This is a genomic window from Enterococcus sp. DIV0802b, from assembly GCF_050543535.1.
Lineage (GTDB): Bacteria > Bacillota > Bacilli > Lactobacillales > Enterococcaceae > Enterococcus_D > Enterococcus_D entomosocium.
In genome coordinates this window covers 1755344-1813014 of the sequence record NZ_CP172941.1, presented here as the reverse complement: position 1 = coordinate 1813014, position 57671 = coordinate 1755344, and the positions used below count along the sequence as shown (strand labels likewise).

Here is a 57671-nt window from a genome sequence, read left to right as displayed (position 1 = left end):
CACACTGTATACGAAGAATTTTTGCCTTTTCTATCAGAAAAAGAAAAAAACCTCTGTTAACGAGGTTTATGATCTTTTGCCAGTAGATCTGTTGCCAAGCGCTGTGCCAAATACTCCCAAAGAATGCCGCCAAAAAAAGCGCCTATCATATAAAGAATGACTGCTTGCAGCTCCAATGGATTATTTGCTAGCCAGAAAGAAAATAGCGAGCCGATGATGAATAGGTAGCTGCCAAAAAGCACTTGCCGCCACGAGCGTTTTTTAACAAACTTGCTAATGAGAACGGTTGAAAGGATCATCAAGAGAATTTGGATGAATGCCAGCGAAGGCAAAAGTGCAAAGTCAGAAACAACCATTTCCCAAAATTGTTGAATCAAGAAAAAGAAAGCAAAGAGAATGAGCCCGCGTGAGAATATACTAAGCCGCAAGGAAGATATTTTTTTTCGCATTGGTTTACTCCTTGAAAGGTTTTCTTTATTATAGCAAATTTTTAGTTAAACAATGTAAAAAGATGAACGAGAAGGTCTGCAAAAAACTTCTCCTAAGTATGCGCTCTTTTAGTATACTTGAAAGAAACGAGTGGATGGACTCGATACATGAGGAGGATTGCATGCCAATGATTCTTTTTGCACCTGCGGTATTCAACTTGGCTGAAACGACACGGATGATCGAAGTCGCTAAACAAATGCAAGGAAATCACCACTGTGAGTTCTTTGGTTTTTCAAAGACCTTTGCTTCACTTATCATTGAAAGTGGTTTTACGTACCATTTATTGACGCCGACTCTTACAGAAAAACAAGAGGAACAGATCATAAAATTAGATCAACTGCGCTCATTCAAAAATCCCTTCACCAAAGAGATGGTTGCTGCGCGTATTCTGAGCGAAAAAAAACTGGTCGACAAGCTTGCTCCTCAGGTGATTGTAACTGGATCGAATGTCACGATCTTTCTATCTGCTCGCAGCAAACAGATTCCCTTAGTCTACGTAAAACCCTATGCGATGAGTGATCCCTTTTTTCGATCAGATAGCGCGTTTATCCCTTCTAGTTTGCGTTTCTTCGGACCGTTAAGGAAACCACTTTGGTATTGGACAAGAAAACAATTGGTAAAATCCCGCTGGATGCCCCGAGCATTCAAACACGCTGCCCAAACAGAAAAACTTTCTATGCCTGAAACGAGCTTACGAATGATGGACGCTGATTTAAATCTCATCACCACTCCTGAACGCTTTATAACAAAAGAGCTGCTGCCAGATAATTATCGAATCGTGGGGCCGATTTTTGCCAAGATGGGGGCGTCCTTGCCAGAAGAAGTGTTGACTTTTATTGAACAAAAGCGGCGGGAAAGAAAACGAATCGTTTATTTTGCAATGGGCAGTTCGGGTAATCCGCGCATGGTGCGAAAAATCTTAGCTTTCTTACAAAACCGTCCGGAACTAGCGATCATTGCTCCGGTTACGCATCTACTCAAGGGGAAACACAACGTCTCAGAGAATTTGTTCCTGACCGAATATCTGCCAAGTCATCTATTGCATGAGCATATCGATTTTTCTTTTATCCATGGTGGGGAAGGGACTGTTCAAACAGCTTGTGCCTCTGGGAAGCCGTTTATCGGAATCGGGATGCACTATGAGCAAAGCTGCAATATTCAGTACTGCGTGGCGTATGGCAATGCAATTGCACTAACAAAACCAGTAACTGTGAAAAAGCTAGAAGTTGCCCTGACTGAGGTTTGTTTACCGAAAATCCGACAACAAGCCTGCCAGCTAAAGAAGCATTTCCCGACAAATGGTCCTCAGAAAGCGATGCAGGAGATTGAACACTTTTTAGAAATAAACAATAGTGATTATCATTGAGATAATCACTATTGTTTAATAGAGATCTAATAGCATCAGCAAACCTGGGACCCACGTAGTGAAGACACCGCAAGCGATCGCAAAATAATGAATTTTACGACCGAAGTTTACCTTCACGATCGTATCCAAAAAGCCGCAAAACCATAACGCTCCCCATGTTAACCAAATCAGTGCAAAAAGGGGATCTTGCTCCCATCGCCAAGAAACCCAGGCAAAAGGCAAGGTATTGATGGCTACGAATAGCGCAAAAACCCCATAAATACGTAGATCTAAATCAAAAAGGTAAATGATCCCTACCAATAAATACGTAAAGCAAAGAGAAAGCCAGTGCCTGCTTCATAATAAGCGCCTTGAAGCATATAGATTAGATTGATAATGAAAGATAACGAACCTGTAAAAAGATTAATTAAAGCAAGTGAACGATAGTCAATGTGAAGTAAACTTCCCCAGCCGTTGATTATCAAAGTAATTCCTACAAAAAATAAGCCGATCCCTAACATAAAATCCTCCTTTACTTAAATTTAGAATAACAAATTCCAAGAAAAAATAATACCTTTATTTATTTTTACGTCAATAAAAAGGAAAATAATTTTCAAATTTACTATTTTTTGCTGTTAAATTTGATAAAATCAATAACAAAGAGCGCTGCTTGCCGATGTTTTTCTCGTTAAGGGGAAAATTCCAGCGTTTAAAAGGAACTTTAACTCGTTGGAAGAATGGGAAAAGAGGGAGAAACAATAGATTTTCAGTGTATTAATTGGACAAAAAGCTGACGAGGCAGTAGCTTATCGGTTTTTACGAATTTGCAGCAGTGAAGACTGTTTTGCGGAAAGGAGGAATTATGCCGAGAAAAGATCGAATCTTACTTTTTATTGACGAATATATGCAAGCTCAAGGTTGCTCACCTACCATACGAGAAATCTGTGCCAATGAAGAGATAAAAACAACTTCTTTGGTTTATCGTCATTTATTGCGTCTTGAAAAAAGAGGCCTGATTTACCGAGCTTATCGCTTTAAGTCACGTTCGGTTCGTTTTACAGACGAAGGGAAGGCCTATGTCAAAGTGTTGCGACAAGCATAAGCCAACGAAGAATAAATAAAACCAAAATAAAAAAGCCTAAGGCTTTTTTATTTTGGTGCACGGTAGCCGGCAGCTTCCGCTTCAGCGATGGTTTTGAACCATTCTTTCGGGTTGGTAGTATCCTCGTAGTATTTAGATCCGGGCAAATGATAGATGCCGCTTCTTGATCCTTTGATCAAACCGTTTCCTTGTTGATCGACATATTCTTTCTGTTTTTCCTCTGTTTCACTGCTTTGAGAAGTGGCTGTTGTCGTGTTGTTTTCACTACTTGTAGCATTCTCCGGCTGCGTCATATCTTCGTTGGAAATCTCGCTGCTACCATCCGCATAGTTGATTGTGACACCATCTTGGATGTTGAAGATATAATAGTTGAATTGGATCGTATCCTCGCCAATAGATTGGGCTTGCATCTGTACCCCACGGGCAACCAGCTCGTCATCGCGATAGATCGGGGTGACGGAATATCGGACATAATGATTTTTATCTTGCTTGAGATAATAGTTGATATCCATTTCTAAGCGCAACATCTCGGGATTGTTCAACTGACTTGTCCCTGTGATCAGATTCTTCCAGTTTGCATTTTCGCCAGCTAAAGCAAAGCCAATCAAGTGGGTTCGATTATATAAATATTTCCCATTGGGGAGCTGTTTATTACGCCAACCTGTCGGTTTCACACTGGAAATATCGCCACGCTTTTCCGTGGGCATCAAGGATTGATTCAACATTGCTTCAGCAGAGGTCGCACGATTGAGGTGATCGAGGTCGCCGTATGCTTCCCAGGCGCCATTTTCAAGGGAAAGATCATCTTCTGAAAACTCAGGAATGTTCTGATTGACTTCAATCGTTTGGGTGCCTTGGTAAGTTAACTGTGCCAGCTCATCTGCACGAATATCCTTAGCAGAAGTGATTGCCACTTCTGATGATGGTGTTTTGTGATTTGGGAATAGATCATTACTGTGTAGGAGACTAAATCCGACTGCTGCGAGTGCGAGAAGCGCAGTGACCGATCCGATAAATGTTTTTTTCTTTGCCATCTTTTTTTGCCTCTCTTTTCATTGATGTATAGTTAGCATAAACGGGGAGTAAAAAAACTGCAACCCATTCATCATACCATTTGCATGGAGCGTTTTACAGAACTTTCAGGTTTCTTTTGCTTTTTGATCTCAAATGTTCTTAACCCACTTTCTTTACCAAGGGAACATGCCTGAATGTTTTTTTTTATTTGCAAGTCAAATTTTTCATGTTTTAAAAAAACTATGTGATATAATGAATAAAGTTGTTGCTATTTCCCTTTGATGCTTGTTTTAATAACAGGCATCTCCAGCTGCGGAACGAAATTTCAGCTGTATAGCACGCAACCTTCAAACGAAAGAAATCTGGACAATTTTCTGAACGATTTCCTTTCTTTCTTTGAGCAAAATTACAGGAGAAGGAGTGTATCCCATGAACCAGCAAGAAACCATCTTACATTATTTAAATCAGAAAGACTCTGAAAAATTAAAAGAACTCGTATCAGGAATGGAAGAGCTGCCGCTGTTACAATTGTTCAGCAATTTATCCGCGGATGAAAAAGTGATCGTTTTCCGACTATTACCGAAAGATAAAGCACTTATCCTGTTTGAAGATTTGACACCAGCTACACAACAACACTTATTACGCTCTTTCACCGATGAACGGGCAACCGAGTTTGTGAACGAAATGGCACCAGATGTCCGAGTAAGACTCTTGGATGAGTTGCCAGCGACCGTAACACAAAAACTTTTACAATCAATGGCACCGGATGAACGTGCTGCAACAAACCTCTTATTAGGGTATGAGGCTGAGACTGCTGGACGTTTGATGACACCGGAATTCATCACATTGAAAAAAAATATGACGGTCAATCAAGCGTTAGAAAAAGTGCGAATGCAAGCCAAAGAAAAAGAAACGATTTATACGCTTTATGTTACTGATCAAACGAAAACATTAGAAGGTGTTTTGTCGCTGAAAGATCTCTTAATGGCGCAAGGGGATCAACTCATCAGTGAAATCATGTCCCAAAAAGTTATTTATGTTACCACGGACACGGACCAGGAAGAAGCGGCACGTTTGCTAAATGAACTAGATATCATTGCGCTACCAGTCGTAGACAAGGAATCGCGAATCGTTGGGATCATCACTGTCGATGACGCCATCGATGTCATCGAGCAAGAAACGACAGAAGACATGTTTAATGCCGCTGGTTTAGTCGATGTTGCTTCTAATGAAGCAGACCGTAGTAACGTTCTGATCAACGGCACCCTTTGGCAAATTTGGAAAGTCCGATTGCCGTTCCTAGTGATCACTTTGGTTGCCGGTCTTTTAGCTGGGGTAGTCATTGATGAATTTGAACAAACATTGGAATCGGTGGCAGCCGTTGCGATTTTTATCCCTTTGATCATGGATATGGGTGGAAACGTTGGTACACAGTCCTCAACTGTTTTTGTTCGCGGGATGTCATTAGGGCATATTGATCTTTCGACCTTCACTCGCCATTTCTTTAAAGAAGTTTGGATCGGCTTAAGTCTAGGTTTGATCGTAGGGGTCATCTCTGGGGCTGCTGCATCACTTTGGCAAGGAATCCCGATGTTAGGTGTGGCTGTTGGTATTTCGTTAGTTTTTGCCATGACCTTAGCCGCAGCACTTGGCTTCTTAGTCCCGTTTGTACTGATTAAACTAAACATCGACCAAGCAGCCGGTTCGGCACCGATCATCACATCGATCAAAGATATCGCCGGCTTGTTTATCTACTTCGTTTCAGTAAATGTTCTTTTGGGTCATTTGCTTTAGCATACTGTCCGTTCCGGTGGTATAATAAAGCGACATCACATGATGAGCACAACATAGAAAGGGGAAATGTCTTATGACAAATCAAATGAAGCAACATCAACTCGGAGGTTTCTCTTTTTAAGTGCGGCCTCCTAACTAACTGGAGGGAAATCATGGAAAAACAAGGAATTGTGGTCTTTCAGGCCAAAGATATTGCAAAAGTCCGCTTGACCACAGGAGAAGAATGTTTAGCAACGGTTTCAGGAAAATTTCGCCAACAGGCACTAGCGCCAAAGGATTATCCGATTGTTGGTGATTTTGTACAAGGACAGGTGTACGATCAAGATCATTTCTTGATTGATGCTTTGCTGCCACGAAAAAGTTTTTTACAACGAAAAGTAGCTGGAAATCGCACGGACGAGCAAGGCATTGCGGCGAACATCGACACAGTTTTTATTGCAACTAGTGCCAATGAAGAATTCAATTTGGCTCGGTTAGAGCGCTTTGTAACGATCGCTTGGGACAGTGGGGCTAATCCGGTGATTCTCTTGACCAAAGCCGATCAAGTTACTGCTGATAAAAAAGCAGAGCTGCTGCAAGCATTAAACGATGCATTTGGTGTGAAAACATTTGCTACGTCCATTTTTGAACCAAACGAATTGCTGATGGAAACGTATTTTTCTGACGGACAGATCAGCGCATTTATCGGTTCATCTGGGGTCGGAAAGTCCAGCTTATTAAATCAGCTTATGGCGCAAGACGTTCAAAAAACCAATGACATACGAGAGGATAGTCGAGGACGACACACGACGACGAGTCGCCAGTTGTTCACTCTGTCCTCTGGCGCAATGATCATTGATACTCCTGGCATGCGGGAAGTTGGCATCAGTACCGTCCGGTCAGCTTCGATCGACCAATCCTTTGAAGCGATCAGCCAGTATGCTGAAGGTTGTTTTTTCAGAGACTGTCGTCATGAAACAGAACCGAAATGCGCGGTCAAAGCGGCCATTGCTGCCGGTGAACTTTCAGAAGAAGCTTTCGCCCGCTATCGTAAAATGGAAAAAGAACTGGCGTATTTGAAGCGAAAAGAACAGATCAAAGAATTGAAAAAGTAAAAGTTAGCACTCCTTTCTTTAAGAGGAGTGCTTTTTTGTACGTGTTAAGAGAGTCTTGTTGAGTAAAGAAGAGGGACGTAGACAATGTCCTTGTGTTTTCACGAAAAGGCGGCCAATTCCACTGGGCACTACATGCTAAATGGTTGAACTAAGCTAAGAACGCCTGTCTGGTTGAAAGCTACCGTCAAGAAAGTCAGTATAAAAAAACACAGTGGGGTGTTTTCCCACTGTGTTTTGAGCAATGATTTGCCCCTGCCAAGGTATTTCAAGTATAAAGCGTTGATTCTTAAATAGCAACTCGAAAAAAATCGCCTCATTCAGCAGAGCGCAGAATTTTCGTCATGGCTTTTCCTTTCGCCAGTTCATCGATCAGTTTATCTAGATAACGAATTTCTTGGACCATTGGCTCTTCGATCTCTTCTACCCGAATGCCGCAAATGACACCAGTGATCTGCTTTCGTGCGGGATTGAGCTGAGGGGCTTGACTAAAAAAACGTTCAAAAGAAAGCTCTTCATTCATCTGTTGCAGCGTTTCTTGGTCATAACCGGTCAGCCAGGTAATAATCTGATCCACTTCTTCTTTTGTTCGATTTTTCCGCTCTGCTTTGGCAATATATAGGGGATAGACTTTCGCGAAACTCATTTGGGTGATCTTTTGATTTTTCATGATATACTCCTTTAGTCTTTACACAAAGTATACTTTATTTTCTTCGTTTTGCCGAGATTTTCGACACTTGTTGTGTGCCAAAAATAGGCGAGGGGACTAAAGAATGATCTTTTCTTCTTGTTCACGAAACCCTAGAACTTTTTGACGTGACTCGCCATCCCAATAGAGTAAGTCCAAATTCTTATGCAGCATTAGCTGTGTATATAATTCTTTCAGCGTCAGAGCGGGTTTTTTTGGTTCAAAAAATAAAATCAATTGGTTATGGCTATCTTGGGCGATCGTCGTAAAAGGAATCAGGTTTTCTTTGTAAGTTAAATAAATTCCTTGGTAATCTGCTGCACTCGACGACGTTGTCAGTGCTGTCAAGAGGTCTCTTGCTCTCATAATGAACCCGCCTTTACTGTTTTTTGTCGATAGGCATCGATATCCAACATGATTTTCGTTTTGCCGTACACCGTATACTTTTGCACCACGAATTGACGGCGCTTATTCCAATAGCCGCCCACGGTTAGAAACATACCGTCATCAACATCCCCTAAAAAATTCAAACTGTGTTTCGCAATCAAACAGTTGGTGGTACCTAGTGTAAAGCGGACCAAAGGGGAGGGGGCAAAGGAGACGATTCTTATTTTTGAGACAGATCCTTTTTGTGTTTCCATCAGGTATTCCTCCTTTAGTAAGTAGTAAAAAGCGGATCATTCGTTGAGATCAAACCATTTTTTCTCTTCATAAAAAGCAACGTGACGAATCTCATCATAATGGATTTTTTCCGTTGTTTCTCCCGTCAAATAAATACCTAATGGGTCATAACCGCTGATTTTCCCGATAATATCTGGAGGATAGCCGCCTTCTTCATTAACTTCTTCTCGTTGGATCGCCACAGTTAGGTTCTTTTTCATGGCTTCAAATAAACACTGATTGATTTCTTCCGTTGTGAGTGACGGCTTAGGTGGACAATCAAACTTACGTGTCGGTTCCTCTTCAATTTCAGTTGTATGCTCAGATAAAAAGAATCCTTGCCACTTTAGCTTTTTTCGATCTTCATATGGTTGTAGCATACCCATAGCAATCACCTCTTATCTATATAATACAAACATACGTTCTCTTTTGTAAAGCGAACAGATTTTTAAATTTCTGATTCTTCTATGAAACATCTAAAAAGGGCATCAAACAAGGGGCTAGTGGTGGGTATCGTTTTTTTGCACTATATCTGTTATAATTTATCCTGAAGCGACGATGAACGATTTGGAAAATAGCTGGCGAAAAAGGAGAATAGTATGTCTGGATTAATCGTGGTCCTGCTTACGATCTACTTTGCAAGTAGGAAAGATAAAGAACAGTGGCTTTTTGATCGCAAACGATTGACTATTCTGGCGCTTATGTTTGTGATCGTCGGCATAAGTTGGGGCTTAAATGACAAAATAATGAAGGATCCTCTGAACCAAAATATTAGAAGTAATTTACTGTTTAATTATTCGTTTCCCTTATTGATATGTATGCTAGGTTTATTTATCAAAGAAATACCACGTTGGGGACGGATCGTGACTTTGTCATTTGGCTTTATGATTTTCGGGTATTTAGCTTTGCACTATTTGATAGGTTTTCACAACCCGTATTGGGAAAATCTACAGCTAAGTCCATTGTATTGGCTGCCAAGTGACTAGCCATACGAAAGTATCGCCAATGGAAACGCAAAAAAAGCACTCAATAAAGGGAGTGCTTTTTTTCGGCTAAATAACTGCAGCAAGGTGTTTCTTTTCCCCAAAAAATAGGTTAGACCTAAGTAACGAGGGGATCATATAAGGAGAAGTCATGACTGTTTAAATCAAAACGATTGATTCTTGACTAAACCGTGTCTTTTGATCATTGCCAAAGTAAAATATGCGATGAGCGTTCCTGCAATACCAAAAAGTAAATCGATTCGATCAGGGGTGTTCATAAAGCCGAAGACAGTCTCACTCAATAGATTGGCAATGAGCAAAAGCAGGGTCAATAGCGTGACGGCTTTAAATGGCGCACCTACAAGAAGCCAAAAGTACCCCAGTAAGCCAATAATCAAACTAATCGAAAAATTGGAGATATGAAGATAAAAGTCAGCATACCTCGAAGTAAAGAAAGAAATGTCCAAGTACTTTGATAAATAGAGGAAAAGGGCTGTGAACACAAAAAGCAAGTAGAGGAGTGACGCCCATAGTTTTGGTAAAAAGGCTAGCTTTCATTGCTTATTCGTTTTCATTTTTATTCTCCTTATTAGGAATTGTCAGCCATACTTATGAAATTGCTTTTATCGGGTATTAATTACACAAATGGAAAAACAAGCTGCAGACTAGGCAAATCAGTAGTCTGCCTAAAATGAGTTGAGGTGACAAAATGACAATAATAAACAATGAGCGATTATGGTTAGGCTTAGGGGTAGAAATTATTTTGCTCATATCATTCAGCATGATTATGTATTTCATCCTGACAGTGGCAATTTGAAGCAAAGTCCGTTCACCAGTCAACGAAATGGAAAAATAAGCTTCTGGATAGCTGCTGGTTTGATTTTACTTGCCAACGAAATATCCTAAGTTATCTACCTGATTTTAGGGTTCTTTTTTATAGAATCATGTAACGGGTATTTGTTAGCATTTGCAACATCTAAGCACTAGTGTTAGAACTTTGAAACGGATTGGCTATATATGAATAAAGTTCGAGAAAAAAGCTCAAAGATTTTCAAAATGATTATAGCATACAATCAAACCGATTGGTTCGTAAATCAAGGCTAAGGCTGATAGCTTGAATCTGTATTTGCTGAGATAACGTAGGACGACGAATCCGCAAGTACTTGCTACCAGACAGTTATCAATCTGTTAATCAGCAAATCAAAAAAAGAATCTGAAGAACATGTAAAACAAGAAATTCTTAGTTTTAATTGAATTTTAGGTGCATTAGCGACAATCTACTGATAAAAGTCATTCGGAGGGAGGTAAAATGATACAAAATTGTCTTGAACTATTTAGAATGGCACGAACCCTTTTTTGAATGTAACTTTGTATAATATATATTATGTAAACTAAAATAAAAAATTTTTTAAACACCGTATTTAGCTAGTAATTGTGCGACTCTCCTCTCTCTTATTCATGATTATTTCCTTCAAATTAACCTAAATAGCAGCATAATCCAAAAAAACGGTTATTTAAGCGATAGTTTAAGATTTTTGTTTATTTTACGACTGACAAGAAAATCAATTGACAAATTATATCTGTACCTTTGTCTGTATTTGATCTTGTTGATCCTTTAATCTTTGAATTCAAACATTGCTTGCAACTGCTAGCCAATCTCAATGAATCACTCAGCGCTTAATGAATCGCTGTTCACGATTTTATCAGTAGTGATTCGTACATAACCCAGCCAAATTTGTGCTAACTAAATAGCCTAATGGGAATCTTGATCACAGGCAAACCAGCAACGATAAACAAGAAAAGTTGAGTTGCGTTCAGTTTTCACCTAAACGGATCCAATTCCCATAGCGAGTCCTAATCAAGGGATCACAGTCATCTAAGTACAATTTTCTTTTTGTTGCTGCTAATAAAGCAATGACAGCTACGGAAAGTTTCAAACTATGTAATACAGGATCGCCGAAAAGACAATGATCAAAACGACCAAAACAATGATTAGTTGATTTAAACGTCGAATAAGCAGGTTTTTCTTATTTTTTTCAAATTCTTTTCCTTCATTTCGATAATATTCTCTATCTTTTGTTCCCACGAGCGCCAACTCCTTTTCCCTGATTTTATCACTATCCTGAAAACAATGGGTGCAATCAAGGTGTTTTGTACAATAAATGGCAGTATTTTGTTAGAGCTTACCATCGTATACGTATAGAGACTAAATAAGACGACTGACGAGTTCCAAGTGATTCATAACCGCAGCTTTCCGAATAACGCCCATACCTGGAAACGACCTTTGCTGATAGGCAGCAATTAATAGCTGCAGCCCAGCTGTTTGTGTAGGATACTCTTCTTCATGCTGTAACAAAGCTTCCATGACTTCGAAAAATTTTTCTTTCTGATTTGGTAATTCTTCCTCAGAAAATAAGTGAACGATTCGCAAATCTTGCTCAGTTGTCGGATAGATCCAATGCAAAACCAACCGCTTTGAGGGATAACTGTGCTCATAATAAATTTTGCTATCGACAGAAAAATCACTAAACCCAGCATAACCCAATTTTTGATAAAGATGATGGGTTTTTGAAAACCCTTCGTCCGGACATTCTGTATAAAAACTATTTTTAGGTAAACGTGTAAACGGATCTTCCATCAGTAGTTTCGGGCCGTTGATTTTATTTAACAAACGAAACTCTTTGCCTACCAGCACCGGCAGTGTATTTTCCCGCCAATCACTAGCGAGTGCTGGGTCCGCTTGATGAACGATCCAAAGATCAGGCGTTTCTTCCACTGTTTCAATGGGTCGATCTACGATCATTGCTTTAGGGGCAGCAACATTTTGCAACTCTGCTAACCCCTCTGCAGTCAGAAAAGCCCCAGCCTGTGGATTGCGAACAAGATAAAAAGGATGCTGCTTCCTTTGAAACAGGTCAATGGTCGTCCAAAACGTTTTTGATTGCTTGACCGGTTCAATGATCGGCTGGATCGCTTCTGACAAGCGATCTTGTTCCAACAGTGCTTTCAATGCCAATAAATCAAATTGTTTTCCACGAATATAAGGGAAGTACATCTTCTTCTCTCCTTCTTACTCGCCTGATAAAAAACGTTTTTCCAGCGCTTCATAGGCTGCTCTCGTAGCGGCCAATTCTTCTTTCAAGGCTTCGATCGCTTGCAGCTGAGTATCTTCAATAAATCGATCATAGTAATTGACTCCACCACCGAACAAGTCATACTCAGGCTGACGTTTCTTCAGTTCTTGGTACAAACGTTCTGTTGAAAATACCCGCAATCCTCGAGCAGTCTGTTTTGCTTTGCCGACTTCTCTCGCTTGTGCCGAAATCAACCGAAACAATAAGCCATTTTCTGGAACCTGCAGCTCTTGCCGTTGGGGTTTCTTTTCGACACTGAAATACCCTTTGCTGCCCGTTTCTTTTTCAAGAAATGCATGATAGACCAAAACACCAATTGTAGGTGCAATCTGATCTTTGACTTTTTCATACAATGACTTGGGTAAGACAAAATAATTATAATTCCCAATAAAGGATAGTTTTGCTTTTGAGCGAAAATCTGCCAAACTAACTTTGAGTTCGTAGCAACGCCATTCAAATGTATTTTCAGTCGTCAAGCGACAACTCAAAGTATCCACGATGCCGTGATCATCTGGCATGACTACCTCTTCTACCACAATATCACTGTTTTCACGACAATAATAATAAAGTGCCTCTTCCATTTCTAAAGTTAAGGATGTCTTCACAAATTCACGACCTTTATCTTGTTTCACCTATTATAAAACATATGTTCGCATTTTAAAAGAGGGAAATAAAAGCAACCTATCATCCCCTCACTCATTCGGGCATCCGTTACCGAGAATCTCTTCAACCGTCCTCTTTGTACCGCGGAATCGTAACAAAAAAGCAGCAAGAGCACACCAAGTTGCGTGATTAATAGACCTTTAAAGGGAAATTCAAAAGTAAAGCCTGCGGGAAGATGAAAGAAATGAAAAAAATCCTGCAGTGCTTTTTGACTAAGCCACAAACCGCTGACAAGCCCTATCAAACCAATAACAATGCTTTGAATGCCTACAAAGAAAAGCTCTTCTAAGGTGACCACCAACGGAGACTGTCCTAACAACAACCGAATACTCAGAGATTGCTGCTCCTCCCCCATCAAATGAAAACGATACATGTGATTGCAGTGCCATAAAAAGGCGGCGATCAATCCTATAGCTAGAATGCTAAGTACGAAGCGCAGCAATTGCAAAAAGAAAAGCCAACTGGCATATGTGAGATCCATCTGATTCTCACCACTATTTGTTTCGTAGTGCAGCCATTGACGAAAAAAAAACTAGCCAATTCTTTGCAAAGATGGCAATGATCAGTAGAAGAATCGCCAATACCCCACTCATCAGCAAACTGCGCCTACGAAGTGCTGCGTGCCAGCCGAATTGACAAGGATAGTAGAAGTACCGCCATTTGTTCATGATATCCCTCCTTTTGGCGTCTATTTTACAGAACTTTTCAAATTTAGACAAACATCTTCTTGTTTACATAATATAATTATGATCAAAAAAGAGTGCGGCACGTAGCCCACACTCTTTTCCCTTTAGCTATCGACGTTTACAAATACCTTGTCAGCAGCTGCAACAAGCGCTGCGGAAATTCTGTTAGATTGGAAAGATCAATAAAGCGTTCTTCCCCATAAATCGCTTTGATCACCTCTTTGTCTTGGCCAATGGCAGCTGCCAGAAACAGCACCCCTTGTCGTTCATAGTCAGCGATCACCTGCTGAATATCTTCTTTGGCTTTTACCCCTGTATAATCAGGAAGAGCTTTTGGCTGGCCATCACTGATATTCAAGAGTAATTTAGTGGTTGCCGGCTGATGAGCGAGCTTTTCAGCTAGCACGCGCAAGACAGCCCCATCACGGTTATTTTGCCGAGGCTTCATTGTCATGAGTTTCTCTGGCACAAATTCAAAGCCTTCATTAAATTCTTTGTAAGCAAAAAGCGAGGTTTTTTCACGAGCGGTCACGTCCGCTGTATCGCCATAGATCATCAATGGCAAAGATAAACGTTCGGCAAAAGCATTCACCGCTAAGACCGCCTGTTGCGCATACAATATCCGATCTTCTCGAATCATCGAACCCGATTCATCGATGCGCAAAGCAAGAGCTAAGGAAGGCTGTTCATGAGGTGGATTCTTCTTGTCAAAGGTCCGGAAATCTTGATACGCAACCTTGCTGGCATCAAAGCGTGTGCCGTTGTACTTACCTTTACTGTATGCCGAAGCTTGTTCATTTTCCAATACTTCTTGGGTTTGCTTGATCAATGACTCTACGATCGGCAGCAACGGCTGCAAACGCTGTTGGGCTTCAGTCGCTTTTTCTAAATCGACGGGTGGTCGATGAACGATCAGCCCTTCTTTGGCATGGATTGATTCTTTCAATGCTTGTCGTGCTGCCTTTGATGCCGTAGTTTTCTTTTCTTTCTCCTGGGCTTCATACGCTTCGATCGACAAAGAATGAGCAGCAGGAGCTGCCTCTTGTGCCTCACTCCCAGCTTTTGCTTGGCCATCATGACTATTGCGTTCTAGTTCTTCTGAAAACGTCGCCTCAGTTGCTGCGCTTTTCGCTTCTTGTTTGTCAGAATCACTGGTTTCCATCGTTTCCGCCTCAGTTTCTTGATTGGCGGTCTCAAGGACTTGCTCATTTTTTAGGACGGGCGTGCCTTCTTCCACTACATTGCGCTGGTCCGCCTCTTCGCTGCTGATTCGGCGTCCTTTGATTTGTTCTTTAAAGGCATTTAGCGGTTGTCCAGAAAACAAAAGCCGCAATTGCGCCAATAACCCTGAAGCTTCTAGCGCCTGTTGTAAAAGAGAAAGCTCATTCGGATCGGTGGTGATTTTGTATAGCACTTTGCTATCAATTGCTGTAAAGGGATCTTGTCCTTGCTTGACTGCATTTAGCCAATAAAAATAGGAACGCATGCCCGCCACTCCTTTGATGGCATTGGCTTTGGCGGTCACGTCTAGCAAGCGTATGATCTCAGCCATTTTCTCCGCAGTCGTTTTGTCTGGATAATTGGTTTTGGCAATACCTCGCTGCACCATGACTGCCAGCTCAGGTAAATCCATTTTTTCAGCATGCTGCATCCGGTCTCGCAAGGATTCGTTCAAGGGGCGGTTGCCTTGGTAATTCCGATTCGTTGTGATGATCACCACACAGTCAGGGTGTCGTCGGACGAAGCCAGTCGGGATATTCAGCATTCCATTTTGTTCAAGGGCCGAGTTTAGTGCCACTAGTACCGAAGCATCACGAATGACCGTTGGCTCTTGAATCTCAAGCAAGTAGCCTTTTTCCAGCGCCCGTACGATTTCGGAGGGATAAAATTTGTATTGAATCGTAGGTTGTTGATCACTGGTTTCGATTCGTTCGATCAGTTCTGCAAATTTCGCCCGTGCCCGCTCACGAGTCAGGGAAAAATGCCGCTGGATCAACCCCAAAACATCTTCAAAACAATCACTTTGATAAATCGCATCCAGCAAGTCCTTGTCCTCTTCTTGGTCGGTGTTGATCACTGGTAATAAAGCACCAAACACATCTGACTTATCCATATCCGCAAAGCAGGTGATTTTGGTGTAGGGCAGTTGCAGGTCGGCAGAAAGTGCCTTTGCCAACTGGGTCTTGCCGGAACCAGCATCGCCTTCCAACAACACATTGAAGATCTTCATTTCTGGATCCGTCCAGTTCAACGCGATCTCTGAAGCGATTCGCAGTTCTTCGGCACTGGTCTGATGACTTTGTGGTTTCTTCCAAATCATTGTTTGTTCTAATTTGCTAAAAGCGCGTCCTTTCGTTACGACAAAAGACGGTTGAATTTGTGTCATGGTAATCTGCTCCTTTTATTAATAACCTAGCTCATCCAAAAGCCGTTTTAGGATTTTGAAGCGTTCACCATAAAGTTCGCCATCTTTTTGCAAGGAATCATAAAAAAGTAGAATGTCTTCATCGATCTTAGGATTTTCGGTGTCTACTTCAACGGTCATACGATTTCCTTGTAAGCCAATGATCTCGATCAACGGATTTTCAGGATCGTAAAACTTTTCATGGCGATAAGCCTCTTGAAAATACAAACTGGATTGCGCCACTAAGATTGCTAGATCTAAGATTCTAGTGAGCGGTAGTTCTTCTGACTGACGAGACCATTTTTCACCTGTGTGGCGCCAAACCTTGCCTGAGATATCGACTTTTCCCCGGTCGTTCCATTGTGCCAATCCGAGGGAAAGGCCTTTTGCATCCGTATGTAACGCATTTTTTCCGTCAACAGTATCATAGTCTTCCACTTTAATGACGGGCTTATGTTTCAAGTTTTCTGGTATTTTCATTGTTCTCACTCCTTGTTTAGTAAATTACTAATTTACTAGATAGAGTAAGTATAATGAGGAAGCTAGTTTGGGACAAGCAAAAGGTCTTTTCTAGTAGCTAGGGACAGATGTCTATAGAAAAAGCACTTGATAAGAAGTATCTAAAAACAAACGCTCTTAAAAAGTGCTTTTTTATGACGCATTACTTCACTAGCTCAATTGATTGAAAAAAAGGCGCAATTCTTGCTTTCTCTGACTTGCAAGTTGGGCTTTGGGAATGCCTTGGATCGCCCCTTCAATACCATAGAGCATATGGAGGCAAGCGCCCGCATCACATTGTTGGCGGATCGTCACAAAAATGGCTTCGGCCGTTTTTGTGCGCAATTGTTCAGGGGTACTGATGCCGATACGAACCAGGTGATCCGCTAAAACTTGGCCTACATTTGGTAACTTTTGCAGTTCATTCATAGGTTTCTCCTTTTTTATTGTTGTCATCCTGCCCGTCTTCCTCTTGACGAATCAACGCATAGAGTTTCATATCTAACAGCTGATGGTTTTTCTCCGCATGCTTTCGCAAAACGCCTTCTAATGTAAAACCTGCCTTTTCCAACACACGACAAGAGGAATGATTCTTCGCAAAAGATTCAGCAGAAATACGAACGATAGTTGAAGTAGTAAATATATAGTCACATAGTTGTTGAACGGCTTGTGTCATCAAACCTTTTCCCCAGTACTCTTGTGCAATAGAGTAGCCAATCTCAGCCGTTCTATAATGGATATTTTCTTTGCGAACAGCACGGATACTGCCGACTGCTCGGTCATCCACAGTGATTGCAAAGGCAAATTCTGCTTCTTCCACAGATCGAATATAGGCTTGTGCATCTGCGACCGTATACGGGAATGGCAACCCCTCCCGTAAATAATCGTGGATGGATTGATTATTTAACGCATGGGCTAAATCTTGCGCATCGCTCATTTGCCACCTTCTTAAGGAACACTTCATAGCAATTCCTCCTTTGCCAGTCCTTCATTTTGATCCTATTGTACGAGTTTGTGTGATTTTTTACAAGCGAATCTCAAAAAAGCAGAAAAAAGAACCAGCTAGACGAACGTCTAACTGATTCTTACATACATTGTCTTGAGGAGATAATGGCGTGAATAAACATAGAAAAAATAAAAATTATTGCGCTGAAATAGCGATGCCAATGGCTTTTTCCCCTAAATGCGTGCCGATAACTGGTCCGAAGTGACCAATCTCAATTTCTGCATTTGGGTATTTCGCTTGTAGCTTCGCTTTTTCTTCTTTCGCTACTTCTAAATTATTGGCGTGGATTACATAAAATTTAACAGGCAATGCGATTTCTTGCTCCCGTTGACCAATGATATCTTCCGCGCGATTGAATGCTTTTTTGCTGGAACGAATGCGCTCGTAAAGCACAATTTTTCCTTGATCAAAGGTCAAAATCGGTTTGATTTTTAATAATCCGCCAATCAAGGCTGCTCCATTGGTTAAGCGACCGCCACGAACCAAGTTATTCAAGTCGTCAACGATCAAATAGGCATAGGTATTGTCTCTGATAGTGTCCAGATGGGAAATGATCTCTTCTACGGTTTTGCCTTGACTTGACAGATCAAGAGCGGTTTCTACCATGTGCCCCATCGGCATACTTGTGATTTTCGAATCGTAAGGAATGATTTGAACGCCTTCGATTTCATCGGTAATTCCATAAAGCGTTCCGATAAATCCAGAGATACCGCTTGATAAGTGGATACTAATGATCGTGTCGTAACCGCGATCTTTCAATGACTCATATAAGGCTAACACTTCTCCTAATACCGGTTGAGAAGTGGTTGGGAATTCTTTGCTGTTTTTCAACAAAGCGTAATACTCATCAGCTTCAATGTCGATGCCCTCATTGTAGACTTTTCCATCTAAAATAACAGGGATCGGTATGATAAACAAATCTTCATGGTTTTTGATCCGTTCCGGCAGATAAGCTGTACTGTCAGTAACAACGGCTAATTTCATTCTTTTTCCTCGTTTCAACAAATTTCAAACGTCATTAATAATATAGCATAAATTTACTTACTTTCAAATGGTTTTCAGAACTTTTCATTCTGCTTACTCATTAAGAAAATTCCTGATCGCTTGTTGATTGGTTTCAAGATTGACGACTAACACACTTCCGGCACTCGCACTTGAACCGTATTGCCAAGAGTCAGCGACTGGGACAGTCAAACTGTCGACTCCTCCCGCCCCTCGAGCAATCGAGAAGGTATTTTTTAATAGGAAAGACATTGGCAGGTTGGTGGAAGCATAGCCTAAGACTTTTCCAGCTGCATAAGGCAATTTTAAAATAGCTAAAGGATTTTTCATTTCGCTAAAGATCGCATCCATTACTTGCTGCTGTCGTCTTACACGACCGAAGTCACCTTCTTCGTCCATCCGAAAGCGTGCGTATTGCAACAGCTCAAGCCCATTCATTTGTTGTTGCCCTTGCTTGATGGCAACTTCAAGATTTTTACTCATATCTTTTTCCGCGTTGATAGAAACGCCTGAGGGAAACAATGTGTCGATCACTTTTTCAAAGGAACGAAAGTCAACTTTTGCATAATAGTTGGTTTCTAGCCCGAAGTTCTCCGCTAACGTTTGTCTAACCAAATCAGCACCACCAAAGGCATAAGCCGCATTGATCTTGTTTTCGCCATAACCGGGAATCGTAACTAAAGTATCCCGCATAAAGGAAAGTAGCTTCGGTTGCTTACTGGGACCATCTAATTGCAAAACCATAATAGTGTCTGCTCGTCCAGCTTCTCCTTCACGACTATCACTACCAATGAGCAATATATTCCGAGCACCATTTGCAGCGGCCGTACCATTAAAGGTCTCTTCATCAGTCGTAGCAAAAGCAGCGTCACTTCTTGCGACTTGCTGACCGACAAGAAACGCAATCAATGAATAGGCAAAAAGCACCAATAGTACCCGAACCACAATACGCAGAACTGGGTGCTTCCGCTTTTTCTTTTGTTTGGGTTGCTTGGTCTTCTTAAGCTTTGACGGTTTTTGTTTGCTTTGTTCCTGGCTTTGATGCATCGCAGGCCTCTGAGCAGATAGCGGAGGGATCGCGCTTTTTCGTCCCTCAGATTTTATTGCTCCTACTTGTGACTGTTCTCGAGAACTTTGAGCCGCACGAGAGTCGCTTGCCCTAGGATGCTCGGTGTTTTGATAAGGAATGTCTCCTACTCGCTCATCAGCAGAAGAAGTAGAATCACTCGGTCTGACGCGCTGGTTTCTTCTTTTGGCTTCTCGACGGGCAAAGATACTTTCTTTGGCTGCCTGACTGGATTCCTTTTCTAGCCGTTCATGCAGTTTTTTATTTTTTTCCATCCTGCTCATTGCTTCTGATCCTCCAACTAAAAAATAGCTCTCTGTCTATAAGGATACCCTAGACCTTATAGAAAGAAAGCTATTTTCTGAAATTTTAACCTTTTTCTAGGAAATTTCTTCATATTTTACCTTAGATGCTTTGATGCACCTTGTCGTATGCTCACAAATCCTGCTTGCTCATAAAATGATTTCACTTGGTTTGCCGACCAAAAGTTTAGTGAGAGATCATCGAAGCCTTTTTCCAGCGCAACGTTTTCAGCAAATGCCAACAATTGTTTTCCAATATGCATCCCTTGGTACCAAGGGTCAACAGCGATCGCTGCAATTTCCAGCCACTTTCGTTCATGCATCATCGCATTTTGTGGCAAACAGACCTCTTGAAGATGCACAAAGCCACAAGGCTGGTCCGCCAACCAAGCGATAAAAAAGTGGTGGCTTGGCTCTTGCAGCTGCTGTGTGATTGCTTGTTCAAATCTTGACTGATCAAATGGCTTAAAAATCGTTGGGTACCATTGATGGTGCTGTGTTTGGATCTCTTTATGAAACGTTGCTAAAAGGGTTTCATCTTGGCTAGTTTTTATTTTGACTTGAGTCATTTTTTGTCACGTCCTCAACAACATTTACGGAATACACGCCGAGAAGATGGACTTGACCACCCAACAACTGAATCTCTTCAAAGGCATTTACAATCAGTTGCCACGGTTTGTCCATCACCAGATCGATCACGAAAAAGTATTCCCCTAAGGTGGTTTTTGACGGTCGCGATTCAATTTTGCTTAAATCAATTTCTCGCCAGCCAAAGGTTGCTAAGATTTTGTGCAAGATCCCCGGTCGATTTGCCGGGAGCGTCACAAAAATCGTTGCTTTCTCAGCAGTCTGCTCTGGTAATTGGGTGTTTGCTGCTTTCTTCGTCAAAACCCAAAAACGGGTTTGATTAAAGGCAACATCTTGAATATTGGTTTCTTTGATCGTTAATTGATAGGCCAATGCCGCTTCTTTGGAAGCAATCGCCGCAACTGCTTCTTCTGGATGTTTTGCTACGTAGGCTGCTGCAGTCGTTGTGGAAGCAACCGCCTCAACAGTAGCTCCAGCAAATCGGGCTTCGATGAAGTCGGCACATTGCGCTAAGGCTTGCGGATGAGAAATAATCTTAGTGATGGGACGATTGTCTTTTGATGTTTGCTGAGAAACTAACAATTGATGATTGATCGGTAAAATAATTTCCTGTTCGATGCTCAACTGATTTTGACGAAACAGTGTATCAATAGTGGCATGAACGGACCCTTCTAATGAGTTCTCGTTCGGAACGACCGCGCGATCGATCACGCCGTTAGCTAGCGCTTGAATACAAAGTGGAATCGATCCATAGGGGATACAGGTATTTTCCGGATAAGCTTCTTGCGCAGCTAAATGCGTAAAGGAACTTTTCGGTCCTAAATAACCAATCTTCATTTTATGCACCCGCTTTGATCAAAATTTCCTGTACGATTTCTTCTGGTGCTTTGTTCGTCGTTTCAACGATCAATGAAGCAGTTTCTTCATAAAGAGGGATCCGAGGACGGTAAACAGCCAATATTTCTTCTGGTGATTTTGAGACGACTAAGGGACGAATGCTGCCATTATCCGCCTTTAAGCGATGAATCAGCTCCTCGGGATCTGTTTTTAAATACACGACGAGCGGCATCTCTTTTAAAAGTTGACGATTTTCTTCTTTTAATACGATGCCCCCACCAGTGGAAATAATTTGTTCCTTTGCCAAAGTTTTAGCTAAAATATCCGTTTCGATTTTGCGAAAGGCTTCTTCACCGTGTTGGTCGAAAAATTCTTGAATGGTCATGCCGATCTCAGCAACGATCAAGTCATCAAAATCCACATGAGACTGTTTCGTTTCTTCAGCCAAAAGACGACCAATCGTGGTTTTTCCAGCACCCATAAATCCAATTAATATCACTTTTTTCACTCGCTGTTTCCTCCTTTAGCCAAACGTGCGACATCCTCAAAAAAATCAGGATAAGAAACTGCTACGGCTTCGGCTTTTTCTAATTCTACCTCTTCATCTGTCAATAAGGCGGCAATTTGCAGCATCATGCCGATGCGATGGTCCCCCCGACTTGACACACGTCCACCATGCAAAGGGGTTGGACCGTTGATGATCAACCCGTCCTCGGTGGGAGTGATGTCCGCCCCAAGTTTTGTCAACTCTTCGGCAGTTGCATCAATTCGGTTGGTTTCTTTTACTTTCAGTTCTTCCGCATCTTTGATCACCGTTTTGCCATGAGCCTGCGTGGCTAACAACGCAATGATCGGCAATTCATCGATCAAGCGTGGGATAATATCGCCAGCGATGGTTACTGCCTGCAAGGTAGAACTTCGAACGGTAAGGTCAGCTGATTGATTCTGATCGTCTTGATTGGAACAAGCAATCGAAGCACCCATCTCCTCTAGCACGTCAAGAATTCCTGTACGAGTGGGGTTGATCCCGACATTTTTTAAAACGATCTCACTTTCTGGCATAATCGCGCCGGCTGTTAGGAAAAAAGCAGCGGAGGAAATATCACCAGGAACAATTACTTCTTGTCCTTGGAGTGTTTGAGGTCCCGTCACAGTGATCGTTTTGCCTTGTGTTGTGATGACGCCACCGAATTGACGGATCATTTCTTCAGTATGGTTACGGCTCGCCTCTTTTTCAATAATCGTCGAGGTACCTTGTGCTTGCAATGCCGCAAAAATCAGCGCCGATTTTACTTGGGCACTTGCTACGGACATCTGATAATTGATGGGCTGTAAAGAAGCAGTACCATTAACGGTGATCGGTGGGAACTCCGTCTGCTCATGCCCTCTCACATTGGCACCCATTTCTCTTAATGGCAGCATCACTCGGTTCATCGGACGTTTATTCAAAGAGTTATCGCCGAATAAGGTGGTTGTAAATGGCTGTCCAGCCAAAATCCCCATCATTAAGCGAATCGTTGTACCAGAATTGCCGATATCAATTGGGTCTTGGGCAGGCTTAAGGCCATTAAAGCCCTGTCCTTCAATCGTGATCGTCTGACCGTCATCATGGATTGGAACGCCTAATGATTGAAATGCATGAAGGGTGCTATAGCAGTCTTCTCCACGCAAGAAATTACGGACAATCGTTGTCCCTTCGGCTAACGCCCCGAACATGATACTACGATGCGAGATTGATTTGTCAGCAGGGACTGCTATCGTCCCTTTTAGATGTGTTGCTTTTTTTAGTTTCATAACGGCCTCCTATTTTTTTCGACATGAATAGGTCGTCTTTTTTTGAATCAGCTGCTCTGCTTGCAGCAAATCATTTTGCGTTTTGAATGAAATCTGTAAAACACCAATAATATCTTCTCGAGTTTCAAGAATTTTCAAGTTGATCAAAGAGAGCTGATGTTCGCTCAATAGCCCCGTCACTTCAGCGACAACGCCGGGATGATCCGGTACATCGATGAATAGATCATAGAATGCTGGGATCGCCCCATTTTGATGAACCGGCAATTGATCCCGTGTTTCCTTCGCGGATTCAAAAAACCGAAAGATCGCCCGTTCGTCTTTTTTCTGCAACCAGTGAGCCATGGTCGTCATTTGTTTTTGCCACTCATCGATCAGCTGCAGCAGCTCCTGTCGATTACTCAATAAGATATCGGTCCACATACGAGGATCTGAAGAAGCAATGCGAGTGATATCGCGAAAACCGCCTGCTGCAAGTTGCTGTGCTCTAGGGTGTTCGTGGTTGAAGGCATCTGCCTGATTGACTAATCCCGAAGCAATAATATGAGGCAGATGGCTCAACATCCCTGTGATTTGATCATGCTCTTGGGGAGCAAGTGCCACATATTTGGCTCTAGTGCCGCGAAAAAGCTCTTGTAGTTCTTCCACCCGCTGACTTTTCGTCGGTGTGAAGATATAGTAAGCATTCTCGAAAAGGTTCTCATCGGCTGCTGTGATCCCTGATTTATGAGAGCCAGCCATCGGATGGCCCCCAATAAAATCAAAGGAAAAGGACTCGGCAAATTGCGTGATTTCCGCTTTGGTACTGCCGGTGTCTGTTACTAGCACCGAAGGCTTTAATGAAAGTGCCCCCAGTTCGGCAAGATAGTTTTTGGTGATCTCTACCGGCAATGCCAACAAAATCACGTCGGCACGGACAGCACCTTCAGAAAATGAAGGGGGCACTTCGTCTACTAAATTTGTTGCTAATGCGATCTCATTGGTTTCCTGACAATCCCACCCCATCAAATGCACTTGCGGATGTGCCTTTTTGATACATGTTGCTAAGGAAGCGCCGATCAATCCTAGACCGGCGACGAAGATATTTTGGCTCATGAAAAGAATCCTCATTTCTACTGGAATTTTTTGCTGTTTCTTTAATCAGTAGGTTAACAAGTATTCTCGATACGCCTGAACAGATGCGGTCAATTCTTCGAAAGAATCACTTGGAAACTTTTCTAATAGTTCATTGGCCACCACTGTTGCCACCACACTCTCACAAACAACACTAGCTGCTGGTACAGCGGTGCTATCTGAGCGTTCGACGCTTGCTTTATACGGTTCTTTGCTGTCGATATCAACACTTTGCAACGGCTTGTACAAGGTCGGGATCGGCTTCATAACCCCGCGAACCACAATTGGTTCCCCGTTCGTCATGCCGCCTTCAAAACCACCTAGGTTGTTGCTGCGACGGGTGTAGCCCCGTTGTTCGTCCCATAAAATCTCATCCATGACTTTAGAACCCGGTAAAACACCTGCCTCAAAGCCAACACCGAACTCAGCACCTTTAAAGGCGTTGATACTGACCACGGCTTGGGCAATCTTCGCATCAAGTTTTTTGTCCCATTGCACGTAACTGCCAAGACCAGCAGGAACGCCGCCAACAAGCACTTCCACTACGCCGCCGATCGTATCACCATTTTTCTTCGTTTGATCGATCAACTGTTTAATTTCTTCCTCGACAGATGGATCTAAGACTCTTACTTCCGAGGCTTCAGAGCGTTGTGCGATTTCTTTGACAGTCAAGCCTTCTGGAATTTCTGCTTTGATGCCGCCTAACATCGTTACATGACCTGCCACATCGATGCCAAGCTCCTTCAAAATTTTCTTCGCGATTGCGCCGATGGCTACCCGCATAGTCGTTTCCCGGGCAGATGAACGTTCCAGGACGTTTCGTAGATCTTGATGGTGGTATTTCATGCCGCCGACCAAGTCAGCATGACCAGGTCTTGGTCGTGCCACTCGTCGTAGTTTGCGGTCTTTTTCTGGTACCTCTTCGATTGCCATGACCTTGGTCCAATTTTTCCAATCTTTGTTCTCGACCACTAAAGTCACAGGAGAGCCTAATGTTTTTCCATGACGGATACCGGAAGTGATACGGACTTGGTCTTTTTCAATCAACATCCGTCCCCCACGACCATAGCCGGTTTGTCGTCTCGCTAATTCAAAATTGATGTCTTCTGCTGTTAATGGCAATCCTGCCGGTAACCCTTCGATAATGGCGGTCAACTCTGGTCCATGTGATTCGCCTGCTGTAATATAACGCATGATCCGTTACCTTCCTTTCTTATACTAGGTAGTCTTTGATTTTTTCAGTCGGGATCGTCACGATTTTCGCCTGACCGATCGCTTCTAATAGAATAATCTTCAATTGTTGCCCGCGGGCTTTTTTATCATGAGTGATTGCTTGGTATAATTGCTCTTTATCTATTTCCCTTGGTGTAATCGGCAAGTGAAACTTCTCAACCATTTCTGTAAGTTGCTGGGTCGTACCTTTTGGTGTTAATCCGGTGACTTCTGCATGTCGGGTGATCATAATCATCCCCATCGCAACGCCTTCTCCGTGACTTGTCTCAAAAGCAGCCGTTCTTTCTAAGCCATGACCGATCGTATGACCGAAGTTCAGTGTCAGACGACTACCATGATCAAAGGGGTCTTCTTCCACTACTTTTTGTTTAACCTTTAAAGAAGCTGTGATCACATTTTCAGCGTGGGCCAACAAATCGGCTTCATCTTTCAAACCTGCTAACGTTTGCCAAAGTTCAGGATCTGCAATAGCGGCTGACTTGATGATTTCAGCAATGCCTTCTTGGACGCGTTTAAGCGGCAAACTTTCAAGTAAATCTGGATCGATCATCACACCGGCTGGTTGGGCAAACGTGCCAACGAGATTCTTGGCACTGCCAGTATTTACAGCTGTTTTTCCGCCGATACTTGAATCGACCTGTGCCAATAACGTCGTCGGAATCTGCAAGAAATCAATGCCGCGCATATAAGTAGAAGCAACAAATCCTCCGAGATCACCGATCACACCGCCACCAAGGGCAATGATCCCATCGCTTCTGGTCATTCCGAATTGGGCAAGACCATCATATAAACTAGCTGCTTGCTCTAGTGATTTGCTTTTTTCGCCGGCTGGTACGATTAACAGTGTCGCTTCAAACCCGGCAGCGGTTATGGAATCAACGATTTGTCCGCCATACAGGGGTGCGACATTGCTGTCTGTAATGACGGCAATGCGCTGTTTGTCCCACAACTGTTGTACCCAGGTTCCGACTTTTCGAAACGCCCCTCGTTTAATGAGGATATCATAGGAATGGTCTTCTAAGTGAATGTGTAACATTGATTTTTGCACCTCTTTTATTGGTTGTCTTCACGCTTAGTCTTGCAACGCTTTGATTTCTTTCATCGCTTTTTCCATGATATGGACTTCTTTCATCATGTTCATGTACGTTTTTTCATTAAGTGATTGAGGGCCATCAGACCAAGCATTGGCTGGATCTGGATGGATCTCAACGATCATCCCATCGGCGCCAGCAGCAACACCCGCTCTTGCCATTGGTGGTACAAGATCCCAAATACCTGTTCCATGACTAGGATCAACGATGATTGGGAAGTGGCTCAATTTTTTGATGATTGGTACTGCACTTAGATCAAAGGTATTACGGGTTGCTGTTTCGTAAGTTCGGATCCCACGTTCAATGAAAATCACTTCACTTTTATCTTGAACGGCGATGTATTCCGCAGCATTCAACCATTCGTCGATCGTGCCTGAGATGCCTCGTTTAAGGCCAATTGGTTTCCCGGTTTTTCCAACGGCAGCTAGCAATTTGAAGTTTTGCATGTTCCGAGCACCAATCTGTAAAATATCACTGTATTCCGCCACCATATCGATATGCCCTTCGTCCATGACTTCTGTGATGACTTTCATGCCAGTTTCATCAGCTGCTTGGCGAATGTATTTTAGCCCTTCTTCTTCAAGCCCTTGGAATGCGTAAGGCGACGTGCGGGGTTTGAAGGCACCACCACGTAAGATTTGTGCACCACCAGCTTTGGCGATTCGGGCACATTCACGAATTTGGTCTAATCCTTCAATCGAACATGGACCAGCCATCGTAACAAAGTTGCCGTCACCGATTTTCACACCATCTACATCCACAACCGTATCTTGCGGATGGAACTCACGAGAGGTCAATTTGTAAGTATTTGAGATCCGAATGGCATCTTCGACACCTTCGTAGCTGCGAAAAGCAACATCTTGGATGCGGCGTGTATCCCCTTTTAACCCGATAACGACCTGTTCTTTTCCTTGGTTGACTTGAACATCTAAGCCTTCTTTTTTGATTCTAGTTACAACAACTTCAACTTGTTCTGGCGTAGCGCCTGGTTTCATAATTACGATCATTTTTTCTTCCTACTTTCGTTTTTTCTAATTTTTTTATTTTTTACATGGATTCAATAAGTGCTTTTACTTTTTCAACAGGCATTTCTTGGCCTGTCCAAAGTTTAAATGCAGCTGCACCTTGATACAGCAACATGCTTAAGCCGTTTGCAGTTTTGGCACCGACTTCTTTCGCATCTTTCAAAAGCTGCGTTTCTCTTGGATTATAGATGACATCATAGACAGCTAATGATTCCCGCAAGAGTGTTTTGTCTTTTAGAGGACTTACCGTATCATTCGGCTTCATCCCCACGCCAGTAGCATTAACTAAAAGACTGCTTTGATCGATGGCTGTTTTTAGAGCCGTCTGATCTTCTAAATCCGTTAATGTGATCTCAGAGGCGGTCTTTTCTGCGATCTGTGTCAATTTTTCCTGGATGATTGGATAAAACTCATCCTTGCGGTTAAAGACACGGATCGTTTTGACACCATCTAGTGCAGCTTGACTAATGATTGCTGTCGCTGCTCCACCTGCACCGATCACAGTCATCGTTTTTCCAATGATCGACACTTGAATGTCTTCAAGTGCGCGCATAAAGCCGATACCATCTGTATTGTGACCAATCAATCGCCCCTCTTGATTGACGATTGTATTGATTGCGCCGATCAGCTCGGCTGCTGGTGAGCATTCATCCATCAACGGTACTGCTGCCATTTTATGGGGCATTGATAGATTGACACCTAAGAGATCCAACTGACGGATGCTTTGGATACTAGCGGCTAAATCATCCGGCTCAACATCAAAGGCCAGATACACGGCGTCGATCCCTTGTTCTTCAAAAGAAAGATTGTGCATCGCTGGAGAGATGCTGTGTTTGGCTGGTTTGGCAAATAGCGCCGCCAACCGTGTGTGACCGGTTATCATTTGTTTCATCTGGTTCATTCCTTTCAACAAAAAAAGATGTCCACCGTAAATTTAAGAATCTACAGTGAACACCTTCAAACATTACATATCGGCAAAGCTAGATATGTGAATATAAAAAATAGCCACTATAGATTTTACGATCTACGTGGCTGCGAATTCATTACGAAATGCTCTAGCCATCATAGATACAAACTTAGCGTTTGTACCCATGCCTTCATGAATACAAACCTATCTAAAATAGCTAAAGTAATATTTATTCAGTTGTGTGGGGTTCGTTAGCAATAATTTTTGCATAGTCCTTCGCTCCAAACTGATGTAAGATTGACCTAAGTATAGGTTTAACTTTGAAAGATGTCAATGATTTTTTCTTATTTTTTTCATTTATTTGATTATTTTTTTTGAAAACACTGTTCTATCAAGGGTTTATAAGTCGTCTTCAAAGAACAGTAACAGTTCTGGTAAACTTAAGCAAGCTTTTTCATCTGCTGAAAGATCCTTGACGATTTCCCCTTTTCTGAGCAGGATCAGGCGGTCTCCGTATTTTAATGCATCTTCCATCCGATGGGTGATCATGAGACAAGTTAGGTTTTGTTCTTCCACGCGTTTTGCTGTGATTTGCATCAGCTGTTTGGAGGTCTTTGGGTCTAACGCAGCCGTATGTTCATCTAGCAACAACAGTTTTGGTGTTTGAATCGTTGCCATCAATAAACTTAGTGCCTGTCGTTGACCACCAGATAAACTGCCCGTTGGCGTATCCAAATGATTTTCCAACCCATTGCCGATTTCTTTACAAAGGGCATAGAACGTTTCTCTTTGCCCTTGGAGTTGTCGAAGACCTAGTGACCGTTTTTCCCCTCTTTTTTGTGCTAATAGAAGATTTTCTGCCACTGTCATACGGGGAGCCGTCCCCATTTTCGGGTCTTGGAAGACACGTGCCAAAAAGCGGGCGCGTTTTTCTTCCGAAAGTGCGGTCACGTTTTGATCATCGATCATCACTTGCCCACTCGTCAAGGGCATGGTGCCTGAGATACAGTTGAATAACGTACTTTTGCCGGCGCCATTTCCTCCGACGACCGTGACAAATTCTCCTGGTTTTAAAGAAAGATCGATTTTATTCAAGAGTACTTTTTTCTCATTCGGTCCGTTGCCGACAACTTTAAAGGCTTTTTTTAAGGCTAACATTATTCATCCTCCGTTTCAAAACCAGTGCGTAGATGCAAGGCTTGTTTAAATTGAGGGATCAACAGGCAGATCGTCAAGACGATTGCAGAGAAGATCTTCAAGTAAGTCGTATCAAATCCAGCTTTGATCACAAATAGGATCAATAATTGGTAGATAATGCTGCCGATCACGATAGCGATCAGACGTTCCAGCAAGGTCAATTCACCATATAATACCTCACCAATGATGATTGACGCCAGTCCGATAACGATCACACCGATTCCCTTGCTTATGTCGGCGTAGCCGTCGTTTTGAGCGATCAATGCGCCTGAGAGTGCGATCACGCCATTGGAGACGATCAGTCCAATGATTTTCATTCGATCCGTATTGATCCCCATTGACTTGGCCATGTGTTCATTATCCCCGGTAGCAATATAAGCTTGACCCAAGTTGGTATGGAAAAAGTAAACCAAGACGCCCCCAATCAACAAGACCATGATCAATCCGATAATCACCGTATCATAATAATTCGGTAAATTCATTCTAGTAAAAAAATCTTGAATTTTCGGTTGGTTTAATAAAGAGAGGTTTGGTGAGCGCATCACAAACAGCATGACCGAGTTCAATGAAGACATCACCAAAATACCTGCTAAAATCACGGGAATTTTGCCTTTTGTATAAAGAAGTCCTGTCACACAGCCCGCACACATCCCAGCCAATACTCCTAACAAAGTCGCTAAGACGGGCGACACCCCATGGGTGATCGCTGTCACACAGACAGCACCGCCTAACGGAAAGGACCCTTCCGTCGTCATATCCGGGAAATTCAAAATACGATAGGTCATAAAAATCCCTAATCCCAGGATTCCCCAAAGTAGCCCTTGCCCTATTGCTGAAACAATCATCATTCTTCCTCCATATTCTTACAAGTTTTCTCTTTCAAGACTCTCTCGGTGATCGCAGGTGATTGCTGTTCCTAATTGTTACTCATCACTTGCTTCACTTTCCGGTGTCGTTGTAATCAATTTTGCCTCGTCTTTGAGGTTTTCTGGGATAGTGATTCCCAATAACTGCGCTTGTGTTTCATTAATGATCGTTGCGCCATCGCTGAATGTATAGATCGGAGTTGTCGCAGGTTCGGCCGTCCCGTCAAGAATTGCTGCCACCATCTTCCCAGTTTCGACCCCAATCGTAAATTGATCTTGCCCAACCGTTGCTAAGCCGCCTTGTTCCACCATCGTATCAACAGACGTGATGATGGGCGTTTTTGATTTATTGGCTTCTTGTACTACCGTCTGCATTGCGTTTGCGATCGTGTTATCTAACGGAATATAGATAAAGTCGACTTCTCGTGCCATCACTTGCACCATTTGCGCAATTTCGTTACTTGAAGGAACGGCATACGATTTGCTGGTCAAGCCATTTTCTTCGGCAGCAGCTTCTGCTTCTGCCACTTGGTATTTCGAATTGTCTTCAGTCGAAGAATACAAAATGCCGACTGTTTTTGCCTCCGGCAGCAAATCTTTTGCTAGTTTGATTTGCGCAGCGACGGGTGCTTTATCTGAAACACCAGTGATATTTCCACCGGGTTGATCCATATCTGCCACGAGATTTGCCCCAACTGGATCAGTGACCGCTCCTAAAACGATTGGTACATCCTGAGTGACATTCGCCAACGCTTGTGCTGCGGGTGTTGCTACCCCAACCAAAACGTCGGCATCTTTATTTAGCAGCTGCTGACTCATCGTTGCCAATTTACTTTGATCCGCTTGGCCGTTTTGGAATTCAATCGTCAAGTTGTCCCCTTCGGTATAGCCTGATTCTTTAAGGCCTTCTTTGATCCCCTCGGTGATCGCATCTAACGCTTCATGACTGACAAACTGCAGGATTCCAACTGTTTTTTCAGCTTTTTCTACTGGTTCCGAAGTCTCACTGGCTTGATTGGTCCCACTTCTCATTCCTAACTGATAGACAAAGGTCGCTCCTAAAAATAATAAAATAACGGCAACCGATGCAATTAATCCCTTGTTTTTCATTTTTCATTCTCCTTTTTCTGCTTACGTTTTTCGTGTTTTCGTTTTTACGGTTTTTGAGAACAAAAAAAGCAACTGCCTATGTGACGGCAATTGCAAGTAAGCAAAAGCCGCATAGAAGGTTGTCCTATGCGGCGATAAATTCAACTACCAGCATAGATACAGCACTTTAGAAGGTTCTCTAAAAAGTTGTATCTATGGAATGAGGTCCCATCAATACAACTATCTACGCCAGTTTTGCCATGATTTCACTTGCAATGGAATAAATAGTTTCATGATTGTTCCTCCTTCTCAACTTGTTTTCTTTCTTGATTGAATTCAGTTTAGCCTATTGATAAAAAAACGTCAACAATTTTCTGTCAAATTGTCAGATTTTTTTATCAATCATTGGCAGAAGAACGAATCGTCCACATGGGTAAACGATTCAATTCTGGGATGAATTCCGTCGTTGGCTGCTCAAATGAATCAAAAGTAAAGCGATTTTTCTCGACTCCTTCTTCATAGAAGACAAAGGTCACTTTATCAGGATCAATGTCATATTCATTGGAGAAAAATGCCACGTCATAGACGATCGGATAATAAAAAAATGTTCGATTCATTTCGTCTTCCTGTGCTTGGATCAGATCAAACACTTGATCCAGCTGTGGGCCATTTGGTTTACTGTACATCACAGAAATCGCTCTTGTTTCTCGAATCGTCTTATCAGCTGTCAAATATGGTAATGGCTGTACTTTTTCCGAAGGTAACTTGTCGAAAGCGATTCGATCCACTAAAGAGGCGTTGATGCGATTTTGAGAAAAAACGATCAAGCCTGCAAAAACCAGCGCGAAAAGAATGCCTCCGATCAGCGTGAAAATCGTTTTTTTCTGATCTCGGTATAGATCATCTAACAAAGCCTGCCAGCTTTCCACTGTTTTTTCTTTCGTGTAATGAACAAAGTTCCTAACTTGTTCCATAATTTGCCCACCTTTTTTAAAAATCCTACTATTAATTCATACTATCAATTCCCTTCTAGAACGTCAAGAAACTTCACATTTCTTCGATAATTCGGTAAGATAAAAGAAAACGGTAAAGGAGTCATTATGCATAATCTAGCTAGTTCTTTGATGACTGGAGCCAACCCAATCTTCGATTTCATTGTTGTCTGTTTAAACTTTCTCTCCATTTTCGTCATCGTTTGGGGTGTATTGATCGCAGGCATTGATTTCGTGCGCTACGAATTAACAGAAAAGGACCGTTTGGTGGCAGCCAGAGAGAATAATTTTATCCGCAATTATTTAGGGAGTTATGTCTTATTAGGTCTTGAGATCTTGATTGCAGCAGATATTATTGAGACGATCATCCACCCTACTTTCGAAGACATCGTACGTCTAGCTGCAGTCGTTATTATTCGAACAGTCATCTCTTATTTCTTGAACAAAGAAATTGAGCGTGCACTGCAAACCACCGATCACCAACCTAACAAGAAAAAGGAAAGCTAGCTGCCATGGCTTTTCTTTGGATTCTTCGGTATAATAGATAGGAATATTTGACATTGGAAGGATCAATCCCTCAGTCAAACTATCCTTATAAGAAAAGAGGGAAACAATATGTCTTTTGATGGTGTTTTTACCCATTTAATGGTCAAAGAATTACAAAATCAATTAACCAGTGGACGTGTGAACAAAATTCATCAACCTTATGAAAATGAGGTCGTATTTGTGATCCGTGCCCAAGGGAAAAATCATAAACTTTTGCTATCCGCACATCCCACCTATGCTCGTGTGCAATGCACAACGATCGCCTATAGCAATCCAGAAACCCCACCGAATTTCTTGATGATGCTACGGAAATATTTAGAAGGGGCGATCTTAGAATCAATCGAACAAATCGACAATGACCGTGTGATCCATTTTCATTTTACTCGACGAGATGAATTAGGTGATTTACAATCCCTCGTCTTGATTGTCGAATTGATGGGCCGTCACAGCACGATTCTATTAATGAATAAGACGAGCGGAAAAATTGTCGATACAATCAAACACATTGGTCATTCACAAAATACGTATCGTACTTTATTACCGGGTGCTACTTATATTGCACCACCAAAGCAAACAACACTTAATCCTTTTACAGCCTCTCGCACCAAAATTTTTGAAGAATTATCGACCATCGATCCCTTGACGGCAAAAGAACTTCAACAACGATTCCAAGGCTTAGGCCGCGATACAGCAGAAGAATTAATCGCTCGAATCAATGCCAATCCCAATGAAAAACTGCGTCAGTGGGATGCTTTCTTTACAGAGCTTACCCAGGAGCTAGCACCAAGTTATCTCCAGTCAGAGAAAAAGGAACATTTTACACCAATTCCCTATCCATCATTGATCGATGCGACCACCACTGTCACCTCTTATCAGAGTCTGAGCGAGCTTTTAGATGCGTTTTATCACGACAAGGCGGAAAGAGATCGGGTCAAACAACAAGGTGGCGAATTACTAAAGAAGATTGAGAATGAACTGAAACGCAACCAATTGAAGTTAAAGAAACGCCAACAAACGTTAATCGATTCAGAAAACGCCGAAGAATTCCGTCAAAAAGGTGAGCTTTTGACGACTTTTATGAATCAAGTCCCCCGTGGTGCTGCTTCAGTTGATTTGGAAAATTACTATGATGAGAATCGGCTTTTGACGATCAAATTAGATCCCGCTCTTTCTCCCAATCAAAATGCTCAGAAATATTTTCAACGTTATCAGAAATTAAAAAATGCAGTCAAACTGGTCCATCAGCAGATTGCCGAAACGAAAGAAGAAATCGCGTATCTCGAATCCGTGTTAGCTCAATTAGAAATCGCCTCTCCAATGGATCTGGCGGTTATTCGGGAAGAACTGATTGCACAAGGCTATGTCAAAAATCGGACGAAACAGCGTAAAAAAGCCGCTCCTTCGCAACCAGAACGATTTCTTTCTTCAGACGGAACAGAAATTTTCGTTGGAAAAAACAATTTACAAAATGACCAACTGACTTTAAAAACAGCTCGTAAGAGTGATATCTGGCTGCATACCAAAAATATTCCTGGCTCTCATGTCATCATTCGTTCGGATGATCCTAGTGAGACAACCTTAATGGAAGCTGCAGAGCTTGCCGCATATTTCTCAAAATATCGTCAATCTGCCCAAGTACCGGTGGACTACGTGCAAGTCAAACATATTCGGAAACCGAATGGTGCCAAACCTGGATTCGTCATTTATGAGAATCAAAAAACGCTTTTTGTGACACCTGATGAGGGAATTTTGAGATTAAAACAGTCCTAGCTGCTCCTCAGTCTATTCGGATCAAAAAAACATAGTGTAATCAATAAAAGAACCGACCACAAAAGCACTGCGAAACTACACGCGCTTGTGATCGGTTTTTATGCTTTTTCCTTCTATCTACTGCTCTTCCAGCGACAATTTTGCTTAGCTTGAAACACAAAAGGCAAGCCTTCTCAGAATTTAGCCATCGACGTATCTGCTAGATCCGATAGAATGGCATTCGAAAATCACCGTGAGAAAGTAGCTTCTGCTAGCTAATAAATACCGCCATCCTCCATAGTGACTTTCTTCTCGAAATCAAAATGATACAGCTTTTCCCAATGATTGATATTCAACGTTCCTTTGGTCAAATGGATTGCTAGAAAGCAACAGCCTTTATCATTCTCATTGTTGACTTCGTCGTACCAGACAAAGGCTTTGCGAATTTTGCTTCTTAATTCTGCATTTTTAGGGTCTAGCACCCAACCTAAATTCTCCCCTTGACCGACCGCAGTAAACCATTCACCGCTAACGGCAATGGAAACTGCTGGGTTCTTTTTGATTTGCTTGATTTTATTGGATTGCTCGTGTGTCGACACGTAAAAAACGCCCTCTTCATAAAAAGCATCAACTTCTCGAACGACTGGTTGTATGTGTCCCTCTACAGTTTTGTCACAAGCTGTCGTCGCAAGGGCAATCACATTGTCTTTAAAATGTCCGAATTTTTCTTCAAGCAGCTTTATTCCTTCTTCATACTGGTGAGTCATTATTCTGTTCCTCCTTGCATCTTAATTCTTTTTTTAAAAGGAATCCATAATTCGACATGAACCACATGATTTTCCCCTTTTCGATAAAGCTCAGGAAAAAAATTCTCAGCAATCCAGCCATTTTTCTTGAGCCAAAAACGGGTATAACGCATCGCCTTTCCCATATTGATGATCAGTTGCTCTGAGACCGTATCAAAACTGCAAACAATATACTCACGTTCTGGTAAAGTCCATTCAGTGCAGTTGAGAAATTGCGAACCATCAGATATTTGACCAACAAAATAACTTGAATAGCCTTCAGGCGCATCTCCCGGAAATGAAACACCGATCAGGCAATGATCGGTGAGAGGCTGATTGGCAGTCTTTTGATAAAAATCATGCCAAATATCATCAATCGGATCAATCCCTGTTCGTTGGCCCAGCATTTTTCCATACCTAAATGGATAGTAACCAACAACGCCACAAAAAACCAACGGTTGCTGATTTCGCTTCTTCTGAATCTCCAAAACGACTCCTTCGCTGATCAATGGATTGCCTTCTTCTGTGACAATATACCCTAAAGATAGATCCGGCTTATCAAAATTTTGCAAGCCGATCGGAGCTTTTTGGTAAAGAGAAGGTGAAAGTCCATAAACGGTCTTAAAGGTTCTTGAAAATACTGCATGGCTGCTAAAACCAACCTCAAAAGCGACCTCAATGACTCGACTTTTTCTGTCTTTTAATAAAACAGCGGCTCTGGCCAGACGACGCAGTTTTATATATTCCCTAACAGAAATTTTAACTAAGCGAGTAAATAAGCGTTGATAATAAAATACAGAAAGCGATGCGACTTGTGCTAACGTTTCGATCTCTAGCGACTCAGCAAGATTGTCTTCGATAAAATCGATGGATTTTTGGATTGCTTCCCATGCATGCATATGGATTTCCTTTCTTTCACTATAAAATACTCAGCCAAAAAAGCTTTACCGTGTCTGCTCTTTTTCTAAAAAAAAACTATATTTGTATTTATTTTCACAATGCATTAACTGCCGAGAATCAGCTTATTTAATATTTTAGCATAGACTTCATGGTCCTAGAATATAAAAATAAAAAAAGACGAAGAGTTTTCGTCTTTTTCTAGTCAATGACATTCTAAAAATTCTAACATCATTTTTATAGATTACCCTTACGAAGTGGTTTCTATACTGACCATCAAATGAAGTCAGTGATAAACACTACGTAAAAGGATCTATTTTTATAAATTAATAGAAATAAATAGGCCGATCTTTGCGGTCTTGTAATGGGCGATTATTGTTTTCTAACACTTCTTCCCGGAATTCCAAAATGAAGCGGCGGCTCATCTCCCCGATCCAGTCAAAGACGAACCAATTGATTGGCCCTTTGGTTGGCGGTGTCGTCAACGAACCCACATAATGGAAATGGTGGGTGCGTTCTGGTAAGAACATAGTCGGATCAAACCATTGCGTATGGTTTTCAAAGTCCCAGATGCTGTCGTCTTGCTGATTGCAGATCCAGTTGAGCTTATCCGTCAATTTGAATAAGATGCCCACAACCAAGTTTTCTCCGTCCTCATTCATATGGACGAGATGAAACTCTAATTCTTGCTGTTCATCATCGATAATATGTTCAGACGGCATGTGGAAATGAATATCCGTCAAATAGTAGTTGATCCCTTTAAATGTGACATAACTTTCTTTGTTATATGGAACGAAGTGAATCGTATTTTTGAATTCTTTTTCCGTGAACCGCTCTCGTTTATAGTGAAAAGCCAAGTCCTGATCGATAGGTTCTTCGGTTTCATCGTGAACTAAAGCAATTGGGGATTGGTAAGGAAATTCGGCGCCTTGTGCATACCAATCGCACAAAGTGTGCCAATGTTCAGGTCCATTGTCTCCGGAATAACTCCAGGGAACATCCATATTTCTTTTCAAAAAAACAGCCTCCTAATTCAAGTTGACAGCAAGGAATAGCCCTTCCTATCAAAAAAACTTTCTCCCAATGCTATCAGAAAATAGGTGAAAATAAAACGAATATGCTTGGTCATTCCCTCACATATCCGTTTCTTATTTCAATTCCTTATTCACTCAACCAAGCAGCAGGATCTTTTCGCCACTCTTGTAACAGGGCAACATCAGACTCTTGAATAGCACCCGTTTCTAAAGCCGACTCGATCAACGCTGTATAGTTTGTCAAAGTCACATAGGATAGACCTGCTTGGTCAAAATTCTCTTGGACTTGAGGCAGCTCGTAAGTAAAGATCGCAGCGACGCCTAATACGTCGGCTCCTTCTCTTTTGGCTGCTTCACAAGCTTCTAAGACACTGCCACCTGTTGACAATAAATCTTCAATGACGACCATTTTTTGATTTGGCTGAATACGACCTTCAATTTGATTGCCTTTGCCATGTTCTTTTGCTTTGCTGCGAATATAAACCATTGGCAAATCTAACAATTCAGCGACCCAAGCAGCATGGGGAATCCCGGCTGTTGCGGTCCCTGCAATCACTTCTGCTTCGGGATAAGTCGTTTTGATGACTGCAGCTAAGCCTTTCGCAATGGCGCGACGTACATGAGGATAACTCATAGTGATTCGATTGTCGCAGTAAATAGGGCTTTTGATGCCGCTTGCCCAAGTAAATGGTTCATTCGGTCGTAAAAAAATCGCCTCGATGTCTAAAAGATCTTTGGCAATTTGATTGGATTGTTCTTTCATTGGCTAGCTTCCTTCCATTCTTGTTTTATTTGCAGATAACTTTCATACGGTGTCTTAGACTGGGTGATTGGACGTCCCACAACGATCATGGTAGCCCCCGCATTGCGAGCTTGTGCAGGTGTCATGATCCGTTTTTGATCGCCAACTTCACTGCCAGCTGGTCGGATACCAGGCGTCAAGCGTATGAAGGCATCGGTTGTTCTTTGCTTGATCTGTTTTGCTTCGTGTGCGGAGCAAACAACACCGTCTAATCCAGCTTTTTGGGCACAAGTGGCGTAATGGATAACACTTTCTTGCAGTGACGTCATGATCTGCTGATCATGATGCATTTGTGCCTCACTAGTGGAGGTCAATTGGGTAACTGCAATCAAATCAGGGACTTTGTCTCCAGCGGGGGTTCCTTGTTGCAGACCTTTTTTAGCAGCAGTCATCATTTCAATCCCGCCGGCTGCATGAACATTCGTCAAAGCAACACCTAAAGAAGCTAAGCGCTCCATTGCTCGTCCAACAGTATTAGGGATATCATGTAATTTTAAATCTAAAAAAATGTCATGGCCAAAGGATTTCAACCAAGTGACGATCGCTGGTCCTTCTTGGTAGAAAATCTCCATTCCAACTTTTACAAATAATTTTTCTCCCGCAGGAAATTGCGCTAAAAATGTTTCAATAGCCTGTTTGTTGGGGAAATCTAAGGCAATAATTGGTTGTTCACTCATCACACGTGCTCCTCTCTCACTTCTTTTATCAACTGTTCCAAAGAAGTGATCCCTAATTCTGCCATTCGGATAGGCAATTCTTCAATCAATTTTGGGCAAATGTAAGGATCGGTAAAGTTTGCAGTTCCTACTGCAACTGCACTTGCACCTGCCAGATACATTTCAAGTACATCATCCACTGACATCACGCCCCCCATGCCAATAATTGGTAATTGAGAAACTTGCGCCACTTGTTTGATTAGGCGGATCGCCACTGGTTTGATTGATGGACCAGACAAGCCCCCGGTTTGGTTGGCTAAAATCGGTTTTCGTGTTTTTAAATCGATCCGCATGCCCAAAAGCGTATTGATCATCGTAAACCCGTCGGCGCCGCCTGCTTCGATCGCTTTTGCAATTGGGACAATATCCGTCACATTCGGCGAAAGTTTGACATAGATCGGCACTTGCGAGACTTTTTTGACCGCTTCAGTCAATGCACCAGCAACCGCAGGATCGGTTCCAAAAGTGATACCGCCATGTTTGACGTTAGGGCAAGAGATATTCAGTTCGATCGCTTTGACATTTTCTGCCTGACTGATTTCCTGACACACAAGAACGTAATCTTCGACGGTCGAACCAGCAACGTTTGCAATGATCGGTAACTCTGGATGTTTTTGAGCTAAGTCCGGCAATATTTGATTCATGACCGTTTCTAACCCAGGATTTTGCAACCCGATGGCATTTAACATACCACTAGGCGTTTCCGCTACCCTTGGGGTTGGATTGCCGAAACGTGGTTCAGGTGTGGTCGCTTTGATCATCACCGCACCTAATTGACTGATGTCATAATATTTATCATATTCTGCACCAAACCCAAAACAGCCGCTGGCAGGCATGATCGGATTTTTTAGACTCAATCCGGGTAGCTCGACGTTGATCGACATTAAATGACCACCTTTCTCGCCTGAAATACAGGCCCTTCGTCACAAACTTTGACACTTTTTGTACCTTGTTCGTCATCTTTCGTATGGCAAACACAGGCATAACAGGCACCCATCCCGCAAGCCATTCGCGCTTCCATGGATAATTGAACATCTGAAAGGTCTTCGAAAAGCTGGGCGGTGGTTTTTAAAAGACCGTTATTTCCGCAGGCAAAGACCGCCGCAGGTGTTTGCTCTGCAGCTAACAACAGGTTGCCAACATTTCCTTGTAAACCAGCGCTGCCATCATCGGTAGCAATCCTCGTGTCTCCTAGTGCACGAAATTCCTCTTCATAATACATGACGTCTTTGCTGGCAAAGCCCAAAAAGTGAATGACGTGGACGCCTTGTTGGGTCAGACGTTTCGATAATTCATAGAGCGGCGGTACACCGATACCGCCACCTACGATAAATGCAGTGTCCCCTTGATTTAAATGATGATAGCGAAACCCATTTCCTAACGGCCCCATCACATCGATTGGATCACCAACGGTCATTTCTGAAAAAATTCGTGTGCCATCTCCTTCGACCCGGTAAATGATTCGGCATTCTTTTTTCTCAGCATCGATATGATTGATACTGATCGGTCGGCGAAGAAGAAAGGCATTTTGAGGAACCCGCAGGTGCAGAAACTGCCCTGGGGTCCTCATCTCATTGACTAATTCACCAGTCAATGTCATTTCAAAAATCCGTGGTGCCAGTTGACGCTGTTTGCTGATGGTCATGATTTCTTGCTTCATCAAAAAACTCCTTTATCTGCGTTAAATTGCTTTTGTTGAAAAACTGCGGGATTCCATCACTTTTAGAATTGCATCCGCTGTATCAAGAGAAGTAAAGGTCGGTACACCATGCTCCACTGCTTCTCGGCGAATGATAAATCCGTCTTCCGTTGCATTTTGGCGATCTTTGTCCATGGTATTGACTACTACTTGGGTCGTTCCTTTACGGATCAAATCAACAACCGTTTCTTCTGCTTGTTGATCAGAGATTTTAGCAACTCGTGTCACTTGCAGGCCTTTTTCTTCAAAGTAATCAGCGGTTCCATTGGTAGCCATTAAGGTGAAGCCGACCTCTACGAAACGCGCCGCCAGTGCTGCTGCCTCTTCTTTGCTTTCGTCTGCAACGGTGAAAAGTGCTTTTCCAAATTCAGGAATATGCAGGCCTGATGCCTCAAAAGCTTTATAAAGTGCTTTTGCCAAATCTTTGTCTGATCCCATTACTTCACCCGTTGATTTCATTTCAGGGCCTAAGTAAGTATCGACTTTTAAAAGTTTTGTAAAGGAGAAGACAGGTGCTTTGATGTGTACTTCATTTGGTGTTGGAGCAAGTCCGTCTTGATAACCTAACGCTGTGATCTCTTCCCCGAGAATCGCCTTCGTGGCAATTTGTGCCATTGGGATCTCTGTTACCTTGCTTAAAAATGGCACGGTTCGGCTAGCACGAGGATTTACTTCAATGACATACACTTTGTTCTCATGGATGACAAATTGGATATTCATCATACCGATACAATTTAAACCTAATGCCAAGCGTTTGGTATATTCTTCGATCGTAGCAATTAGTTCATCCGAAAGATTTTGCGGTGGATAGACTGCCATTGAATCTCCTGAATGGACCCCTGCACGCTCGATATGTTCCATGATTCCAGGAATCAAAACAGTTTTGCCGTCACAGATAGCATCGACTTCACATTCTTTACCAACCAAGTAACGATCGACCAAGACAGGATGTTCTGGTGATGCTTTCACTGCATGACGCATATAATCTTCTAAATCGGCTTGGTTTTCCACGATTTCCATCGCACGTCCCCCTAAGACATAACTTGGGCGGACTAAAACAGGATAGCCGATTTTTTGTGCGATGGCGATCGCTTCTTGTTCGTTCGTCGCCGTGTCGCCTGGTGGTTGCGGAATATCTAATGCTTGTAATGCTTGCTCAAAGAGATCGCGGTTTTCGGCACGATCAAGATCTTCAATGCTGGTGCCTAGGATTTTGACTCCGGCTTTCACCAAAGGTTCGGCTAAATTGATCGCCGTTTGCCCGCCAAATTGGACGATGACCCCAATTGGCTGTTCCAAATCGATCACATGCAAGACATCTTCTAAGGTCAACGGTTCAAAATACAGCTTGTCGGAGATAGAAAAATCAGTCGAAACCGTTTCAGGATTACTGTTCATGATGATCGCTTCATAGCCAGCAGCTTGGATCGCTTTCACCGAGTGCACTGTTGCATAGTCGAACTCCACCCCTTGTCCGATTCGGATCGGTCCAGAACCTAGGACAAGAACAGATTCTTTTTCACTGCGCTTGCTTTCATTCTCAAACTCATAGGTGCTGTAGAAATAAGGTGTTGCTGATTCAAATTCTGCGGCACATGTATCCACCATTTTGTAGACTGGCAAAATCTTTTGCTCATGGCGCAGCGTGCGGATCTCAGCTTCCGTGGTTTCCCACAGCTCAGCGATCTTTTTATCCGTAAAGCCGTTTTGCTTAGCTTTTTTCAACATATCAAGGGATTGTGGATCGTTTGCTAATGCTTGTTCGATCTCAAAGATGTGAAGCATTTTATCTAAGAAGAATAAATCGATTTTCGTCATTTCATTCAAATCTTCGATAGTATACCCTCTTCGGATGGCTTCCATAACGTAGAACAGGCGATCATCTTGCGCCTTGATGACCTTCTCCATCAGATCATTGTCAGAAAGAGCTTCTAGTTCTTTCATTTCGATATGATGTGTGCCGATTTCCAATGAACGAACAGCTTTCAGTAATGACTCTTCAATATTACGACCAATGGCCATCACTTCTCCAGTTGCTTTCATTTGTGTTCCTAATCGACGTTCCCCCGTTTCAAACTTGTCAAACGGCCAGCGAGGAATTTTTGCCACAACATAGTCCAGGGCAGGTTCAAATTCTGCATAGGTGGTTTCTGTGACTGGATTTTTCATTTCATCCAATGTTAAACCGACGGCAATTTTCGCTGCCAGTTTGGCAATTGGATAACCTGTTGCTTTACTTGCTAGTGCAGACGAACGAGAAACCCTTGGATTTACTTCAATCACATAGTAATTAAAGCTATGTGGATCAAGTGCCAACTGAACGTTACAACCACCTTCTATTTTTAATGCGCGAATAATTTTTAATGACGCATCTCGCAACATTTGGTATTCATGGTCTGACAGTGTTTGACTAGGGGCAAAGACGATGGAATCGCCGGTGTGGATGCCGACTGGATCGAAGTTTTCCATATTACAAACAACGATCGCGTTGTCTGCAGAATCCCGCATCACTTCATATTCGATCTCTTTAAACCCAGCAATACTACGTTCAATCAAGCATTGGGTCACGGGCGAGAGCTTCAAGCCGTTTTCAGCGATTTGGCGTAATTCTTCTTCATTGTTACACATGCCACCGCCCGTTCCTCCTAGCGTAAATGCTGGACGAACAATGATTGGAAAGCCGATTTTTTTCGCAAATTCAACTGCTGCTTCCACCGTTGATACGATTTCGGATTCTGGGATCGGTTGATCCAATTCTTCCATTAATTGTTTGAATAAATCTCGATCTTCTGCCTGATCGATTGCCGCTAATTTGGTTCCTAGCAACTCAATTCCTAATTCATCCAAAATACCTGAGTTGGCTAATTCCATCGCCATATTCAAGCCCGTTTGCCCGCCTAATGTCGGTAAAATTGCATCAGGCTGTTCTTTACGTAAAATCCGTGAGACAAACTCAAATGTGATTGGTTCAATGTAGACTTTGTCAGCAATTTCTTTGTCCGTCATGATCGTTGCGGGATTCGAATTGACTAACACCACTTCGTAGCCTTCTTCTCGTAAAGCTAAACAAGCTTGTGTACCGGCATAATCAAATTCTGCCGCTTGTCCTATAATAATCGGTCCAGAACCGATTACCATGATTTTCTTGATATCTGTACGTTTTGGCATATTAGTTCTGCTCCTTCCAAGCATCGATCATCTCTAAAAATTCGTCAAATAAGTGTACCGCATCATGCGGGCCCGGTGCCGCATCTGGGTGGTACTGAACACTGAATGCTGGGTAGCGGCGATGACGAACCCCTTCGATCGTGCCATCGTTCACTTCGACGTGTGTCACCATTAGTTTTTCAGGATCGATGGATGCTTCATCCACAGCAAAGCCATGGTTTTGTGAGGTAAAATCGATCCGACCAGTGGCGATCTCTCTTACCGGATGGTTCAATCCGCGGTGACCGAACTTCATTTTATAGGTATCTGCCCCATTCGCTAATGAGAAGAGCTGATGGCCTAAACAAATCCCGAAGATCGGTACCTTGCCTTGAATCCCTTGTATCATTTTAATTGCTTCTGGCAAGCTTTTAGGATCACCCGGTCCATTTGTCAGCATTACACCATCTGGTGCGAGGTCTAAAATTTCTTGCGCTGTCGTATTGTATGGTAAAATCGTTAAATTGCAGTTGCGGCGTGACAATTCCCGTAAAATACTGTGCTTCAAGCCGAAGTCGATGACCACGATATTGCGACCCGTTCCAGGACTTGGATAAGGTTTTGAGGTAGAAACTTGTGCCACTTGATTGGTTGGTAAAACCGCCGCTTTTAATTGATCAAAGGCATGGTCAAAGACATCTCCTGCATCAACGATACTCGCTTTCATGGTCCCATGTTGACGGATCTTTCTTGTCAGCGCGCGTGTATCGATTCCTGCGATCCCTGGAATATTTTTGCGTTTTAAAAATTCATCTAACGTCAGCTGTTTCCGCCAATTGCTCGCTAGACGCGCGTGTTCTTTCACAACGACCCCTTTACAAGTCGGTGAAATTGATTCGTAGTCGTCTCGGTTGACGCCGTAATTTCCAACCATCGGATACGTAAACGTAATGATTTGTCCGTTAAAACTTTGATCCGTAATGGCTTCTTGATAGCCCGTCATGCTGGTGGTAAAAACAATCTCACCAAAAACATTGATACTGGCACCAAAGCCTTCGCCTTCAAAGTATGTTCCATCTTCTAAAATAAGCCAACGTTTCATATTATTGCCCACCTTTTTGCCATACTAATTTTCCATTTACAAATGTATAACTTGTATCCCCATATAACGTCCATCCACCGAAAGGCGTATTGACTCCTTTTGATAGAAATTGCTTAGGATCCACGTTATAAGCTGATTCTAAGTCAAAAATCGCGAGATCGGCTTTGTCTCCGACCATCATCGTTCCGGCGCTTAGACCAAAGATTGATGCTGGTTTCACGGTCATCCAATCCACTAGTTGCTGCAAGGTAAAGCGTCCTGTTTTGACAAAATGAGTGTACAACAATTGGAAGGCATATTCTGATCCGACGATGCCAAATGGTGCTTTTAAAAAGCTTTGCATTTTTTCTTCATAGCCATGTGGGGCATGATCCGTCGCGATACAATCGATCGTGCCATCCAGCAGACCTTCGATCAACGCTTCACGGTCTTCTTGCCCACGTAACGGTGGGTTCATTTTCCAAAAGCCTTCATCGGCAGGAATATCTTCATCGATTAGAAGCAAATGATGAGGAGAAACTTCAGCTGTCACATGGATACCAGCTTTTTTGGCCTCTCGGATCACTCGAACACTTTCTTTGGTCGAGACATGGCAGACATGGTAATGAGCACCCGTTGCTTCCGCCAAAAGTACATCACGAGCGATTTGAGAAGCTTCCGTTACACTCAAGATCCCCGGTAGTCCAAGTTCTTCTGCTTTTTTACCAGCATGCATCACGCCGCCAAAGAGTAAGGAGTCATCTTCTGTATGGGCAACCAAGGCCAAGTCATTTTCGGCTGCTTGCTTCATTGCCAGATACATTGTGCCAGCAGTCTGAACACCCACGCCATCGTTCGTCAAGGCGAAAGCGCCAGCAGCTTTCATTCCAGCTGCATCCGTCAACGTTTCACTGCGTAAGTTTTCTGTGATCGGGGCGTATTGTAAGACATTGATTGACGCATCTGCGTTGATTTTTTCGTAAACAGCTGTTAATTTTTCCGGTGTATCGGGAACTGGGTCAAGGTTTGGCATTGCGCAAACTGTCGTGAACCCACCGCGAGCTGCTGCGATGCTGCCCGTTTCAATTGTTTCTTTGTACTCAAAGCCTGGTTCTCTGAAGTGTACATGAACATCCACTAAACCTGGCGTGATCAATTGCTCTTTGGCATCGATGACTTCGTCAAAATCTGTTTCGGGAAATGCTGTACCGATCCCGCGAATGATTCCTTCTTCGATCCAAATTGCTGCAGGAACACAGTGATTGTCTTTTTTGATGATTTTACCGTTTTTAATGAGTGTTTTCATGTAAACTTCCTCCTCTAATTCTTTCCTTTTTGCCTGTTAGGCCTTACCGTTCAACACCGCTTCAAGAATCGCCATTCGAACAAAGACGCCATTGGACATCTGTGTGATGATTCGTGAGCGTAAGCTTTCAACTAAGGCATCAGCCAATTCCACATCGCGATTGACCGGCGCTGGGTGCATTATGATCGCATGCTCTTTCATTCTTGCGGCGCGTTCGACGGTCAACCCGTGATTTTTTAAGTATTCTTCTTTGGAAAAGCTTTCCGTTCCATCATGGCGCTCGTGCTGGACACGAAGCATCATCATAACATCGACTTCTGCGACCAATTCGTCTAATGGTAGCCAATGACCGTATACTTCAAATTCTTCGTCATACCATTCCTTTGGACCTGAGAAGAAGACTTTCGCTCCGAGACGCTTCAACATTTGCATGTTTGATTTTGCGACCCGTGAGTGGGTGATGTCACCTACGATTGCGACTTTCAAGTCGTCAAAATGCCCAAACTCTTCATAGATCGTCATCAGATCTAGCAAGCATTGCGTTGGGTGTTGGCCGCTGCCGTCCCCGCCATTGATGATACTGCACTGGATCGTTTTGCTTTGGATCAAAGCGTCGTAGTAATTTTCATCGCCGTGGCGAATGACCGCAACGTCTACACCTAAAGCCGACATCGTCAAGACCGTGTCATATAAGGTCTCGCCTTTTTGAACAGAACTGGTGGAGGCTTCAAATTCGATGACTTCGATCCCTAGTTTTTTCTCAGCAACATCGAAGCTTTTGTGGGTTCTGGTACTGTTCTCAAAAAAGAGATTTGTTGCGAAATATTGTTCTTTTTGGGGCATCCATTTCGCCCCTCTTTTGAATTCTTGTCCTCTGCGGATGAGTCCCATCACTTCACGGTCCGTCAATGCTTCTACCGTCAAAAGATGCTTTAAGCTGATTCTTTCGGATTGAATAATCATGAATGAATTCCTCCTTTGATTCTGTTTAAACGATGAGTTGGCACAAGTTATTTTTCTTCGCTGCGAGAGCTGTCAGGTAAAATAAGATTCAAGAAGATCCCTAGGACAGTTGCTAACGCCATTGCGGATAATGTGAAGGTACCGACCGTGAAGACAAGACCGCCGATTCCTACCACAAGGATCACTGACGCAATGATCAAATTCTTCTTACGATCAAAATCGATTTTGTTGTCGATCAAAATTTTCAACCCGCTGGCAGCGATGACGCCAAAGAGCAGGAAGCTGATCCCTGAGATGACTGGACCAGGAATACTTAAGATCAATGCGCTTAGTTTTCCAACGAAGCCTAGTACGATGGCTAGAACTGCTGCACCACCGATGACGAACACACTGTGGACCCGTGTAATTGCTAAAACCCCAATGTTTTCTCCGTAACTTGTCACTGGGGGGCCCCCAACGAGACCGGCTGCAATCTGAGCAAACCCATCTCCCAATAGTGTTCGGTTCAAGCCTGGCTCTTCAAAAAAGTTCCGCTTCGTTAATTTGTTCAAGACCATCAGATGACCGATGTGTTCGGTCATGGTAACAAAAGCGATCGGCGCCATCGTAGTGATTGCATTCAGATACAGTTTTGGTTCATAGTTAATGAAGGGAATCTCGAAGCTTGGCATGCCAAACCAGTTGGCGTCAATGATGGGCTGCACATCGACGATCCCCGCTGCTAAGGCGATCAAGTATCCGCCCACAATCCCCAGAAGGATCGGGATCAATCCTAAAAACCCTCGCAGAAACATATTGAAGAAAATCGTTAATCCTAAGGTAGCCAAAGCTACCAGAATGTACTTGAAATCGTAGACTGAGTCATTGTACATTGCATTCTGGGCGGCGTTAGCGGCTAACCCTAATCCAATCACCATAATCACAGGACCGACAATGATCGGTGGTAAGATCTTATCCAACCAAGCTGCACCGGCACGTTTAATGATCATCGAAACGATCACGTAAACCAACCCAGTCGTGATGGCGCCTTGTGCGATAGCTGGGTAGCCATCAGATTTCATCAGCATCTGCATCGCTGCGATAAACGCAAAGCTGCTGCCTAGATACGCAGGAATCTTCCCTTTCGTTGTGACCAAGTAAACCAATGTTCCAATACCTGAACTAACTAAAGCGATGCTGGGGTTGATCCCAACGAGGATCGGAACTAATACTGTTGCCCCAAACATCGTGAAAAGATGTTGTAAGCTTAGACCTAACCAAGGCAGTGCTTTGGGCCGATCTTTGATGTCTAAAACTGCGTCTGGATTACGAAATTCTTGCTTCTGCATGTTGCTGTCACTCTTCTTCCTAGTCGTTTTCTTTATTGATCATGATCCGGTCAGAACCATCTGATTCTTCCATCTCCACGATAATTTCTTCACTTAAAGCAGTTGGAATATTTTTCCCAACGAAATCTGCCCGAATCGGCAGTTCACGATGACCGCGGTCAACTAGAACGGCGAGTGAGATTCGCTTTGGTCGACCAATATCCATGATGGCATCCAAAGCTGCCCGAATCGTCCGTCCTGTAAACAAGACATCATCGATCAAGATGACTTCTTTGCCATCAATGGCAGTCGGGATGTCTGATGAATGGATCTCTGGATCATCTTCTGCCTTTTTGTCATCTCGGTACAAGGTGATGTCCAATTCACCGACAGGTACTTCTACGCCTTCTAGTTGTTTTAAACGTTCTGCTATTCGTTGAGCGATATAGATGCCTCTTGTCTTGATTCCTACCAGCACCAAGTTATCAATGCCGCGATTTCTTTCAATAATTTCATAGGTGATCCGCGTTAACGCTCGTTTCATTGTTACTGCATCTACTACTTCTTTCGCTGCCATATGTTATTCCCTCCTAATTTTGAACATAAAAAAACTCCTACCTGCTTGAGGTAGGAGTCATGTTTTCCGATCGTTGCCTAAAATCCCATTCTGTGGATTTTGGGTACACGTTATCATCTAGTAAGGGTTCGAATCTCCAACGCGGGAGTCGTCTGCTTACTCATTCCTTCTTAGCCTCACGGGACTACATTTAAAGGAGCTATTTAGTTGTTACAATTACTATACAGTTCTCACACAAAAAAATCAATCATTTTTTCGCAATTTTTTTAACGTGTCCGCGAACAGCTCTGGTAATGGGGCTTCAAAGACCATTGACTCACCCGTAGCGGGATGTGCGAAACCTAAAAGCTTGGCGTGTAAAAACTGGCCGTTGCCTTTTAAGGTACGCTTTGGTCCGTAGATTGGGTCACCGGCTAACGGGAACCCGATATATTGCATATGCACTCTAATTTGGTGGGTTCTTCCAGTTTCCAATTGCAATTCCACCAAGGTAAATTGATCAAAGCGTTCCAACACGGTGAAATGAGTCACTGCGGGTTTGCCATTCTCGATCACGGCTTGCATTTTCCGATTGACTTTCGAGCGGCCGATCGGTGCATTGATCGTGCCTTTTTCGTGGCTGATATTGCCATGGACCAATGCCACATACTTGCGTAACGAGGTTTTGTCTTTCAATTGTTTCGCTAACGACTCATGCGCCTGATCATTTTTGGCAATCATTAACAGACCCGACGTATCTTTGTCGATTCGATGAACGATTCCTGGCCGAACAACATCATTGATCGTGGATAAATCATCCATATGGTACAATAACGCATTGACCAAGGTGCCATTTGGATGCCCAGCGGATGGATGAACCACCATCCCTTGCGGCTTGTTGATGACTGCCACATCAGCATCTTGATAGACGATCGTCAAAGGAATATTTTCTGGCTCTAAATCTACTACTTCCGGCTCTGGCACTTGGATGACCAAGTGATCGCCTGCTTTTACTTTATAATTAGCCCGAACCGTTTCACCTTCTAAAGTAACGGCATCTTCTTTCAGCCATTGTTGAACTTGTGAACGGCTATGGTCAGGCAAGCGTTCAGCCAACACTTTGTCGACCCGCCCTTTTTCTTCTTTAATGATTACTTCAATTTGCTTTTCCATTTGATTCTCCTTGTTTCCCTTTTGCTTCGTCATCTACCAGTGCATAAATAAAAATCAAGATTACCCCAAACACTAATGACATATCAGCGATATTGAAAATTGGGAAATTGATAAAATCAAGCTGGAACATGTCCACCACAAAGCCATGCTGCAAGCGATCGATGAAGTTTCCGATAGCGCCACCTAGAACAAATGCCAATCCAAAGCGAAACCACAAACTGCTTTTTTGGTAACGAAACAATAGGTAAACAACGACGGCAACCGCGATAACGGTGATGATCGCAAAAAAAGTGATTTTTCCTTCTAGAATACTCCAAGCTGCACCGGTATTCTGAAGATAGGTCAGGGACAACACATTGTCGATCAGAGAATGTGTTTCACCTAGTTGATAATTGGCAACGATCCAAATTTTCAGCCATTGATCCAAGCCAATGACAACAGCACTTAACAAAAAAAACAACGCGATCATAAATTTTCCACTCTTTCTTCTTTAAAAATATCTCGTGGACGGATGATGCCCAAGAGATTTCCATTCGGATTTTTATCCTTGGTGATCAAAACCGCCTCAAGCAGGGCATTTTTTTGAAACAATTCTTCCACTTCTACGATGGTCGTTTCTGCCGACACGAAACAATAATTTGATCGTTTCCCATCTCCTGCTAATAATTCATCTGCCGTTCTGCCTGTCAACTTGATTTCACCATGGAGGCTTTCTTTCGCTAACCAGTATCCCAGCATCCGCAAAGTGATCAAGCCCAAAAATCGACCATTATCATAGATCGGAAATTGTGAATAGCGCTTTTGGGCAACGATTTTCAATAACTCTGGTAATGGCAGGTGCTTTTCAAAACCAGTCACTCGTTTCGCAAAACGCGGCATGACTTTTTCAGGTGCCAGTAAAGAGCGTTCAATTTCTTGAATGCGATTGACGACCCATTCATTCGGTTCAGCAATGACAAAGTTTTCTCCGATTTTTTCATGTACGATGGCATTGCGCAGCTGAGCCATTTGTAATAGATCATCTTCTGCTCTTCTGACATTGATATTTTTGCTTTTTGACAAGCGACGAACCATTTCAGAAAAACCCATATTCCGTGGATTATCCAATTCGTCACGAAGCCGCTTTTCGATTCGATTAAAACTACTCAAAAATTGATCTGCACCACTAGCCATGAGGAACCTCCTTGATAAGATACGCTTTTTTCAAATAAATCAAAACAAAGACAAAATATGCCACCAAATACACCCCGACAAAAAGCAACGAGTAAAGGGAGATAGAGAATAAGCCCAATACCCCCATCATGAGAAAAAGGCTTAAATAAAAGCCGATATATAATCTTTTAAGCGTAGGATTCATCACGATCTCCAGCTTGAGCGCTGATTGGCCTTGTGGTAGCTGAAAAGGCTGACTTTCTAAAAAAAACATGCGCACACGAATCGGTGTCTGCTCAGCTAACTCTAAAAAAATCGTTTGCTGATGATTGATGGCAGCGATTCTTTTTTTCCCTTGCATGACCTCTAAGGGACTGCCCATTCCATAAAAACCAGTCCTCCTAGTTAGTTGTAGCTCCATTGACAAAGATCACCTCAATTGGTTAAGTATACTTGATTATCAAAAGAAAGAAAATAGACTTTTGCTTGCTTCCTTGATTATTATAACAAGAATCCCTACTTTTATCTTCCATCACGTCTAATGAACGAGAAAAAGACGAATGCCGCTTGCATCCGTCCTTTCAAATCATCTCTTTCCGTTTTTTCGTTTCAAATGCAGCGAATGTCTTCTTTGCTTGTGATCACTCTTTTAGAAAAGACCGATTGCTTGGCCATCAGAAGTCACGTCCATATTGATAGCCGCAGGTTTCTTCGGTAATCCAGGCATTGTCATCACGGCACCAGTCAAGGCAACGATAAAGCCAGCACCTAATTTTGGCACGAATTCGCGAATCGTTACTGTAAAGTCATCTGGTGCGCCCAATCGCTTTGGATCATCACTGAAGGAATACTGGGTTTTTGCCATACAAATCGGCAGCTGATCCCAGTCTTGCTCTTTGAAGCTTTGTAACTGCGCTTTGGCTTTTGGTGCAAACTCAACCTCAGCTCCTCCATAGATTTCCCGCACGATCAAAGAAGCTTTATCCGCTAAAGGCAAATCGTCGGTATACAAGCGATGATAGTTGGCGGGTTTTTCCTCGATTAGTTGAACCACTGCTTTTGCTAGATCCGTTCCACCGGCGCCACCTTCTGCCCAAACGGCTGTCCGTGCGATGGTGACGTCGATTTGCTGGCACAAGGTTTCGACTAATGTTCGCTCCGCTTCTGTGTCTTGTGAGAACTCATTAAGCGCAACGACAACTGGAATACCATATTTACGCATGTTTTCAACATGACGCTTTAAATTACTGAAGCCTCGCTCTAATGCTTTTAAGTTTTCTGTCCCTAAATCAGCGACAGCGACCCCACCATGCATCTTCAGTGCTCTGATCGTTGCTACCACTACGATCGCATCTGGTGCCTTTGATAAATTCGGTGTTTTGATATCAAGAAATTTCTCTGCGCCTAAGTCAGCACCAAACCCAGCTTCGGTCACCGTGTATTTGCCTAAGTGCAAAGCCGTCTCGGTTGCGATGACACTGTTACACCCATGGGCGATATTCGCAAAAGGTCCGCCATGGATCAGCGCAGGGGTTCCTTCAATCGTTTGAACGAGATTCGGTTTGAGGGCATCTTTTAAAAGTAAGGCTAAAGCACCTTGGACCGCCAAATCTTTTACGTAAATTGGTTGTTTCTCAAAAGAATAACCAATTAAAATCTTTCCTAATCGCTCTTTTAAATTATCAATGCTTGTTGCCAAGCACAAAATCGCCATGATTTCACTAGCAACGGTGATGTCAAAACCGTCTTCTCGGGGAACGCCTTGTAACGGTCCCCCTAGACCGACAATCACTTGTCGTAACGCTCGATCATTCAAATCGACAACGCGTTTCCATGTGACCCGACGTCCGTCGATCCCTAATTCGTTGCCTTGTTGGATATGATTGTCGATCAACGCAGACAAGGCGTTATTGGCAGCCGTGATCGCATGCATATCACCTGTGAAATGTAAGTTGATGTCTTCCATCGGTAGAACTTGTGCTTTGCCGCCGCCGGTGGCGCCGCCTTTGATGCCCATTACTGGGCCCAATGATGGCTCACGTAAGGCGATGACGGTTTGCTTGCCGATTTGATTTAACGCATCTGCAAGTCCAATGGTCACGGTTGATTTACCTTCCCCTGCTGGCGTTGGGCTGATCGCTGTGACTAAAATGAGTTTACCCAGCGGATTGTTTGCTTTTTCGTTGATTGCTGACCATTCGATTTTTGCTTTATATTTGCCATAAAGTTCTAGGTCATCCCCTGTTAAACCAAGTGGTTCAGCAATTTCAATAATCGGTTTAGGCATTGATTCTTGTGCAATTTCGATATCTAATTTCATTTTTACCCTCAATTCACGAACTATTTAGCACTTTAAAATGTATTTTGTTTGCTATGCTCTTATTATACTTGATTTTATTCAGAAAGAAAGAGAGATTTTCCACACTTTTACAAGAAGTTTGCCGAATCCTCTATGTAAACAAAAACAACGTCCTTCCTAAGGCTGTGCCGCCAAAAGGAGTGATCGCTGTTTTCTAGATTTCTATGAATTACTCGTTGGTTTCGACCTGCACCCTTTTTTCAGGGATTTTTTCTTGAAAAAAAGTTTCTAACCATACCACATCTTTTTTACGTAACGTGAAGGTATACGTTTTTTGATGATCGGTAATGCTGATTAAATGGTTTTCAATTTGCCATTTTTCTATCTCAGGTAAAGAAACAAGGCGTTTCTTCCATAAGCGGGCATAGCGAATAAGGAGCAAATCATTTCTGATGAGCATGCTTCGGTGAATACCTAACCATACAAAAAAGAAAAAGACGGCTAAAACGAGGTTGCTTTTCCAATAAGGTCTGGTATTTTCTAACGAAAGAATCAAACTGATAAATAATATCATCATAGTAAACGACCAATAAATGATCGCTGTAGCAGCTTCCGGTTGCCAATACAATTTACGCTTCATAAAAGTTCCTCACAACATAAAATTTCTAGTATACTATCTTTATCATATCAAAAAAGGGTGAGACAATGTTAAAAGTTTATCTTGATGCTTCCACGAAAGGCAACCCCGGCCCTAGTGGCGGTGGAATCGTCATTGTCGGTACTGATCTGCATGAGCAAATTGCGTTTCCGCTACCTGATTCAACTAACCACCAAGCAGAGTTCGCTGTGATGGTAAACGCGTTGCAGCTGCTGATTGACAAAGGGTTACAGGAACAGACGATTATGCTCTATACCGACAGCAAAGTCGTTGCGCAGACTATCGACAAGAATTATACCAAAAACCCTGCTTTTTCTGATTATTTAACGGAAATTCAATGCTTGTTGAAACAGTTCCCTTTAGCGATCATCCAATGGATCCCTGAGAGCCAAAACAAAGGTGCCGACCATTTGGCACGCCAAGGATTAGCAAAGGCGTTGAAATTAAAGGATCGGAGACAATAACCGAGAGAAGTTTTGTTTGAAGCGCAACCAGTAAGACTGCTTAGCTAAAATTTCATCCGTCAGTAATGTGGATTGCGCCATATCCTCTTCAAAGAAGCCTTTCAACGTTTGCGTGACATCGTGATCGTAGGCAAAAGCATTGACTTCAAAATTCAAGGCATAACTCCGAATGTCTTGATTTGTCGTCCCAAAGGAACTAATGGTATCATCCATCATGACCGTCTTCGCATGGAGGAAACCATTGTTATAGATGTAGATTTTTGCACCACGACGATGCAAATAATTGGCATAATGCTGTGTTGCCCGGTAAATGAATGGGTGGTCAGGCATACATGGGATCATGATTCGGACGTCTACACCTGAGTGGATGGCAATTTCCAATGCGTTCATCATACTGTCATCAGGAATCAAATAAGGCGTTTGGATCCAAATCGATTCTTTGGCAGCTAAGATCATTTTTACAAAACCGCCTTTGAGAATTTGGGTCTCACTTTCAGGACCATCAGCGACAATCTGCAAATCAACATTTCCAGAGAGCTCTTTCGGCGGTAGAATAAAGTAGCGATCCTCGTATTCCAGTTGATCCTCTTCTTTTCTTACAGATGCGTTCCAGTCACGAATAAAAATCTCTTGTAGTGTAAAACTGGCAGTACCTACGATTCTCGCATGGGTGTCTCGCCAATAGCCAAATTTGGCCTTTTTCCCTAAATATTGATCGCCGACATTAAAGCCGCCAGTCCAACCAATTTGACCATCGATCACAACGATTTTTCGATGTAGATGATAGTTCAATCGTGTGTTACGGATCAGGTTCTTCGAAGTGATGAAAGGCACGACTTTTCCACCGGCATCAATCAACGGTTGAAAGAATTTCCGATTGGCTTTCGGTGACCCCCATGGATCATAGACCAAACGCACTTCAACACCTTCACGGGCTTTATCGATCAAGATAGACAGAAATTGGCCACCGATCTCATCATTAAAAAACGAATAATATTCCACATGCAGATTATCTTCTGCTTGCTTCATGTCTTCAAACAATGCTGCAAATTTTTCTTTTCCATCTGTATAAAATTCTACTTTGTTTCCTTTAGTCAAGGGCGATTCATCAAGGTTCTTAAAATAGCGCTCTAATAGATGATTGTCATCTGAGTAAGGATGTTCAGGAAAAGAATAATTGTGCACTTTGATGATTTGATTCAACTCATTGATCCTACTTTGGTGGTGCTCACTAAATTTATAAATAATTTCTCCGTCGATCCCCCGACCACAAAACAAGTACAACAAAAACCCGATGCCGGGGATGAATACCAACGTCATCATCCAAGCAAAGACACTTGCAATCGAGCGTGGTTTCCGAAAAACAGTAATAAAGGCAGCAATCGTATTAATAAACAAAAGTGCCAATAATACCGTGGAAATCATGCTCATATCCATTTTTATCATAGTTTCCTCCTATATCCTGTAACCCTATAATAGGTAACTATGATCGAAAGCAAGCTTCAATTCATAGTCCCCTAGTGTTTCTTTGATTTTTTGTTTCAGCATTTCTTCGATTTCTTGATCACTATACGCCGATTTTGCGGGAATCACTAAATCAAACGCCAACAGATCTCCTTTGACCTGAAAATCATGCATCCGTAACTGCGGATCAACGAAGCGAATGATCTTTGACACTTCTTTTTTTAAATACCGATACTGCTGATCTTGAATTGGTACTGGATCAAGATGACAGACAAGGTCGACCTTTAAAGATTGGCGAAAATCTTGTTCAATAGCATCAATCACCTCATGCGCTTCTCGTAAAGACCACGTTTCATCCACTTCGATATGCACACTGGCAAAGCGATTTTTCGGTCCATAATTATGAACCAGTAAATCATGGTAACCGAGAATCGTCGGATAGTGATCCAAGCGCTGCTCCATGGCAGCTACTTCTTCTTGCGTTGGGCGTGCCCCTAATAATTCGTTGATAAAGGAACGAATCATTTTGATTCCGCTAATCAAAATATACAAGGCAATCAGACAGCCGACAAAGCCATCGATACGTAGGCCAGTCAACCACTCGATCGTCGCTGAAAACAAAACCGCACCCGTTGTATACACATCGTTGAGACTGTCTTGCCCACTGGCTTTAAGTGTTTGAGAGCCAATCAGGTTCGCCAATTTTCGGTACATCGCTCCCTGCCAGATTTTGATCAAAATCGATAAAACCAAAACGATAAACAATAGTGGTGAAAGACGGATACTCGTCGGTTCCATGATGCGTTGCACAGAGCTGATGAGAAATTGACCGCCAACAAACGTGATGATCAAAGATACCACAAACCCACTGATGGCTTCAAATCGCTCATGTCCATATGGATGTTCACTGTCGGCTGGTTTCGCCGAGATCCGAAAACCGATCAATGTTAAAATAGACGAGGCTGTATCTGAAAGACTGTTGATGGCATCGGCCATAATCGAAACAGATTGTGCAGATAAACCAATGATAAATTTTCCGGCAAATAATAGGAGGTTGGAAAGCAACCCGAGGCTACCTGCTAACTTCCCAATGGCTGTGCGTTCGTAGACACCATTTTTTTTGCTACGATTTAAAAAAAAGTTTAGCAAATCATCACCCTCTCAAAAAACCATCTTTCTTATTTTACCCCGAAGGAATTCAATTAAACAACTATTCG

The 57671-nt window shown here is 42.7% G+C and carries 60 protein-coding genes and 1 pseudogene; 8 read left to right on the top strand and 53 right to left on the bottom strand.

Annotated features, from left to right (window positions below; genetic code table 11):
- Nucleotides 1-56 precede the first annotated feature (56 nt).
- Entirely contained in the window at nt 57-449 is a 393-nt protein-coding gene (locus tag IGJ12_RS08625; RefSeq protein ID WP_430619575.1) for a hypothetical protein, read from the bottom strand.
- Nucleotides 450-610: 161 nt separating this feature from the next.
- On the opposite strand from IGJ12_RS08625, the gene IGJ12_RS08620 reads away from it, so the two are divergent.
- Nucleotides 611-1855 (top strand): glycosyltransferase, encoded by a 1245-nt coding sequence (locus IGJ12_RS08620; protein ID WP_430619574.1) that lies wholly within the window; start codon nt 611-613, stop codon nt 1853-1855.
- A gap of 15 nt (nt 1856-1870) precedes the next feature.
- Here the strand turns inward: IGJ12_RS08620 and IGJ12_RS08615 are convergent.
- Nucleotides 1871-2355: pseudogene (locus IGJ12_RS08615) on the bottom strand (AmiS/UreI family transporter).
- A gap of 341 nt (nt 2356-2696) precedes the next feature.
- Here IGJ12_RS08615 and IGJ12_RS08610 point away from each other — a divergent pair.
- Nucleotides 2697-2936, top strand: coding sequence for a LexA family protein (locus tag IGJ12_RS08610; RefSeq protein WP_430619573.1), 240 nt, complete (start codon nt 2697-2699; stop codon nt 2934-2936).
- Nucleotides 2937-2983: 47 nt separating this feature from the next.
- Here the strand turns inward: IGJ12_RS08610 and IGJ12_RS08605 are convergent, their stop codons facing one another.
- The gene (locus IGJ12_RS08605) at nt 2984-3970 is read right to left on the bottom strand and encodes a DNA/RNA non-specific endonuclease (protein WP_016611790.1); all 987 of its coding nucleotides are present in this window, start codon (nt 3968-3970) and stop codon (nt 2984-2986) included.
- Nucleotides 3971-4379: 409 nt separating this feature from the next.
- Here IGJ12_RS08605 and mgtE point away from each other — a divergent pair, with 409 nt between their 5' ends.
- The gene (gene mgtE, locus IGJ12_RS08600) at nt 4380-5744 is read left to right on the top strand and encodes a magnesium transporter (protein WP_016611788.1); all 1365 of its coding nucleotides are present in this window, start codon (nt 4380-4382) and stop codon (nt 5742-5744) included.
- A 152-nt stretch (nt 5745-5896) separates the two neighbouring features.
- Nucleotides 5897-6838: a ribosome small subunit-dependent GTPase A gene (gene rsgA / locus IGJ12_RS08595; RefSeq protein WP_016611787.1), complete on the top strand. Its 942-nt coding sequence runs from the start codon at nt 5897-5899 to the stop codon at nt 6836-6838.
- A gap of 313 nt (nt 6839-7151) precedes the next feature.
- Here the strand turns inward: rsgA and IGJ12_RS08590 are convergent, their stop codons facing one another.
- The 4 genes from IGJ12_RS08590 to IGJ12_RS08575 form a co-directional block, all read right to left on the bottom strand.
- Nucleotides 7152-7505: a DUF2200 domain-containing protein gene (locus tag IGJ12_RS08590; RefSeq protein ID WP_005235929.1), complete on the bottom strand. Its 354-nt coding sequence runs from the start codon at nt 7503-7505 to the stop codon at nt 7152-7154.
- A 96-nt stretch (nt 7506-7601) separates the two neighbouring features.
- A complete protein-coding gene (locus tag IGJ12_RS08585) occupies nt 7602-7889 on the bottom strand; it encodes a hypothetical protein (RefSeq protein WP_005226077.1) in 288 nt (95 codons plus the stop codon).
- Nucleotides 7886-8164 (bottom strand): hypothetical protein, encoded by a 279-nt coding sequence (locus IGJ12_RS08580; protein WP_016611786.1) that lies wholly within the window; start codon nt 8162-8164, stop codon nt 7886-7888. The genes IGJ12_RS08585 and IGJ12_RS08580 overlap by 4 nt, the downstream gene beginning before the upstream one ends.
- A 36-nt stretch (nt 8165-8200) precedes the next feature.
- Nucleotides 8201-8569 (bottom strand): hypothetical protein, encoded by a 369-nt coding sequence (locus tag IGJ12_RS08575; RefSeq protein WP_016611785.1) that lies wholly within the window; start codon nt 8567-8569, stop codon nt 8201-8203.
- A gap of 213 nt (nt 8570-8782) precedes the next feature.
- On the opposite strand from IGJ12_RS08575, the gene IGJ12_RS08570 reads away from it, so the two are divergent.
- Nucleotides 8783-9169, top strand: coding sequence for a hypothetical protein (locus IGJ12_RS08570; protein WP_016620132.1), 387 nt, complete (start codon nt 8783-8785; stop codon nt 9167-9169).
- A 161-nt stretch (nt 9170-9330) separates the two neighbouring features.
- Here the strand turns inward: IGJ12_RS08570 and IGJ12_RS08565 are convergent, their stop codons facing one another.
- From IGJ12_RS08565 to IGJ12_RS08445, 25 genes are all read right to left on the bottom strand, one after another.
- A complete protein-coding gene (locus tag IGJ12_RS08565; RefSeq protein ID WP_301388650.1) occupies nt 9331-9678 on the bottom strand; it encodes a hypothetical protein in 348 nt (115 codons plus the stop codon).
- A 1421-nt stretch (nt 9679-11099) separates the two neighbouring features.
- Nucleotides 11100-11252, bottom strand: coding sequence for a hypothetical protein (locus IGJ12_RS08560; protein ID WP_008379912.1), 153 nt, complete (start codon nt 11250-11252; stop codon nt 11100-11102).
- Nucleotides 11253-11372: 120 nt separating this feature from the next.
- The gene (locus IGJ12_RS08555) at nt 11373-12221 is read right to left on the bottom strand and encodes a sce7725 family protein (protein ID WP_016611778.1); all 849 of its coding nucleotides are present in this window, start codon (nt 12219-12221) and stop codon (nt 11373-11375) included.
- Between the two features lie 15 nt (nt 12222-12236).
- Complete coding sequence (locus IGJ12_RS08550; protein WP_008379910.1) at nt 12237-12905, bottom strand: hypothetical protein; 669 nt, start codon at nt 12903-12905, stop codon at nt 12237-12239.
- Nucleotides 12906-12928: 23 nt separating this feature from the next.
- Nucleotides 12929-13444, bottom strand: coding sequence for a hypothetical protein (locus IGJ12_RS08545; RefSeq protein WP_430619572.1), 516 nt, complete (start codon nt 13442-13444; stop codon nt 12929-12931).
- A 13-nt stretch (nt 13445-13457) separates the two neighbouring features.
- Nucleotides 13458-13631 carry a hypothetical protein gene (locus tag IGJ12_RS08540; RefSeq protein WP_254907404.1) on the bottom strand — a complete coding sequence of 58 codons (174 nt, stop codon included), beginning with the start codon at nt 13629-13631 and terminating at the stop codon, nt 13458-13460.
- Nucleotides 13632-13767: 136 nt separating this feature from the next.
- The gene (locus tag IGJ12_RS08535) at nt 13768-16035 is read right to left on the bottom strand and encodes an AAA family ATPase (RefSeq protein WP_430619571.1); all 2268 of its coding nucleotides are present in this window, start codon (nt 16033-16035) and stop codon (nt 13768-13770) included.
- An 18-nt stretch (nt 16036-16053) separates the two neighbouring features.
- Nucleotides 16054-16533 (bottom strand): DUF6530 family protein, encoded by a 480-nt coding sequence (locus IGJ12_RS08530; RefSeq protein WP_005235941.1) that lies wholly within the window; start codon nt 16531-16533, stop codon nt 16054-16056.
- Nucleotides 16534-16722: 189 nt separating this feature from the next.
- Nucleotides 16723-16980 carry a TfoX/Sxy family DNA transformation protein gene (locus tag IGJ12_RS08525; RefSeq protein ID WP_005235943.1) on the bottom strand — a complete coding sequence of 86 codons (258 nt, stop codon included), beginning with the start codon at nt 16978-16980 and terminating at the stop codon, nt 16723-16725.
- Nucleotides 16973-17515 (bottom strand): GNAT family N-acetyltransferase, encoded by a 543-nt coding sequence (locus IGJ12_RS08520; protein WP_005235945.1) that lies wholly within the window; start codon nt 17513-17515, stop codon nt 16973-16975. Before IGJ12_RS08520 ends, IGJ12_RS08525 begins: the two co-directional genes overlap by 8 nt.
- A 177-nt stretch (nt 17516-17692) precedes the next feature.
- Nucleotides 17693-18541: a DegV family protein gene (locus tag IGJ12_RS08515; RefSeq protein WP_005235946.1), complete on the bottom strand. Its 849-nt coding sequence runs from the start codon at nt 18539-18541 to the stop codon at nt 17693-17695.
- Nucleotides 18542-18634: 93 nt separating this feature from the next.
- Nucleotides 18635-19909: an LCP family protein gene (locus tag IGJ12_RS08510; RefSeq protein WP_430619570.1), complete on the bottom strand. Its 1275-nt coding sequence runs from the start codon at nt 19907-19909 to the stop codon at nt 18635-18637.
- Between the two features lie 116 nt (nt 19910-20025).
- Entirely contained in the window at nt 20026-20496 is a 471-nt protein-coding gene (locus IGJ12_RS08505; RefSeq protein WP_430619569.1) for a GNAT family N-acetyltransferase, read from the bottom strand.
- Nucleotides 20471-21352, bottom strand: a complete 882-nt coding sequence (gene pheA / locus IGJ12_RS08500) for a prephenate dehydratase (RefSeq protein ID WP_429967790.1) — start codon at nt 21350-21352, stop codon at nt 20471-20473. The genes IGJ12_RS08505 and pheA overlap by 26 nt, the downstream gene beginning before the upstream one ends.
- 1 nt (nt 21353) lies before the next feature.
- Nucleotides 21354-21860 (bottom strand): shikimate kinase, encoded by a 507-nt coding sequence (locus IGJ12_RS08495; protein ID WP_008379901.1) that lies wholly within the window; start codon nt 21858-21860, stop codon nt 21354-21356.
- Nucleotides 21857-23146, bottom strand: coding sequence for a 3-phosphoshikimate 1-carboxyvinyltransferase (gene aroA / locus IGJ12_RS08490; RefSeq protein ID WP_430619568.1), 1290 nt, complete (start codon nt 23144-23146; stop codon nt 21857-21859). Before aroA ends, IGJ12_RS08495 begins: the two co-directional genes overlap by 4 nt.
- A gap of 9 nt (nt 23147-23155) precedes the next feature.
- On the bottom strand, nt 23156-24238 hold the full coding sequence (locus tag IGJ12_RS08485) for a prephenate dehydrogenase (protein ID WP_008379898.1): 1083 nt from the start codon (nt 24236-24238) through the stop codon (nt 23156-23158).
- A gap of 45 nt (nt 24239-24283) precedes the next feature.
- Entirely contained in the window at nt 24284-25450 is a 1167-nt protein-coding gene (gene aroC / locus IGJ12_RS08480; RefSeq protein WP_016620144.1) for a chorismate synthase, read from the bottom strand.
- 19 nt (nt 25451-25469) lie between these two features.
- A complete protein-coding gene (gene aroB / locus IGJ12_RS08475; protein ID WP_086316124.1) occupies nt 25470-26525 on the bottom strand; it encodes a 3-dehydroquinate synthase in 1056 nt (351 codons plus the stop codon).
- A 36-nt stretch (nt 26526-26561) separates the two neighbouring features.
- Nucleotides 26562-27587, bottom strand: a complete 1026-nt coding sequence (gene aroF / locus IGJ12_RS08470; RefSeq protein WP_005226100.1) for a 3-deoxy-7-phosphoheptulonate synthase — start codon at nt 27585-27587, stop codon at nt 26562-26564.
- Between the two features lie 40 nt (nt 27588-27627).
- A complete protein-coding gene (locus IGJ12_RS08465) occupies nt 27628-28497 on the bottom strand; it encodes a shikimate dehydrogenase (RefSeq protein ID WP_176374274.1) in 870 nt (289 codons plus the stop codon).
- Between the two features lie 414 nt (nt 28498-28911).
- Entirely contained in the window at nt 28912-29670 is a 759-nt protein-coding gene (locus IGJ12_RS08460; protein WP_430619567.1) for an ABC transporter ATP-binding protein, read from the bottom strand.
- Entirely contained in the window at nt 29670-30554 is an 885-nt protein-coding gene (locus IGJ12_RS08455) for an ABC transporter permease (protein WP_008379889.1), read from the bottom strand. The genes IGJ12_RS08460 and IGJ12_RS08455 overlap by 1 nt, the downstream gene beginning before the upstream one ends.
- A 78-nt stretch (nt 30555-30632) precedes the next feature.
- Nucleotides 30633-31685: a tryptophan ABC transporter substrate-binding protein gene (gene trpX / locus IGJ12_RS08450; protein WP_087664142.1), complete on the bottom strand. Its 1053-nt coding sequence runs from the start codon at nt 31683-31685 to the stop codon at nt 30633-30635.
- 377 nt (nt 31686-32062) lie between these two features.
- Nucleotides 32063-32638, bottom strand: coding sequence for a hypothetical protein (locus IGJ12_RS08445; RefSeq protein WP_005235969.1), 576 nt, complete (start codon nt 32636-32638; stop codon nt 32063-32065).
- Nucleotides 32639-32764: 126 nt separating this feature from the next.
- Between IGJ12_RS08445 and IGJ12_RS08440 the strand changes: the two genes are divergently transcribed.
- Together IGJ12_RS08440 and efbA are read left to right on the top strand one after the other, a co-directional pair.
- The gene (locus IGJ12_RS08440; protein WP_005235970.1) at nt 32765-33163 is read left to right on the top strand and encodes a DUF1622 domain-containing protein; all 399 of its coding nucleotides are present in this window, start codon (nt 32765-32767) and stop codon (nt 33161-33163) included.
- A 108-nt stretch (nt 33164-33271) separates the two neighbouring features.
- Entirely contained in the window at nt 33272-34972 is a 1701-nt protein-coding gene (efbA, locus tag IGJ12_RS08435; protein WP_429961241.1) for a fibronectin-binding protein EfbA, read from the top strand.
- A 254-nt stretch (nt 34973-35226) separates the two neighbouring features.
- On the opposite strand, the gene IGJ12_RS08430 is transcribed toward efbA, so the two are convergent.
- The 19 genes from IGJ12_RS08430 to IGJ12_RS08340 form a co-directional block, all read right to left on the bottom strand.
- Nucleotides 35227-35718: a pyridoxamine 5'-phosphate oxidase family protein gene (locus IGJ12_RS08430; protein ID WP_016620151.1), complete on the bottom strand. Its 492-nt coding sequence runs from the start codon at nt 35716-35718 to the stop codon at nt 35227-35229.
- Nucleotides 35718-36635 carry a helix-turn-helix domain-containing protein gene (locus tag IGJ12_RS08425; protein ID WP_430619566.1) on the bottom strand — a complete coding sequence of 306 codons (918 nt, stop codon included), beginning with the start codon at nt 36633-36635 and terminating at the stop codon, nt 35718-35720. The genes IGJ12_RS08430 and IGJ12_RS08425 overlap by 1 nt, the downstream gene beginning before the upstream one ends.
- A 324-nt stretch (nt 36636-36959) precedes the next feature.
- Nucleotides 36960-37637 (bottom strand): carbonic anhydrase family protein, encoded by a 678-nt coding sequence (locus IGJ12_RS08420; RefSeq protein ID WP_016620153.1) that lies wholly within the window; start codon nt 37635-37637, stop codon nt 36960-36962.
- A gap of 157 nt (nt 37638-37794) precedes the next feature.
- Nucleotides 37795-38430: an orotate phosphoribosyltransferase gene (pyrE, locus tag IGJ12_RS08415; RefSeq protein ID WP_005226111.1), complete on the bottom strand. Its 636-nt coding sequence runs from the start codon at nt 38428-38430 to the stop codon at nt 37795-37797.
- On the bottom strand, nt 38427-39146 hold the full coding sequence (gene pyrF, locus IGJ12_RS08410; RefSeq protein WP_430619565.1) for an orotidine-5'-phosphate decarboxylase: 720 nt from the start codon (nt 39144-39146) through the stop codon (nt 38427-38429). The genes pyrE and pyrF overlap by 4 nt, the downstream gene beginning before the upstream one ends.
- Nucleotides 39146-40069 (bottom strand): dihydroorotate dehydrogenase, encoded by a 924-nt coding sequence (locus IGJ12_RS08405; RefSeq protein WP_016611756.1) that lies wholly within the window; start codon nt 40067-40069, stop codon nt 39146-39148. The genes pyrF and IGJ12_RS08405 overlap by 1 nt, the downstream gene beginning before the upstream one ends.
- Entirely contained in the window at nt 40069-40845 is a 777-nt protein-coding gene (locus tag IGJ12_RS08400) for a dihydroorotate dehydrogenase electron transfer subunit (protein WP_005235982.1), read from the bottom strand. Before IGJ12_RS08400 ends, IGJ12_RS08405 begins: the two co-directional genes overlap by 1 nt.
- Before the next feature lie 21 nt (nt 40846-40866).
- Nucleotides 40867-44052 carry a carbamoyl-phosphate synthase large subunit gene (carB, locus tag IGJ12_RS08395; protein ID WP_086299447.1) on the bottom strand — a complete coding sequence of 1062 codons (3186 nt, stop codon included), beginning with the start codon at nt 44050-44052 and terminating at the stop codon, nt 40867-40869.
- A gap of 1 nt (nt 44053) precedes the next feature.
- The gene (locus IGJ12_RS08390; protein WP_005235984.1) at nt 44054-45133 is read right to left on the bottom strand and encodes a carbamoyl phosphate synthase small subunit; all 1080 of its coding nucleotides are present in this window, start codon (nt 45131-45133) and stop codon (nt 44054-44056) included.
- A gap of 1 nt (nt 45134) precedes the next feature.
- Nucleotides 45135-46418: a dihydroorotase gene (locus tag IGJ12_RS08385; RefSeq protein ID WP_016620156.1), complete on the bottom strand. Its 1284-nt coding sequence runs from the start codon at nt 46416-46418 to the stop codon at nt 45135-45137.
- 36 nt (nt 46419-46454) lie between these two features.
- Nucleotides 46455-47381 (bottom strand): aspartate carbamoyltransferase catalytic subunit, encoded by a 927-nt coding sequence (locus IGJ12_RS08380; RefSeq protein WP_005235988.1) that lies wholly within the window; start codon nt 47379-47381, stop codon nt 46455-46457.
- 47 nt (nt 47382-47428) lie between these two features.
- Nucleotides 47429-48709: a solute carrier family 23 protein gene (locus IGJ12_RS08375; RefSeq protein WP_005235990.1), complete on the bottom strand. Its 1281-nt coding sequence runs from the start codon at nt 48707-48709 to the stop codon at nt 47429-47431.
- Between the two features lie 19 nt (nt 48710-48728).
- The gene (gene pyrR / locus IGJ12_RS08370) at nt 48729-49265 is read right to left on the bottom strand and encodes a bifunctional pyr operon transcriptional regulator/uracil phosphoribosyltransferase PyrR (RefSeq protein WP_005235992.1); all 537 of its coding nucleotides are present in this window, start codon (nt 49263-49265) and stop codon (nt 48729-48731) included.
- 243 nt (nt 49266-49508) lie between these two features.
- Nucleotides 49509-50417: an RluA family pseudouridine synthase gene (locus tag IGJ12_RS08365; RefSeq protein ID WP_061054170.1), complete on the bottom strand. Its 909-nt coding sequence runs from the start codon at nt 50415-50417 to the stop codon at nt 49509-49511.
- A complete protein-coding gene (lspA, locus tag IGJ12_RS08360; RefSeq protein WP_005226122.1) occupies nt 50401-50886 on the bottom strand; it encodes a signal peptidase II in 486 nt (161 codons plus the stop codon). Before lspA ends, IGJ12_RS08365 begins: the two co-directional genes overlap by 17 nt.
- Complete coding sequence (locus IGJ12_RS08355) at nt 50883-51590, bottom strand: CBS domain-containing protein (RefSeq protein WP_005235996.1); 708 nt, start codon at nt 51588-51590, stop codon at nt 50883-50885. Before IGJ12_RS08355 ends, lspA begins: the two co-directional genes overlap by 4 nt.
- Nucleotides 51583-51990: a hypothetical protein gene (locus tag IGJ12_RS08350; protein ID WP_005235998.1), complete on the bottom strand. Its 408-nt coding sequence runs from the start codon at nt 51988-51990 to the stop codon at nt 51583-51585. Before IGJ12_RS08350 ends, IGJ12_RS08355 begins: the two co-directional genes overlap by 8 nt.
- A 228-nt stretch (nt 51991-52218) precedes the next feature.
- On the bottom strand, nt 52219-53889 hold the full coding sequence (locus tag IGJ12_RS08345; protein WP_430619564.1) for a formate--tetrahydrofolate ligase: 1671 nt from the start codon (nt 53887-53889) through the stop codon (nt 52219-52221).
- Nucleotides 53890-54097: 208 nt separating this feature from the next.
- Entirely contained in the window at nt 54098-54508 is a 411-nt protein-coding gene (locus IGJ12_RS08340) for an EbsA family protein (protein ID WP_087664149.1), read from the bottom strand.
- Nucleotides 54509-54573: 65 nt separating this feature from the next.
- Between IGJ12_RS08340 and IGJ12_RS08335 the strand changes: the two genes are divergently transcribed.
- Nucleotides 54574-54990, top strand: a complete 417-nt coding sequence (locus IGJ12_RS08335; protein ID WP_005236004.1) for a ribonuclease HI family protein — start codon at nt 54574-54576, stop codon at nt 54988-54990.
- On the opposite strand, the gene cls is transcribed toward IGJ12_RS08335, so the two are convergent.
- On the bottom strand, nt 54970-56436 hold the full coding sequence (cls, locus tag IGJ12_RS08330) for a cardiolipin synthase (RefSeq protein ID WP_430619563.1): 1467 nt from the start codon (nt 56434-56436) through the stop codon (nt 54970-54972). The genes IGJ12_RS08335 and cls overlap by 21 nt on opposite strands.
- Before the next feature lie 24 nt (nt 56437-56460).
- Nucleotides 56461-57603, bottom strand: a complete 1143-nt coding sequence (locus IGJ12_RS08325) for a cation diffusion facilitator family transporter (protein ID WP_005236009.1) — start codon at nt 57601-57603, stop codon at nt 56461-56463.
- Nucleotides 57604-57671: the final 68 nt, after the last annotated feature.

Bases quoted from the DNA above. Each gene is read 5' to 3' on its own strand.
- cls (WP_430619563.1), bottom strand. From the start codon at position 56,436: ATGATAAAAATGGATATGAGCATGATTTCCACGGTATTATTGGCACTT.
- IGJ12_RS08335 (WP_005236004.1), top strand. From the start codon at position 54,574: ATGTTAAAAGTTTATCTTGATGCTTCCACGAAAGGCAACCCCGGCCCT.
- IGJ12_RS08525 (WP_005235943.1), bottom strand. From the start codon at position 16,980: ATGAATGAACTGCAAAAGTTACCAAATGTAGGCCAAGTTTTAGCGGAT.
- IGJ12_RS08405 (WP_016611756.1), bottom strand. From the start codon at position 40,069: ATGTCGATCAACGTCGAGCTACCCGGATTGAGTCTAAAAAATCCGATC.
- IGJ12_RS08365 (WP_061054170.1), bottom strand. From the start codon at position 50,417: ATGGAAAAGCAAATTGAAGTAATCATTAAAGAAGAAAAAGGGCGGGTC.
- IGJ12_RS08545 (WP_430619572.1), bottom strand. From the start codon at position 13,444: ATGGATCTCACATATGCCAGTTGGCTTTTCTTTTTGCAATTGCTGCGC.
- IGJ12_RS08510 (WP_430619570.1), bottom strand. From the start codon at position 19,909: ATGAGCAGGATGGAAAAAAATAAAAAACTGCATGAACGGCTAGAAAAG.
- rsgA (WP_016611787.1), top strand. From the start codon at position 5,897: ATGGAAAAACAAGGAATTGTGGTCTTTCAGGCCAAAGATATTGCAAAA.
- IGJ12_RS08460 (WP_430619567.1), bottom strand. From the start codon at position 29,670: ATGTTAGCCTTAAAAAAAGCCTTTAAAGTTGTCGGCAACGGACCGAAT.
- trpX (WP_087664142.1), bottom strand. From the start codon at position 31,685: ATGAAAAACAAGGGATTAATTGCATCGGTTGCCGTTATTTTATTATTT.
- pyrE (WP_005226111.1), bottom strand. From the start codon at position 38,430: ATGAAAGAACAATCCAATCAAATTGCCAAAGATCTTTTAGACATCGAG.
- IGJ12_RS08555 (WP_016611778.1), bottom strand. From the start codon at position 12,221: ATGTACTTCCCTTATATTCGTGGAAAACAATTTGATTTATTGGCATTG.
- IGJ12_RS08485 (WP_008379898.1), bottom strand. From the start codon at position 24,238: ATGAGCCAAAATATCTTCGTCGCCGGTCTAGGATTGATCGGCGCTTCC.
- IGJ12_RS08340 (WP_087664149.1), bottom strand. From the start codon at position 54,508: ATGAAGCGTAAATTGTATTGGCAACCGGAAGCTGCTACAGCGATCATT.
- aroB (WP_086316124.1), bottom strand. From the start codon at position 26,525: ATGTTACACATTCACTTAGAAGACCATTCCTATGATATCCTCATTAAA.
- aroF (WP_005226100.1), bottom strand. From the start codon at position 27,587: ATGATCGTAATTATGAAACCAGGCGCTACGCCAGAACAAGTTGAAGTT.
- IGJ12_RS08610 (WP_430619573.1), top strand. From the start codon at position 2,697: ATGCCGAGAAAAGATCGAATCTTACTTTTTATTGACGAATATATGCAA.
- IGJ12_RS08570 (WP_016620132.1), top strand. From the start codon at position 8,783: ATGTCTGGATTAATCGTGGTCCTGCTTACGATCTACTTTGCAAGTAGG.
- IGJ12_RS08445 (WP_005235969.1), bottom strand. From the start codon at position 32,638: ATGGAACAAGTTAGGAACTTTGTTCATTACACGAAAGAAAAAACAGTG.
- pyrR (WP_005235992.1), bottom strand. From the start codon at position 49,265: ATGGCAGCGAAAGAAGTAGTAGATGCAGTAACAATGAAACGAGCGTTA.
- IGJ12_RS08440 (WP_005235970.1), top strand. From the start codon at position 32,765: ATGCATAATCTAGCTAGTTCTTTGATGACTGGAGCCAACCCAATCTTC.
- IGJ12_RS08585 (WP_005226077.1), bottom strand. From the start codon at position 7,889: ATGAGAGCAAGAGACCTCTTGACAGCACTGACAACGTCGTCGAGTGCA.
- IGJ12_RS08400 (WP_005235982.1), bottom strand. From the start codon at position 40,845: ATGAAGCAAGAAATCATGACCATCAGCAAACAGCGTCAACTGGCACCA.
- aroA (WP_430619568.1), bottom strand. From the start codon at position 23,146: ATGAAACTAAAAAAAGCAACACATCTAAAAGGGACGATAGCAGTCCCT.
- IGJ12_RS08455 (WP_008379889.1), bottom strand. From the start codon at position 30,554: ATGATTGTTTCAGCAATAGGGCAAGGGCTACTTTGGGGAATCCTGGGA.
- IGJ12_RS08535 (WP_430619571.1), bottom strand. From the start codon at position 16,035: ATGACACAAATTCAACCGTCTTTTGTCGTAACGAAAGGACGCGCTTTT.
- IGJ12_RS08430 (WP_016620151.1), bottom strand. From the start codon at position 35,718: ATGACTCACCAGTATGAAGAAGGAATAAAGCTGCTTGAAGAAAAATTC.
- IGJ12_RS08345 (WP_430619564.1), bottom strand. From the start codon at position 53,889: ATGAAATTAGATATCGAAATTGCACAAGAATCAATGCCTAAACCGATT.
- IGJ12_RS08375 (WP_005235990.1), bottom strand. From the start codon at position 48,709: ATGCAGAAGCAAGAATTTCGTAATCCAGACGCAGTTTTAGACATCAAA.
- IGJ12_RS08505 (WP_430619569.1), bottom strand. From the start codon at position 20,496: ATGACTCAAGTCAAAATAAAAACTAGCCAAGATGAAACCCTTTTAGCA.
- carB (WP_086299447.1), bottom strand. From the start codon at position 44,052: ATGCCAAAACGTACAGATATCAAGAAAATCATGGTAATCGGTTCTGGA.
- IGJ12_RS08420 (WP_016620153.1), bottom strand. From the start codon at position 37,637: ATGGATGTTCCCTGGAGTTATTCCGGAGACAATGGACCTGAACATTGG.
- pyrF (WP_430619565.1), bottom strand. From the start codon at position 39,146: ATGAGTGAACAACCAATTATTGCCTTAGATTTCCCCAACAAACAGGCT.
- IGJ12_RS08390 (WP_005235984.1), bottom strand. From the start codon at position 45,133: ATGAAACGTTGGCTTATTTTAGAAGATGGAACATACTTTGAAGGCGAA.
- pheA (WP_429967790.1), bottom strand. From the start codon at position 21,352: ATGAAGATTGGTTATTTAGGACCGAAAAGTTCCTTTACGCATTTAGCT.
- IGJ12_RS08465 (WP_176374274.1), bottom strand. From the start codon at position 28,497: ATGAAACAAATGATAACCGGTCACACACGGTTGGCGGCGCTATTTGCC.
- IGJ12_RS08385 (WP_016620156.1), bottom strand. From the start codon at position 46,418: ATGAAAACACTCATTAAAAACGGTAAAATCATCAAAAAAGACAATCAC.
- IGJ12_RS08590 (WP_005235929.1), bottom strand. From the start codon at position 7,505: ATGAAAAATCAAAAGATCACCCAAATGAGTTTCGCGAAAGTCTATCCC.
- IGJ12_RS08625 (WP_430619575.1), bottom strand. From the start codon at position 449: ATGCGAAAAAAAATATCTTCCTTGCGGCTTAGTATATTCTCACGCGGG.
- lspA (WP_005226122.1), bottom strand. From the start codon at position 50,886: ATGATCGCGTTGTTTTTTTTGTTAAGTGCTGTTGTCATTGGCTTGGAT.
- IGJ12_RS08355 (WP_005235996.1), bottom strand. From the start codon at position 51,590: ATGGCTAGTGGTGCAGATCAATTTTTGAGTAGTTTTAATCGAATCGAA.
- aroC (WP_016620144.1), bottom strand. From the start codon at position 25,450: ATGCGTTATATTACAGCAGGCGAATCACATGGACCAGAGTTGACCGCC.
- IGJ12_RS08350 (WP_005235998.1), bottom strand. From the start codon at position 51,990: ATGGAGCTACAACTAACTAGGAGGACTGGTTTTTATGGAATGGGCAGT.
- IGJ12_RS08575 (WP_016611785.1), bottom strand. From the start codon at position 8,569: ATGGGTATGCTACAACCATATGAAGATCGAAAAAAGCTAAAGTGGCAA.
- IGJ12_RS08380 (WP_005235988.1), bottom strand. From the start codon at position 47,381: ATGATTATTCAATCCGAAAGAATCAGCTTAAAGCATCTTTTGACGGTA.
- IGJ12_RS08580 (WP_016611786.1), bottom strand. From the start codon at position 8,164: ATGGAAACACAAAAAGGATCTGTCTCAAAAATAAGAATCGTCTCCTTT.
- IGJ12_RS08605 (WP_016611790.1), bottom strand. From the start codon at position 3,970: ATGGCAAAGAAAAAAACATTTATCGGATCGGTCACTGCGCTTCTCGCA.
- IGJ12_RS08515 (WP_005235946.1), bottom strand. From the start codon at position 18,541: ATGAAATTAGCCGTTGTTACTGACAGTACAGCTTATCTGCCGGAACGG.
- IGJ12_RS08540 (WP_254907404.1), bottom strand. From the start codon at position 13,631: ATGAACAAATGGCGGTACTTCTACTATCCTTGTCAATTCGGCTGGCAC.
- IGJ12_RS08530 (WP_005235941.1), bottom strand. From the start codon at position 16,533: ATGAAAATACCAGAAAACTTGAAACATAAGCCCGTCATTAAAGTGGAA.
- efbA (WP_429961241.1), top strand. From the start codon at position 33,272: ATGTCTTTTGATGGTGTTTTTACCCATTTAATGGTCAAAGAATTACAA.
- IGJ12_RS08620 (WP_430619574.1), top strand. From the start codon at position 611: ATGCCAATGATTCTTTTTGCACCTGCGGTATTCAACTTGGCTGAAACG.
- IGJ12_RS08425 (WP_430619566.1), bottom strand. From the start codon at position 36,635: ATGCATGCATGGGAAGCAATCCAAAAATCCATCGATTTTATCGAAGAC.
- IGJ12_RS08520 (WP_005235945.1), bottom strand. From the start codon at position 17,515: ATGAAGTGTTCCTTAAGAAGGTGGCAAATGAGCGATGCGCAAGATTTA.
- mgtE (WP_016611788.1), top strand. From the start codon at position 4,380: ATGAACCAGCAAGAAACCATCTTACATTATTTAAATCAGAAAGACTCT.